This is a genomic window from Flavobacterium gawalongense, from assembly GCF_007097265.1.
Lineage (GTDB): Bacteria > Bacteroidota > Bacteroidia > Flavobacteriales > Flavobacteriaceae > Flavobacterium > Flavobacterium gawalongense.
The window spans coordinates 1,187-58,857 of sequence record NZ_VJZP01000016.1 but is presented as its reverse complement, the minus strand read 5'-3'; the positions used below and the strand labels follow the sequence as shown (position 1 = coordinate 58,857).

Sequence of the window (57,671 nt, the reverse complement as noted above, 5' to 3'; positions counted from 1 at the left end):
TTTACGTGGGTTTCGTTAGATACATACCTCCACCAAAAGAAACTAACTACTTAAAAATAATACCTTTAATAAGTGGTTATAGAAATGATGAAACGAAAAAAGTAAAATTCAATACAGAATATTATAAAGCAATTTTGCTTTATGAAAGTGATGAAGAAAAGTATAATAGTTTTGAAATGGACATAACTATAAAACAAGATGAAATACTTATGGCACACGTTTTCGATAATGACGTCTATAAAGAATTTGAAGAGTTGTAAATAGAATAACCAGCTCTACGAAGAGTTAGTCGGTTTACGCTGGGCAAATGTCTTCGACTTTGACCCCGTAACAATGAGCCACTAACACAAAAAACTACCCCGGCTGTGCGAAGTCTCCCGACTTCGTACCCACTTCAATATGCCTTTACAATTTAAACTAATTGCTACAAAGTCATAAAGCGTAGATACATCAATGGAATTAAAAACCTTTTTGAAATTTATCTTGAAATTGCAGATGAAGTACTTATTTTTGATAATTCATTTGGAGCACCAGAATTAATTGCAGAAAAATCTTTAGAAACTGAAATTAAAATTTTAAGCGAAACTAAATTTGATAACTTAAAAAAATATTGGAATGAAAGAGTATAAAAGATCTCAAAACCAACAAAAAATCATTGACGGAATGAGCAAGGTTTACGAGAAATTAATCGAATTCAAGAAGAAAACTAATAGCGAATTGGTTATTCTCAAAGACAACAAAATAGTTAGGATAAAACCTTAAATCCCGCGCTACGAAGAGTTAGTCGGTTTACGCTGCGCAAATGTCACCCGCTCTCCGATATGTTAATCGGAAACGCTGGGCAAATTTCTCTGATTTTTCTCCCACAACAATGAGCCACTAACACAAAAAACTATCCCACAAAAAAAGCCCCAAACGGGGCTTTTTACATATAACAAATTCAAGTTTTATTTCCCGACCGTGCGGATATGTCTCCAGTTCGATAGCGCGGATTTGCAATCCGTGCCCACAAACATAAGCCACGAAAACAATAAGAAATATGCAGTTTTTATACTTTTAAAATAAAAAATGCCAAGCCAATCTTTAAGGGCACAGATTGCAAATCCGCGCTATCAGACAAAATGTTTTAGTTGCTTTTAAAACTATTGCTGTATTGCAACCTGAATAGTTACCATTTTTTTAAGGCGTGTGGCTTCTCCCGACGCTTCGGGACTATTATCCGCACCAAAAAGAGGCTGCTTTTTTGAGACAGCCTCTTTTTTATTTGAGATAGTTGCCCAACCATTTTTTAGTTTAAATCTGTTAACTGAATTAATGCAAATTAATTAATTTGCGCCCGCGTAACAGACGGTCAAATAATCAATATAATTCGATTGATTGGTTTTACACACGCGAATCGGATAGGGATATATCATACACGTATAAGAGATGGTATTAGTTTGGGCGTAATATAGTAAGAAAGAGTCTGTCTATTTATTACATTGCTCACACACCCATTGGTCACCCGGTACATGTCCTTTAGCCCATGTTTCACATTCGCTTTTGGTCATGAAGCATGGATTGCTTAAATCAAGATTCCATACCGCCCATGGTGAAGTTGAGGGGCAATGGTTACACACTATGATATTACTCTCAAAGGTGCTACAGTTGACTAATAAAATGATTGCGCTGAGCCATATTATTCTACTTAAAAATAGTGTTTTCATTTCATCTATTTTTTATAAAAAAAATTAACTCTCAAAGTTAATAAAAAAAAGCAGACATAAGTCGTTTTAAATCAATTTATAACGCTCACAAGAGTGTGGCAGATGTTAAATAATTGCATTATGAACGTAACAGATAGGGATATATTTGAAATAGATTAATTGATTAAAGTTTTCTTTAGGGATATGCTGATACGGACCCCCCCCGACCGCGCGGATATGTCTCCAGTTCGATAGCGCGGATTTGCAATCCGTGCCCACAAACATAAGCCACGAAAACAATAAGAAATATGCAGTTTTTATACTTTTAAAATAAAAAATGCCAACCCCCGCTCTCCGATATGTTCATCAGAAACTCCACTCCGGACATCAATGCTTCGCCTTTGGAGTTTTTACCGTGGGCATTGTATTTATTTTTAAACGGTAAAGCCGAGGAAATGTTAGTCGAACTAAACAACAAATCCGATAGCAATTGCCATTTATACCGACCACTTACTGTTCTTGACAGAAACATTGGAAGTTGCAGCAACTATCGCTATCGTGGATTAATTTGCAGGCTTTTTGGGTATGCTGCAAGTAGAGACAAATATGGCAAACTGCGATTAACCACTTGCAAAATAATCAAAGAAGGACAACAAGAAAACTACAAAACGGCCGAAGAAGCCATTAGCAAAGGACTCTACGTACCTGTTTTTACTGATTACTACATGCAACTCTCACAAATTGACAACAGACTAGCCTCAACTCAACTTCCCATAAACGAAGCCTTAAAAACAGCTATCGAAGAAGTTTTGCATTATTATGCGTACAGACCTTTTCCGGGAGGTCTCGAAAATATCGCCTAAAACACATAATACATTCCATAAAAAAAGCCCCAAACGGGGCTTTTTCAATATATAAACTCAAGCTTATTTGCTCAAATACATTTTTCTTCCAGAGTATAATTCGTAGAATTGATCGTCTTTCAAGTCATCAATAAACAAGATGCTTTTCCTTTACTTATTTCTAATACAAACAATTGATATTAAGCATACTAAATTAAAAATTCCAATTATAATTTCGTAAATTTGATAATCGTTTGATAGCTCATTTAGCACAATCCTAAAAATTTTGCTATGAAAAAACAATCTTTATATCTATTAATTTGCCTTTTTACTTTACTGGTTTCTTGCTCATCATCAGAAAATCAGGAAGAAACCAATTCTTATATAATAAAAGTAAAAGAACATAAAACCAATTTGCCTTTACAAGGAGTAGAAATCAGTTTATACTATTGTAAATATGACAATGAGTTTGGATGCCAAAAAAGGTTATTATCAACACATATAACTGATGCAAAGGGTGAATATAAAATGACTGAAGAAGAATATTTAAAAGCTGACGAAGGATTTATTTTAAGAAAACCGCAATACTGGAATGTGAACAGAAAGATGGAAGAAATAGCGATGGAACCGGAAGCTTGGGCAAAAATTGCTCTTAAAACAAACACAACCTATCCCACTACGAGCATTTTTGTATTAAAAACCACTAGTGAATTAGGTATTGAAAGTATCCAAATTTTAAAACCTTACAAAGATACAATTGTAGATTTCAGACTATTTGGCAATGAAATGAATAAAATTAACTGGATAGTATACAAAACAGGACAAATCTGCAATGGCTGGAGTGGTACATGCTCTCTTCCTACTGACACAATAACGTCTGGGAGTATATCTTTAAATCCTCAAAAATTTGAAACTCTTACTTCTTCTATAAATTATTAATTACACACTTGTATCTTCAGTTTGGTGCGAGGATTTTTTTTGCAAATCCACAGCAGTATTTCATAAAAAAAGCCCCAATCGGGGCTTTTTCAATATCTAAACTCAAGCTTATTTGCTCAAATACATTTTTCTTCTAGAGTATAATTCGTAGAATTGATCGTCTTTCAAGTCATCAATAAACAAGATGCTTTCTCCAGTTGATTTCATCTCTGGTCCTAATGCTTTGTTTACATTATGAAACTTGCTGAAAGAGAAAACCGGTTGCTTGATGGCAAATCCTTTTAATTGCGGGTTGAAAGTAAAGTCGGTTACTTTATTATGACCCAACATTACTTTAGTAGCATAGTTCACATAAGGTTCTCCGTAAGCTTTCGCAATAAATGGAACCGTACGAGACGCTCTAGGATTTGCTTCAATGATGTAAACGATATCATCTTTGATAGCAAACTGTATGTTGATTAAACCAACCGTTCTCAAAGCCAACGCAATATTTTTGGTATGGTCTTTTATTTGTTGCATTACAAATTCGCCTAAGTTAAATGGTGGCAAAGTGGCGTTACTATCTCCAGAGTGTACTCCGCAAGGTTCGATATGCTCCATAATTCCTATGATGTACACATTCTCCCCATCGCAAATCGCATCGGCTTCGGCTTCAATTGCACCATCCAAATAATGGTCTAAAAGCAATTTATTTCCTGGAATCGTTTTCAACAAATTGATTACGTGCTCTTCTAATTCTTGTTTGTTGATTACAATTTTCATTCCCTGACCACCCAACACATAAGAAGGACGAATCAATAATGGAAAATCTAAAGTATCAGCCAAAGCAGAAGCTTCGTCCGCTGTTTCTGCAATTCCAAACTGAGGGAAAGGAATTTTTAATTCCGTTAAAAGTTCAGAGAAACGCCCTCTGTCTTCGGCTAAATCCAAAGCATCAAAACTAGTTCCCAAGATTTTTATTCCGTATTTAGACAGTTTTTCGGCCAATTTCAAGGCAGTCTGTCCACCTAATTGTACGATAACACCTTCTGGTTTTTCATGTTGAATAATATCGTAGATATGTTCCCAGAAAACTGGTTCGAAATACAATTTATCGGCTGTATCAAAATCAGTCGAAACCGTTTCTGGATTACAGTTGATCATAATCGTTTCATAACCACATTCTTTGGCGGCAAGCACCCCGTGAACGCAAGAATAATCAAATTCGATTCCTTGTCCAATTCTATTTGGGCCTGACCCAAGAACAATTATTTTCTTTTTATCCGTAACAATACTTTCGTTGTCAACGTAACGTTCTCCGTTTGCTTTTTCTATTTCAGCTTCAAAAGTCGAGTAATAGTAAGGCGTTTTTGCCTTGAATTCCGCAGCACAAGTGTCAACCAGTTTGAATACACGGTTGATGTTCATTGTAGTACGCAAAGCATGTACTTGACTTTCTAAACAACCCATCATGTGTGCGATTTGTCTGTCGGCAAAACCTTTTTGTTTCGCTTCCAATAACAATTCTCTTGGCAAAGATTCTACTTTATAGTTAGAAATTTCTTTTTCTAACGTATAAAGTTCTTCGTATTGTTTCAAGAACCACATATCGATTTTAGTGATTTCATGAATGCGGCTCAATGGAATTCCCATCGCGATAGCATCATAAATCACAAAAACACGATCCCAACTCGCAAAAGTCAGTTTCTCGATAATTTGTTCGTAGTTTTTATATCCTTTTCCGTCAGCACCTAAACCATTTCTTTTGATTTCCAATGATTGAGTCGCTTTGTGCAATGCTTCTTGGAACGAACGTCCAATTCCCATTACTTCTCCAACGGATTTCATTTGAAGCCCTAACGTTCTGTCAGCTCCTTCGAATTTATCAAAGTTCCAACGAGGTATTTTCACGATCACATAATCCAAAGTTGGTTCGAATAAAGCCGAAGTTGATTTGGTAATTTGATTTTGCAATTCGTCTAAATTGTATCCCAAAGCCAGTTTGGAAGCAATTTTTGCAATAGGATACCCCGTTGCTTTTGATGCCAAAGCAGATGAACGAGATACACGAGGATTGATTTCAATCGCAACGATATCTTCTTTATCGTCAGGCGAAACGGCAAACTGCACGTTACAGCCTCCGGCAAAGTTTCCGATGCTTCGCATCATCAAGATTGCCATATCACGCATTTTTTGGAAAGTCGTGTCAGATAATGTCATTGCTGGTGCAACAGTAATGGAATCTCCGGTATGAATTCCCATTGGATCCATATTTTCGATAGAACAGATAATCACAACATTGTCGTTTTTATCTCTCAAAAGTTCCAATTCGTATTCTTTCCAACCCATTAAAGCTTTATCAATTAAAACTTCGTGAATTGGTGATGCTTCTAATCCTCTGGTTAAAAGCTCATCAAAATCTTCTTTTTTATAGACAATAGCAGCTCCGGTTCCTCCAAGTGTAAACGAAGGACGGATTACTAACGGAAAACCAAATTCCTGGGCAATCTCTTTTCCCCTAAGATATGAAGTACATATTTCTGCAGGTGCAGAAGGCACCCCAATTTTTTTAAGAAGTTGTTTGAACTGTTCTCTGTCTTCGGTAATATTAATGGCATTGACATCAACCCCGATTAATTTTACTCCAAAATCTGCCCAAATTCCTTTTTCATCTGCTTCCAGACACAAGTTCAAAGCGGTTTGTCCACCCATAGTAGGCAAAACGGCATCGATTTGAGGATGTGCTTTAAGGATTTCAATAATTGATTTGGTCGTTAATGGTTTCAAGTAAACGTGATCGGCCATAGTTGGGTCGGTCATAATAGTGGCCGGATTCGAGTTGATTAGAATCACTTCAATTCCTTCTTCACGAATAGAACGTGCAGATTGTGATCCTGCATAATCAAATTCGCATGCTTGACCAATAACAATTGGGCCTGAACCTATTATTAAAACTGATTTTATGGATGTATCTTTTGGCATTGTATTATAATTGTAGTTAGTTTTTTTTGTTTAAAGTTTAAGGTTTAAGGTCAGTTGCGCAACATTAAACCTTTAAACATTAAACTTTTAATCTTATTTTAACGATAAGGTATAAAAAAAGGCGATACTAAAAAAAGTAACGCCTTATATATGTTTATAAAAACATTATTTTTTATGTCTTGGTTCACAAGAAACAGTCAATTTATGTCTTCCTTTAGCTCTTCTACGCGCTAGAACTTTTCTTCCATTAGCAGAAGCCATTCTGTCCATAAATCCGTGCTTATTTCTTCTTTTTCTTTTCGATGGTTGAAACGTTCTTTTGCTCATTGCTTTGTATCTTTAAAAATCTTATTTATATGTCTTCCTAATTTCGAATAACTGTTATTCTAAAACCGAGTGCAAATATACAAAGACTTTTTTTTCTCACAAGCAGTTTTGTAAAAATATTTTCAATTCCTTTTACTATATTTGTGATCTTAAAATAAACACACTATGTTTCACAGAAATATTAAACTTATTATCGCCGGACTTATTATAGCTACTGGCATTTGGCAATTTACAGAAGGAAATATCGGTAACGGAATATTCCTTATTTTATTGAGTGCAATTCCTATTTTTCTTTACTTCAAAAACGAATTCATCTTACTTGCCTTCTTAAAACTAAGAAAACAGGATTTTGAAGGGGCTAAAAAATGGTTGGCTTACATCAAAAACCCAGAAACTGCTTTAGTAAGAAAACAACAGGGATATTTCAATTACTTACACGGAATCATGCTTTCGCAAACGAATATCAATCAAGCAGAGAAATATTTCAAGAAAGCCATTGAGTTAGGATTATCAATGGATATGGACTTGGCTGTAGCCAAATTAAATTTAGCCGGAGTTGCCATGACCCGTCGCCGAAAATTAGAAGCTACTTCCCTATTGAATGAAGCTAAAAAATTAGACAAACAGAATATGCTGAAAGATCAGATTACGATGATGAAAGATCAAATGAAGAAAATATAATGTATTACAACTATTGAAAAAGGGTCAAATGATACACATTTGACCCTTTTTTTGGCTTATATCGTATTTTTTTTAGAAGGACAAAGCTGCTTCACATTTTTTTTATCAACCATATAAGAAATAAAAGTTCATTTAAGCATTTGCTTATCTTAGTTTTTACGTGGGTTATATTTTCTTAAATGCCTTATCTGGTCCAAAAAAATCAGTTAATATCCCTTCAAAGGAATTTCGATTTGGTATTTTTTACCGGTATCATTTATTAATTTTGTTTCCCTTAGCCAAGGATTGTGTATTTTCAAAATCTTATAGTTAATCCCCTGACTTTTTGCAAAACCGGCCAAATCAGTAATCGAACTGTCAATTTCAATTTTCTTGGTCGGCAAGATTCCGTATAAATCTTCAGGAGCAATGGTAAACCCATATTTTACAGGATTCTTCATGATCTCCTTCAACGCTAAAATCCTGAAAACATAGCGAGACGTTTCTTCCGTCAGCAACAAATCGTAATAATTAGACACTTTTTGAATATCAATTTGCTTATTCACACCCGTCATCCCACCGTTATAAGAGGCTGCCGCCAAGGTCCAGCTTCCAAATTTCCCTTTGGCACTCAAAAAATAACTGCAAGCCGCTTCCGTTGATTTTTCTAAATCATAACGCTGATCCACATTTTCATTGACTTCCATTCCACGCTCTTTTGCAGTATCGGGCATGAATTGCCAAATTCCTCTGGCTCCTGCCGGCGAAACCACATTCACCAATCCACTTTCTATAACCGCCAGATATTTAAAATCATCCGGAATACCGTTCTTTTTTAAAATAGGTTCAATTACAGGAAAAGCACGATTCGCTCTTTTAATGGCCAAAATAGTGGACGCATGCAGATTTACATTTACTAATAATTCCCTGTCCAAACGTTCTTTAACATCCGATATTTTCAATGGCGTTTCTTCGCCTGCAAAATCCAGTTTTACAGGAAAAATCGACACTGATTCTCTTTTTAAGTCTTTTTCTTCGTCGGGATTTACAGCTGCAAAAATAAATATTCCACTCGCAAAAACTACGGTAAAGAGTAGCGTAAACTTATTTATCAATTTCATATTTTTCTTTTTTTAAGTCTTTCGTTCCCTTACAAAAACACGTTTACTTCCTTTTTTGTCTCCAATATAATGGAAGGTAAATTTTCATTCAACCACTTGTATTTATTCAAAATCATAATGTGCGTCCCTCCTTTTACAACGACACAATTTTTAATGTTTTTTATAGGAAAAACATCATCCATATCTCCATGAATATGAATAACGTCTTCATCAACAACCGTTCTTTCCCAAAGAACAACTTGCTCTACTGCCCAATTCAAATAGCGAATATCCCGAACGGAAAGAAACTTTTCATACAATTTTAGTCTTTGATTTACTTTTTCTCCAAAAGAAAATTTAGCCAGACTTTCCATATTTAAAATCAGATTCACCGGAATTAGTTTGTATGCTTTAGTGGTTTTAGCGATTTTTAATCTGCGGGGAAATTCCAAATTACTTTTCACACTTGAAATGATAATTACTTTCCGGGCATCTATATATTTTGCCATTTCCTGAACCAAAATACCACCAAAGGAAACCCCGATCAAAACGGGATTCTTATGTTTAATTTTCTCCGCAATTCGCTTTGCATAATCCATTAAAGATTCATTATCCAGCGGAATCTCCCACTCTAATAAATGGGTTTCAAAAGTAGCTGACGGCAGTGCAATCCGTTCAAAAATTGCAGTACTTGCCGCTAATCCTGGCATTAGATAAACAGGGATTTTACTCATAATTGTTTTAATGATTTTACAACAACATTCCGCTTTTTATAGCGAATTTTGTATAAAAATAATTTTTTTATCGGAAACTCCCAGAATTACCACTCTATATTATCAATAATTTATGACTACACAACAATTTGAATCGAACACAAGAGGCAAAGCAGATTTTGGTTGGCTTAACGCCAATTTCTCCTTTTCGTTTGGAAATTAGTACAATCCGGAACGTCTGCAATTTGGAATGTTACGTGTTTTAAATGACGATACCATTGCAGGAGGGACAGGCTTTCGCACTCACCCGCACGCCAACATGGAAATCATCACCATTCCACTTGAAGGCGGATTAAAGCATAAGGATAGTATGGGAAATGAAGGCGTAATTCGTTTTGGAGCAGTGCAAGTAATGAGTGCCGGAACCGGAGTGGAACATTCTGAAATGAATGCCAGTCAGAAAGACGAGGCAAAAACATTACAGTTATGGGTATTCCCTGACAAAGAAGAGGTTACACCAAGATACGCACAGAAATCATTTGATATTGAGAATCAAATCAATACCTTTGTAAATATTGTTTCGCCAAAAGACAGTAATGACGGAAATGCGCTTTGGGTTTACCAGAAAACCTTTTTTTATTTAGGTATTTTTGATAGCAACACCACTACGACATACGAAGTTAACATTCCTCAAAACGGAGTTTATTTATTTTTGATTGAAGGCGAAATAGAAATTAACAATCAAATTTTGAAGGCAAGAGATGCCATGGGAATAACGGATTTCGATCAATTTGAAATCAAGACTATGACCAAATCAAAAATACTTTTGGTAGAAGTACCAATGAATAACAGTTAAATTATTATGGAGACAGCAATCACTATGGAAATCAAAGACAATACTTTTGCTAGACAATTTGAAACTGAAGTGAAAGAAGGATTAATTTCTGTTGAATATTCGTTTCAGGAGAAAAAAATATTTTTAACAAAGATAAATGTTCCTGAATCATTCAGTGACGAGGAATTCATTTCTAATTTCCTCAAAAATATCATGGAAATTGCGATTGAACGAAAATTTAAAGTTGTCCCTATCCTTCCTAAAATAGTCGTATTTTTCAAAAAAAATCCTATTTACAAAGAGTTACTTCCTCCCGGAATCAGACTATAAAAAAACGAGGCAGTGTCAATAACACTGCCTCGTTTTTTCGTTTTAAAATCAAAACTATATTTCATAGCTCAAATTAATTTCTGTCTCTAGTACGACTTGGATTATTCGTTCTGGGTGCAGACTGACGATTCATTGGTGCATTAGGCTGAACTGAACGAGTTGTCGAAGGAGTTCTTTGACGTGTTCCTTCTATAGGTTGGCGTCTTGTTGGTTCATTAGGCCGTACTGAACGAGTTTCCGGTAATGCTTGGCGAGTTCTTGTGCGGGTCTCTGGAAATTCTTGACGAGTAGCCGGAGGATTTCCCGAACGTGTTCGGGGAATTGCCTGACGTGTTCTTGGAAGAACCGTTCCTTCTGGTCTTCTAAAATTCCTTCCTTGATAGGTTCCTCTATACGTATCATTTACCCTGTTTCTTCTTACTATTGGAGAACTGGTCCTTCTGGAATAATAATAAGAATAAGCAAGCGGATATCTTACATATCCCACTCTACGATAGTAATAATTTCTATAATAATGGCGATGATATCCCCAATAATTATAATAATAAATGGGCGACCACGGACGCCAATAAGACGGATAATAATCCCAACGCCATGGAGATATGTAAATTACAAATGACGGTGAAAATAAATTGATTATTATTGTCCAATCATTAACATACAAAACACCATTCCAATAATTACCTGCATACATCCTCTCATAGCCCAAATAGCCAGGATTTGGAGTTAAAGTATCTCCTGCGGAAGGTTCCACAATATAATCATTACCATACAATTCTTCGTCTCCTATAATTTGAATAACAACCTTTCCAAATCGGTTTTTATTGACTTCTATAACGGCAACATCCTGATCTTCTAATCTATTTATCGCCACACGAAGCACAATGGAATAAGAATCACCATCTCTATAACTAATTACTCGAATGTAATCTATAAAATTATCATTATTCAAATCCAGATTATTGATATTTCTATCTTTGCTATTAATCGCTCTTTCAAATTCCTCTAATGTTTTTGATTTTTGAAAAACGTCCAATACAGCATACAGATTTAGGTTGTCACCCGGCAAACCTAAAGCTACAGGTTCGTTTTCTATTTGAGAAAACACAGGAAAACTCAACAAACAAGTCGTTAAGAACACAAAGGATAAAATTAATTTTTTCATGATTTTAAATTTTATACATTGATACCAAATTTTTATACAAGGTACGAAAAAATTAAATTAAAAATCTGATTACAAACACTTTAACTGTTATATTTAAAACAAGATTTAAAATAAAACAAGATTATTCCCTAAAATGAATAACCCTTTTCTAAATTTAAATTGAAGAAAACCATACCATGCAGAATAAAAAAAGGCATACGTCATACGTATACCTAATTTTTATTCTTTAAATGCTATTGTTATCTGAAGACTATTTCTCTATCTCTCTCATACTGTCCATTTTTTTGTGTGCCAAGAAACCAGCAATATCTTCAAAATGTTCCACTACTCTTTTGTTTCCAAATTCAAAAACTTTAGTCGCCAATCCGTCCAAGAAATCCCTATCGTGAGAAACTAAAATCAAAGTTCCGTCAAATTCACGCAAGGCATCTTTGATAATGTCTTTGGTTTTCATGTCCAAGTGATTCGAAGGCTCATCAAGAATCAACAAATTCACCGGCTCCAATAATAATTTAATCATTGCCAAACGGGTTTTCTCTCCACCTGAAAGTACTTTTACTTTCTTGGTTACATCATCACCATGAAACATAAAAGCCCCTAAAATATTTTTTATTTGAGTTCTAACATCACCAACAGCAATGCCATCAATAGTTTCAAAAATAGTGGCATTCTCATCTAATAAAGCCGCTTGATTTTGGGCAAAATAACCAATTTGTGCATTGTGACCAATTTCGAGATTTCCACCATCAATCCCAATTTCTTTCATAATGGCTTTGATCATCGTTGATTTACCTTCCCCATTTTTACCAACGAAAGCTACTTTTTGACCTCTTTCAATTACAATATTAGCATCTTTAAAAACAATGTGATCCCCATAGGATTTTGATAAATCCTTTACAATCACAGGGTATTGTCCCGAACGAGCTGCTGGTGGAAATTTTAATTTCAATGCTGAAGTATCAATTTCATCAATTTGAACAGGCACAATTTTTTCAAGCATTTTTACACGCGATTGCACAGATAGCGTTTTAGAAAAAGTCCCTTTAAATCGTTCAATAAATACCATATTATCAGCAATCATGCGTTGTTGCTCGTCGTATGCTTTTTGCTGGTGCATGCGACGGTCTTTTCTCAACTCTAAATAATGAGAATACTTGGCTTTATAATCGTAGATTCTTCCCATAGTTACCTCGATCGTACGATTAGTAATCGCATCTACAAAGGCTTTATCGTGAGAAATCACCACAACTGCTTTGGCTGAATTAATCAAGAAATCCTCTAACCATTGAATACTTTCAATATCCATGTGGTTGGTAGGCTCATCCAGTAAAATTAAATCTGGTTTTTGCAAAAGGATTTTGGCTAGTTCTATTCGCATTCTCCATCCTCCTGAAAACTCCGAAGTTTGACGACTGAAATCTTCGCGAACAAAACCTAAACCGATTAGAATTTTCTCTACTTCGGCTTCATAATTTACTTCTTCAATAGCATAAAATTTCTCACTCAGGTCAGAAACTCTTTCTATTAAGTTCATATACGCATCGCTTTCATAATCCGTGCGAATCGTCAATTGCTCATTGATTTCATCAATCTCCGCTTTCATTTTAAAAATCTCACCAAAAGCTTTAGAAGTTTCTTCCATCACCGTTGCACCATCCGTAGTCAATAAATGCTGAGGCAAATATGCCACAATTGCATCTTTTGGCGCCGAAATAGTACCGGTTGAAGGCTTGCTTTGGCCTGCAATAATTTTAAGAAGCGTCGATTTTCCTGCTCCATTTTTACCCATCAAGGCAATTTTATCATTTTCATTTATGGCAAAAGAAACATCACTAAAAAGTGTCGTGCCACCAAATTGCACTGAAATATCGTTAACTGTAATCATTATTTGTAGATAATTAGATTTTTCGATTGTTAGATTTTTAGACAACCGCTTTTTTTAAAAGTGCAAAGATAGGTTAATTAGAGAATTAGGCAATTTGGAAAATGAAATAATGAGACATGATCAATTTCATTAAATCTAAAAATTGACAAACAACCGTTTTTTTGCTATTTTATTCTGCCTGTGGAATTTGGAAAATTTAACAAATTTAGGTGCTTATCAGGCTATTTAAAACTGCAAAACGTCTTTAAAATCGTTAAATATTTTGTATATTTAATGTCCCCTAATCTTTTGTCCTTTTAATCCTTAAAAAGTTATATTATGAAACTAAATCGCCTTTTAACGATTGCGGTGGCAATAGTATTGACACTGACACTATCCTGTGAAGATGACTTCAACGACACGCAAGAACCTGTACAAAAGGCAGCTCAACTTAAATTTGTACCTGGTGAAATACTCATTAAATTTAAAGACGGGGACAAATCCAGCAGCAGAACAAAATCGAGTGCTTTGTCTCTGATTATGGGTAATGTCGTTGAAATAATCACCACAAACGCCATGAAAACCACTAGCAAAAGCACCAACAGAGGTGATCTTATGCTAGTCACTTCAAAATTAGGCACTATGGAAGCCATTGCACTCCTAAAGGATTTACCTGAAATTGAGTATGCGGAACCCAACTGGATCTATCAACATTTTGATTTTCCCACTTCCAATGATCCGTATTATGTTAATGGATTGCTATGGGGGATGTATGGAGATGCCACAGCTCCAGCTAATCTATTCGGATCACAAGCGGGTGAAGCATGGGCAGCCGGACACACAGGATCGACTGACGTCTATGTTGGTGTAATTGATGAAGGCGCCCAATACTCTCATGAAGACCTTAAAGCTAATTTCTGGACCAATCCTTTTGACCCAATTGATGGAACTGATAACGATGGCAACGGGTATAAAGATGATGTTCATGGTTGGGATTTTGATAAAAACGATAATAGCACTTATGATGGAACACAAGATGACCACGGTACTCACGTTTCAGGAACCATTGGCGCTGTTGGCGGTAATGGAACAGGAGTTGCGGGTGTAAACTGGCAAGTGACAATCATCTCTGCAAAATTTCTGGGCAGAAGAGGTGGGACAACTGCAAATGCAATCAAGGCGGTTGATTATATAACGGATTTAAAAACCCGTAATGGATTAAATATTGTAGCAACCAATAACTCATGGGGTGGCGGTGGATTTTCTCAAGCATTACAGGATGCTATTGAAAGAGCAAACAGAGCGAATATTTTATTTTGCGCAGCAGCAGGCAATGGCGGGAGTGATGGCGTAGGTGACGACAATGATAAGACTGCCAATTATCCATCAAATTACCCAAATACAAATGTTATTGCTGTTGCTTCGATAACTTCAACTGGCGCAAGATCTTTATGGTCAAATTATGGAGCAACTACGGTAGATATCGGCGCTCCTGGTTCAGGTATTTATTCCACTTTACCTAATGGCTATGGCTCTTATAGTGGCACCTCTATGGCAACACCACATGTAACCGGAGCTTGTGCTTTGTATGCTTCAACTCATCCGGGAGCTTCAGCTGCTACCATAAAAGATGCCATATTACGTAGTACCGTCTCCACGGCTTCATTGAGCAATAAATGTGTTACCGGTGGTCGCTTGAATGTCAGTGGATTTTAATTAACAAACTAATTGACCTGAAAAAAATGGTTCTCTTATTTATGCATGCCAATAAAAAACAGACTAAAAAAGCCTCTATATCGAGGCTTTTTGTATTAGGTATATTATCTTATAAATTGTCTGCAAACAAATTGACTTCAACAAAAAAAAGATTTCTCCTATGTCGAAATGACAAAAGAATTATTCTTTCCTCCACTTTTTAGTTTCCTCAAAAACATGTTCTAAAATAGCTGCTTCTCTTTCGTCAAAGTCAACATTTCTGCGAGCCATAACTAATCGAGCCGTTTCAAACGCTTTTTTGGTTATATAAGTCGTAAAACCAGAAGCGCCACCCCAAGAAAAACTAGGCACAAAATTGCGAGGAAACCCACTTCCAAAAATATTAGCGCTTACTCCCACTACCGTTCCTGTATTGAACATCGTGTTAATTCCACATTTGCTATGGTCTCCCATCATCAAGCCGCAAAACTGAAGTCCGGTTTTTGCAAAACCTTCGGTTTCATAACTCCACAATTTTACTTCTTCATAATTATTTTTCAAATTGGAATTATTACTGTCGGCACCAATATTACACCATTCGCCAAGAACAGAATTTCCTAAAAATCCGTCATGACCTTTATTCGAATAACCAAACAATACCGAATTATTAACTTCGCCTCCAATTCTGGAATACGGACCAACAGTTGTTGCTCCATACACTTTGGCCGCCATTTTTACCACCGCATTTTCGCACAAGGCAAAAGGACCTCTGATTACAGAACCTTCCATAATCTCAGCATCTTTCCCTATATATATAGGACCCGTGGAAGCGTTTAAAGTAACAAACTCTAACTTAGCTCCCTCTTCAATGAATATATTTTCAGGTGCGATGACATTGACACTTTTTGGAATGGGTTGTGATTTTCTATCTTCGGTTATGAATTCAAAATCCTCTCGTATTGCTGCATCATTTTTGGAAAAAATATCCCAAGTATGTTCTACCGTTAAACAATCGTCTTGATATTCTATAATTTCATAGGTATCAAAATCGACTTCGTCCTGATTTTCATTGGTATGAAAAGCAATTACTTCATCTCCTTTGAAAATAGCCTGATTCGACTCCAGATTACTGACCATTTCGACCAAAACATCGTTAGGCAGAAAGGAAGCATTTATCATTACATTTTCTTCTAATTCTACCATTGGAAATTTCTCCGACAAATACTCTTCTGTCAATGTGGTAGTAGTGGAACCCAAACGCATTTCCCATTTTTGGCGAATGGTCATTATCCCAATAAGAATATCAGCAACTGGTCGCGTAAAAGTAAAAGGTAATAATGCATTTCGCGAAGGGCCATCAAAAAGTATGTAATTCATAAAAATTGTTTATTTGTTGATTCGGTTATTTGTTGATTCGAAAATTAATTTTACCAACCTACTCTTTTAATAATATTGACCCCAAAGTTACAAAGTTTTCAAATAGATAAAAATAAAATATGACTGTCCGCTTAGCGGACTAAAGTTATTTTTTAGCCACGAATTTCCACAAATTTCACAAATTAGTGTTTGATTTTTCTTTTAAGGATAAAAATTCGTGACAAATTCGTGAAATTTGTGGCTAAATTTTTCTTTAGTATTAGTTACGGATAGGCATAAAAAAAGCCTCCCGAAAGGAAGGCCTCAATGTATTTAGAAACAAGTTAAAATTATTTAGCGTGTTTAGCGTATTTAGTTTTGAATTTATCAATACGTCCTGCAGTATCGATAAGTTTAGATTTACCTGTGTAAAAAGGGTGAGAAGTTCTAGAGATCTCCATTTTAACAACTGGATATTCAACACCATCAACTGTTAATGTTTCTCTTGTATCTGCAGTAGATTTAGTGATAAAAACCTCATCGTTTGACATGTCTTTAAATGCAACTAATCTGTAATTTTCTGGGTGAATTCCTTTTTTCATCTTGTTAATCTTTTTTATTTGTTAATTATAACTTGTTTTGAAGCTTTTCTTCTAACAGAAAAGGTATAAACTCATTATAACTTTTTGTTTTACATTATTATTTTGAGTTTGCAAATTTACAATTTTTTTCCAATAATCAAATCTTTGTTTCACTTTTTTTATATAATCGTAAAAAGCGATTTTTATCTTCGAATATATTGGGAATTGCTATCTTTGCGGATTAATAAACAAACAGCTACTAATGGTTAATGAAATTATAAAAAGAAACGGAATTACATTCGGGATAATCACGGGAGTAGTATTATCATTAATCACTGCTTTAATGTATGCGTTAGACATAAAATTATTCATCGCTTGGTGGACTACCCTTTTAAGCTTTTCTGTTTTTATCATTGTGCCAATTGTATCGCTTTCTAAAACAAAAAAAGAGTTAAATGGCGTTTTTCCTTTTAAAGAAGCTTTCACTACCTATTTTATTACCGCAGTAATCGGAGTGATTATTTCTGTCGCTTTTAAAATTATTTTATTCAACTTGATCGATCCATCAGTAAAAGCTATGCTACTCGATTTAACAATAAAATATTTGATTAGCACTTCTGAAAAATTTGGAGTGACAGCATCCTCTTTAAATGAAACTGTTTTAAAACTAAAAGAAACTGATCCTTATTCCATTGTTGAACAACTAAAAGGGTCTGTTTTCAACATCTTTTTTTGCGCCATATTAGGATTGATCATGGCTGCATTTTTTAAAAGCAAATCTCCATCACAAGAATAACAGTAATGAATTTATCTATACTCATACCGCTTCTCAACGAAGAGGAATCACTTAAGGAACTTTACACTTGGATTATTAAAGTGATGCAATCCAATAATTACTCGTATGAAATCATTTTTCTGGATGACGGAAGCACGGATGATTCCTGGAATATTATCGAACAATTTGCTCATGAAAATCCTCATGTAAAAGGAGTTCGTTTCATGAAAAACTTTGGAAAATCACAGGCATTACACGCTGGTTTTGCCAAAGCCCTAGGCGATGTGATAATCACCATGGATGCCGACTTACAAGATAGTCCCGAAGAAATTCCGGGATTGTATGATATGATTATCAATGGCAAATATGATTTAGTTTCCGGTTGGAAAAAGAAACGCTACGATTCTGTGGTTGCTAAAAATTTACCTTCTAAATTATTCAATTGGGCTGCCAGAAAAACATCGGGAGTTGAGTTGAATGATTTTAATTGTGGATTGAAAGCCTATAAAAATGTTGTGGTTAAAAACATTGAAGTTTCGGGTGAAATGCACCGTTACATTCCGGTTTTGGCAAAAAATGCCGGTTTTGGAAAAATTGGCGAAAAAGTAGTACAACATCAAGCGAGAAAATATGGCGAAACCAAATTTGGAATGGAACGTTTCATCAATGGTTTTCTCGATTTGATTACCATTTGGTTTCTTTCCCGATTCGGAAAAAGACCAATGCATTTATTCGGTGCGATGGGATCGTTAATGTTTATTATTGGTTTTATGCTTGCTGGATATATTGGTATTTCAAAACTATACCACATGTATAATGACATGCGCTATAGTCTGGTAACTAACAATCCTTGGTTTTATATCGCGCTTACCACAATGGTATTGGGAACGCAATTATTTTTGGCTGGGTTTCTTGGCGAAATCATTTTGCGCACAAAAAACAATGAAGAGCGCTATAAAGTTTCGAGTGAGGTTAATTTTTTATAATTTTAAATCCTCACCCCAACCCTCTCCAAAGGAAAGGGAGACGAAACCGAAAAACTTTTATGAATGCTGATTAATACAATATAAACGTAACTAGCCCTGATTACTTCACTTGACTTTTATTACAATAGGAGTTCAGTGAATTTCATTTGAAGCGGCATCCTTTTTCTTTTTTTCTTTAAAAAAGAAAAAGATATAGCGAATAGCAGGACACGAGCGTAGCGAACTGACGAAGTAAATAGCTCCAAAAAAAATAAAAAATAAAACGTAGAAATAACTATATTTAAATTTTAAACTATGAATTTAGAAACTAAAAAATTTACAAAAATGGATATCAAACAAAACATTTTGGATGCGGTAAATGAATGGCTTACCCCAACATTTGACACAGCAACACAGCAAGCTATAACGGAATTGATGACTTCATCACCTAAAGATCTGGAAGAAAGTTTTTATAAAAATCTTGAATTTGGAACGGGCGGAATGCGCGGTGTGATGGGCGTAGGAAACAATCGTATCAATAAATACACCCTTGGGAAAAGTACTCAAGGACTTTCGGATTATTTGCATACCGCATTTCCAAATCAACCCTTGAAAGCGGTTATCGCTTATGATTGCCGTCATAATAGTGATACACTGGCCAAAGTGGTTGCGGATGTTTTCTCTGCAAATGGTATTCAAGTGTATTTATTTTCGAGTTTGAGACCAACACCAGAATTGTCATTTGCACTTAAATATTTAGGTTGCCAATGTGGAATTGTTCTTACAGCTTCTCACAATCCGCCAGAATATAATGGCTATAAAGTGTACTGGGAAGATGGCGGACAAATTGTTCCACCGGAAGATGAGGGAATCATCAATGTGATTGAAAATTTGAATTACAATCAAATCAAGTTTACTGCAAATGAGGATTTGATACAGTATATTGATACCGAAGTCGATCAGGCTTTTATTAAATCATCAGTTGAAAATGCCAGTTTCAATACTCCGGCTGCAGCCAAAGAAAATTTAAATATTGTTTTTACTTCGTTACACGGAACTTCTATAACACTAGTTCCAGATACGTTATCACAAGCCGGGTATACTAATGTAAATATTGTTCCGGAACAAGCTGTTCCAAACGGTGATTTCCCAACCGTAAAATCTCCAAATCCTGAAGAACCGGAAGCATTGGCAATGGCATTAGCATTGGCTGATAAAACAAATTCGGATATCGTTATTGGTACTGATCCGGATTGTGACCGTTTAGGAATTGCTGTTCGTAACAATGAAGGGCAAATGACTTTGTTGAACGGAAATCAGACGATGATTTTGATGACTGCCTTTTTATTGGAAGAATGGAAAAAAGCAGGAAAAATTAATGGTAAACAATTCGTTGGTTCGACTATCGTCTCTACACCCATGATTATGGAATTAGCCACAGCTTATGGCGTTGAATGTAAAGTAGGTTTGACCGGTTTTAAATGGATTGCCAAAATGATTAAAGATTTCCCAGAGCTAAAATTCATTGGTGGTGGTGAAGAAAGTTTTGGATACATGGTAGGCGATGCTGTTCGTGATAAAGATGCCGTAGCAGCTACTTTATTAATTTGCGAAGTGGCGGCTCAAGCCAAAGCCAAAGGCAGTACGGTATACAAAGAGCTTCTTAAACTATATGTAGAACACGGTTTTTATAAAGAACATTTGATTTCTATCACTAAAAAAGGAATGGAAGGTTTAGCCGAAATCAATCAGATGATGGTGACTTTGCGTGAGAATCCTTTGAAAGAAATTAACGGCCAAAGAGTAATTATGATGGAAGATTATAAATCATCCGTTGCTAAAAACTTACTTACTGGCGAAGAAGAGATTATGAATATGCCAAAAGCGGATGTATTGATTTATTACACCGAAGACGGTTCTAAAATATGTGCACGACCAAGCGGTACGGAGCCTAAAATAAAATTCTACATCAGCGTAAATACAGCACTTGATACTGTTGAAAATTTCTCTAAAGTGGAAGCCATTTTAAATGAAAAAATAAAGAATATTATTATTGCAATGCAATTGAACTAATGGACAAAAGCTTATTAAAACTAATTCCTTATACAAAACCTTATAAGTCACATATTATCTGGAACGTAGTGTACAACATTTTGTACGCCTTGTTCAGCACCATTTCAATGCTGACACTTCTTCCTGTGCTTGAAGTACTTTTTGGAAAAACCAAAATAATAGAAAAAGAACCTGTATATACGGGAATAGGAGATATAAAGCAGTTTGGTTCCGATTTTATGTACTATAAAATTTCAGAATTAACAAAAGAAAATAGTATTCAAGTTGCGCTGTTATTTGTTGTTTTAATGGTTATTACAACATTCTTATTCAAAAATTTATTTAATTATCTCGCTTCGCATCACATCATGCACTTAAAAAATGGGGTATTAAGAGATTTGAGAAAATCAATGTATAATAAAATAATAGAATTGCCCATTTCCTATTATTCAGAAAAAAGAAAAGGAGATATTATGGCTCGAATGCTTGGCGATGTCAATGAAGTCCAAAACTCCTTTTTTTCTATATTAGAACTTGTCGTAAAAGAACCCTTAACTATTATTTTCGCATTAGTTACAATGTTTTTTATAAGCACAAAACTGACTTTATTTGTTTTGATTTTCATACCGATATCAGGATTAATCATTTCAAAAATCGCTAAAAATTTGAGAGCAAAATCATTGCAGGCACAAAAAGAAAGCGGATTCCTTATTTCTATTGTAGATGAAAGTTTGGGAGGTTTAAAAGTTATAAAAAGTTACAATGCAGAAACAAATTTCAAAAGCAGATTTAACGATTCTGTAACCCGATTATTGAATTTATCAAACAGTATAGGAAATAAAAACAATTTAGCCACACCATTAAGCGAATTTCTGGGAATCACAACAATTGCTGTCTTACTTTTTTATGGCGGGAATTTAGTGTTAGTGGAAAAAACGCTGGATGGCTCTGCTTTTATCGTTTATCTCACCTTGGCTTTCAATATTCTTACTCCAGCCAAAGCTATTTCTAAAGCTTCGTATTCCGTAAAAAATGGGTTAGCCGCTGCAGAGCGGGTTTTTGAAGTTTTAGAAGTCGAAAACGAAATCACTTCAAAAGAAAATGCGGTTGACAAAAACACTTTTGATTCTAATATAACAATCAAAAACATCAACTTTAAATACGAAGATGAACCTGTGCTAAAAGACTTTTCACTTGAAGTAAAAAAAGGGCAAACAGTAGCTCTTGTTGGACAATCCGGGAGTGGAAAAAGTACAATTGCCAATTTGCTTACCCGTTTTTATGATGTTAATGAGGGAACAATTTGTATCGATGGAATTGACATCAAAGACATGAATATCCATTCTCTTCGTGATTTAATGGGATTGGTAACTCAAGACAGTATTTTATTTAATGACACTATCAAAGCAAATATTTCTTTAGGCAAATTAGATGCTACTGATGAAGAAATAATTGAAGCCCTGAAAATTGCCAATGCGTATGAATTTGTAAAAGATTTACCTCTGGGAATTCACACTAATATTGGCGACAGCGGAAACAAACTTTCCGGTGGTCAAAAACAACGATTGTCTATTGCACGTGCCGTTTTGAAAAACCCTCCGATTATGATTTTGGATGAAGCCACCTCAGCATTGGATACTGAAAGTGAAAAATTTGTGCAAGTGGCCTTAGAAAACATGATGCAAAACAGGACTTCTATTGTAATTGCGCACCGTTTATCCACTATTCAAAAAGCCGATTTAATTGTGGTAATGAAAAAAGGAAAAATTGTAGAACAGGGCAAACATGAGGGACTAATTGCTATGGATGGCACCTATAATAAATTGGTTACGATGCAATCATTTGAATAATGACTTAAGGTTGCTGAGTTTTGATTTAAGGTCATTAGGAAAATGTTAAATTATTTTAATTTTTAAATCTAAAAAATGTACCTCAACAATTCAAATATAAAACTTCCCGAAGATTCAAACACCATTGTTTGGAAATACCTCGATTTATCAAAGTTTCTGGATTTGTTACTGTCGCAAAAACTATTTATGTCGCGATCTGATAAGTTTGAAGATCAATATGAAGGCACTTTTAGCGAACCCACATTTGAAGAAATAAAAAAATTATCAATCGACAATCCTGAATTTCTTAATTACTACAAAACACATCGGGAAAAAGTAGCCATTAGCAGTTGGCATATTAACGAATACGAATCCTTTGCGATGTGGCAAATTTTCACTCAAAACAGTGAAGGTTTAGCTATTCAATCCACGATTGGCAGATTACAAAATGCGCTTCAGCCTGAAACGAATTTCAATCAATACATTGGGGAAGTAAATTATATTGACTACAAAAAAGAGTATATCCCGTTTGACGATATGTTTTTTCCTTTTTTATTCAAAAGGAAAAGTTTTCAATACGAACGTGAGGTACGAATCATCTCTGATGTTGCCGATAATAGCATCAAAATCAACGATGGGCTTAAAATTAATGTAGATATCAACGAATTAATCGAAAAAATTTACATTCATCCAAAATCAGAAAACTGGTATAAAAACCTTGTCATACAATTAGTGAAACAACTTGGTTTTGATTTTTGTATTGAAAAATCCGATTTAGAAAGTGATATTTTAATTTAATACTTTGGCAACGCTCAGTGCGACAAAACTGCAATTTTGGATTTGGTCCTGCATAACTAAATACCGATTTAAAATCTTAAACCGGCTCGTAACTAATTAATTTCCATTCCTTGTTTGACAAATCGATATAGCTATAATGCACCACATCCATTTTGTCAAATTTTCCATTTTTATTGGTATCTTCAACGGTTCTAAAATACAAACGATTTTTAGATTCTATCAATTTCCAATCAATTAACTCCTGATAACTGGCAGATATTTTAGTAAGTTTATCTCCACTTATTTCGCTAAGATATAAAGCTTTAATATCACTTGTATCTAGCTTCCCATCTTTATTGGTATCCATATCGACCATCGTGTACACCATGACTTGATTTTGGGTTTTATCGGCGACTGATTTTAAATAAGTCGCAGTTTGGATCAAAACAGGTTTGTCTGTCAATACTCTTATGGAATCAGAATTCATTCTTTGAAACTTTAGATTCTGCAAAAACCCTGTGATTTCATATTCACTATAATTAGATATCGTAAAACTTAAATCATTCACACTAGAAGATCCATATCTCGTTTTTATCCCTTTTTCACGTATGCTTAAATCTCCTACGGGATGAATCAAATAATTGGTTCCCTCCATATGAATAGGTAAATCGGCAATTTTGACTTGTGCCGAATCAGATTTCGTAATTGCTCTCCCTTTATTCGAAGCATCGTAGATTACTTTAGGCTTTTCTGATTCGTCTTTACAGCTAGCTAAAAGCAAAAGGGAAATCCCTAATAATGCAATATGTAATTTTTTCATGATGTCTTATTAAAAAATAAATTCAAATGTAATCATTTTTAAAAATGCTTATGCCATTCTGTAAATGATTTATGATATAGAAAGGGTTTAAAACTTTAATAAAAAAGCTCATATTCCTTTTCTCTTATAACTTCGCACTCAATTTTACATTAAAAACCCTGGTAGTCATATAATTAGGGATTGCGTATTGATTTTTTGAATAAACATCTCTAACCCAAGTATTGGTAATCGCGTTTTGATTATCAAAAAGATTAAAAATTTCTAACCCTAAAGCTAACTCCTTAAAACTTTTGAACCAACCCTTATTTCCATTCCCTGAATTATTCTCCATAAATACTTTAGAAAAACCAACATCCGCTCGGCGATAATCTCTCAATCTATTTTGATACAAATAAGGGTCTGCATATGAAGGCGAGCCTCCAGGTAAACCCGTATTGTAAACCAAATTCAGGTATATCTTCACACTTGGAATATTAGGCATATAATCTTGAAACAAAAGCCCAAATTTTAATCTTTGATCCGTTGATCTGGCTACGTATCCTTTGTTCTCGCTATTTTCTTCCGTTTTAAGATAACCAAAACTAAACCAAGATTCAGTTCCAGGGACAAATTCACCATTTAATCGAACATCCAGTCCTTGTGCATATCCTTTAGCATTGTTATTAGCCGTATAACGTATACGAACATTGTCAATAGTATACGTATTTACATCTGTCAAAGATTTATAATACAATTCTGAAACCAGCTTAAAAGGACGATTCCACATTTTGAAACTATAATCGTTGCTCAAAACGAAATGAATCGATTGCTGCGCCTTAATATTAGGCTGCACTACTCCATCAGCATCTCTCAACTCTCTATAAAATGGTGGCTGATGATACACCCCTCCCGAAATCCTGAAAACCATATCCTTATCCCAATCCGGTTTTATGGCAAATTGCACTCTTGGACTAAAAGTAACTTGGGATTTACCCATTACATTGTCCCCGAAAACTTCCCAGTTATGCATTCGCACTCCGGCATTACACCAAACTTCACTCGAGCCTATATTCTTTTTTCTACTCCATTGAGCATAACCTGAAAATCTATTAATCGTATTGAAATTAGTAGCTCTCACATTCTGATAAGGTACTAAAGGTCCTGTGTAAGGAGTATATGGCTGATCATTTTTAGGAAAGATAATTATTGGTGGATTTATGGAAAAACCAGCTGAATCAATTACTTCCCATTCCACTATTCTGTCGCGAATAGATTCCCGTGTATATTTGATTCCCCACTCGAATTGGTTTTCTTTCCAATCGTGGAATCCTTTCACTTCCGAATTTATAATTAACGCATCTAAATCATTGCGTGCGTGGTTTAGCTGTGACCCAATTCCTCTTGTAAAAGAAACATCACCATACGTTTCAGATCCAATATTTGTATCCACTTCACCCAGACGATATTGTGCAAAAATATCAAAATATTCTTGTTCTAAAGTATGAAAAACGGATCCAATAAATTTCAACGTAAAGTTATCAGAAGCATTAAATGTTGTTTTTATAGCTCCAAAATAAGTATCGTATTTGTCTTTTTCCTGACCTTCATAATAAATAGAAAGTGCCATAGGATTATCAATGGTTCCAAAATTAGTTTGGCGGGTCAATGGTTGATATTGGTATTTATTTTGAGAAATATTTCCCAGAAAACTCCATTGCCATTTAGCCGATGCCTGATAATTTACATTGGTTTGAATATCAGCGAATGTTGGCGTAAAATTAGTTTGTGTTTCTTGGCTTTTCACCAAAAGACTATTGTTGCGGTAACGTATTCCCGTTACTGTCGACCATTTTTTATTCTTGGAAACGGCATCAACGGACAGGCTTCCGCCAAGAAAACTAGCTTCAAGATTTGCGCCAAATTTGACCGGTTTTCTATAGGTAATGTCTAACACCGAAGATAGTTTGTCTCCAAATTTCGCCTGAAAACCTCCGGCAGAAAAATCAATATTTTGAACCAAGTCGGTATTGATAAAACTCAATCCTTCTTGCTGCCCCGAACGAATCAGAAAGGGACGATACACTTCAATCTCATTGACATAAACCAAATTCTCATCATAATTTCCTCCACGAACGGCGTATTGCGTACTCAATTCATTATTAGAATTCACTCCAGGCAATGTTTTCAAAATATTTTCGATACCCGCATTGGCTCCGGGAATTTTTCGGATAACTTCAGGCTCAATTGTGGTAATTCCCTGAACTCTTTTTCTGTTTTTTGCAATAACGATAACTTCGCCCATCTGCTCCTGGTAATCACTCATCACCAAGTTGAACTCCTGTTCTTCATTTTCTTTTAAAACAATCGAAACCGTAACCTTTTTCAAGGAAATATGGGTAAAAACAATCGTCACTTTTTGATTAGCGGGAACTCTTAAATCAAAAAAACCATTCGGATTGGATTGGGCAGTATTACCAGGACATGAAACATTAACGTTAGCTACAGCTTGGTTATTTTTATCAAGAATAATTCCTTTTATTCTAGCAGATTGTGCCAATGCAGCAAACCCAAAAAAGAAAAAAAAGAAAACAAATATTATTTTATTAGCACTCAAATGGTTTGGTTTTTATTTTTTTTGACTTCTAAAAAAATGAGTTTCAAAGGTAGTTGAATTTCCTACATTATCTGTTACAACTACTTTTAAATCATTGGCACCTTCAGCCACTATACCATCACTAAAATTGTGCGTTATTTTTTTAGTTTTATTATCATATTCGAATAATACCCAGTTTCCATTCAAATAGCCGTTATAGGATTTTATTCCTGATAATTCGTCATTTATAGTCAGTTGAATCGTCTTTTGATCACTCAACCATTTTCCTTCGATTGGTTTAGCTATCGCAATTTTGGACATGATAGTATCCATAACCAAAGCATACTTTCCTAAAGTTTTTACTTTAGCATTAAAAACACTATCTTTTCTATACGTTGGATTATAAGTCACTTTTTTACCTTCGACTAAACCTATAAATATTTTCTCTCTCTGAGTTTCGCTGTATTTATTGTCTTCTATAGAAATCGTAAAATTAGTATGAGCCGGAACAGTGTCCTCATGAAGGAATAAAGTATCATTTTTCACATCAAAATTCAAATCAAAATCATCATAAAACGTCCCCGCAGGAAAGAAAACCGACATGTTATCTTTGGCAAAATTACTGTCCTTGTCTGCTCTGACGAAATAATTGGACACAACCGGTTCCTGCTCAATAATGGTGGATAATAAATCATATTGAACAGGAATGGAAACCGTACTTTTATTTCCAAAAAAATCTGAAACTTCAACACGATAAACAGACGACAGGTTTGGAACTACAGAAATGATTCCATTGTTTTCATCAGTCTGAATAATGCTTAATCCATATTTATTTTTCATGAATAATTTCTGGACTCTTTGCTGCGTTTTCTTATACTTCGAATAATCGATCAGTGCATTTACATAACGCATATCGTCAAAAGAATAGGTGTCAAATTGATAACCAAAATTTGGTTTTCCGTTGTAAAAAGACTGCACCTTAAATACTCCATTACTATTGAAAGAAACATCATCATAATCAAAAGCCGTAATACCAAAACCTATTTTTCCATTGGCAACCACATTTTCAGACAGATAGGTTCCGTTTTTTTGTAATGATAAATTAAGCAACAAAGGACGCTTCGAATGATTCACCGAAGTTTTTGTATCTAAAGGATATACATAAACAGCAGAAATAAGAGGTTTTTTTGTGTCCTTAATATTCTTATCAAATCCAAAAAACATAGGATTAATAATTTTCTCCGTTTTAGTATCTCGAAATTCAAAATGCAAATGCGGTCCCTCAGAACCACCTGTATTTCCTGAAAAAGCAATTACTTGCCCTTTTTTAACAATCAATTCATCTGGCTTTAAGAACAACTCGATTTCAAAAGATTTTAAGGCATATTGGGCTTTTTTGATGTAATTTTCAATAGGATCATTTGCTTTTTGTAAATGCCCATATACTGATGTATACCCGTTAGGATGAGTAATATAAATTGCCTTTCCGTTACCAAAAGTGGAAATTTTCATTCTTGATATATACCCATCGGCAACAGCGTAAACCTTTAATCCTTCTTTCTGTAACGTTTTTAAATCAAAGCCCGCATGAAAATGATTGGGTCTCAATTCACCAAAATTTCCTGAAAGTTGCATTGGAACATCAAGTGGCGGACTGAAATAATCTTTGGGATAGTCCACTTGGGCAAAAAGGGCGGGGCAAAAAAATATAAGAAATATAAAAATTTTCATGGAGGTTCATTTTTGCTAAGATAAAAAAAAGTAGTTAATAAAAAATCATAAAAGAAATCAAATCACAACGCACTGAATTACATATAATTGATTTTTTTAACGTAAAAAAATCAATAAAATATTGTAATAATAAAAAGGAATACTAACTTTGTAAGATTAAGTAATGAATTAGAATTAATAATGAGTGTAATTGCAGAAATAATTGATACTCTTGAAAATAAGGTTGAAAAACTTTTCAGTAAACTGAAAGGTTTGGAGAAAATCAATCAAGATTTAAAAATTGAATTAACGAAATCTGCAGCAACCATACAAACTCAATATCAAGAGATTGAAGCGCTGAAAACGCAATGTGAAACACTCAAAATTGCTAATACATTATTAGGCAGTGACGATAATAAAAGAGATACAAAGCTTAAAATAAATTCATTAATTCGCGAAATTGATTACTGTATAGCACAACTATCAGATTAATAATAAATATGGACGATAAGCTTAAAATTAAAATATCAATCGCAGACAGAGTTTACCCGTTAACGGTAGAATTGTCTCAGGAAGAAGGACTTAGAAGCGCCTCAAAGAAAATTGATGTAATGATAAAGCAATTTGAAGAAAATTATGCTGTTCGTGACAAGCAAGATGTATTAGCCATGTGTGCGCTACAGTTTGCCTCGCAAGTAGAACAAAAACAAATTGATAATGCAATTGATGGTGAAGCAACCATTGAAAGATTAAAAAAAATCAGTGCGGTTTTAGATCAATATCTCGACAATTAAACGTTCTTTACAAAGACTAAGATACTGCCTACATTAGTTCATATTTGGTAAACTCAACACTAACAATTTAGAATGAGCAAATCATCACTACTAAAGCATGCCACGCTCCGGCGAGGAAACTTGAACAGTGAGTTAGCTCAAAACTTGTCTTTCCGAGTTTATTCAATTACCCTAATGTAGGCTTTTTTATATATAAATTTTAACAAACATGGACAACATATTAACGATCATTATTACCGGTTTTATAGGTATTGCAGGGGGTTTTGGAGTAGCCAAACTAATAGAAAAAAGCAATATTTCTAACTTGATTAAAAACGCAAAAAAAGAAGCAGCATCGATCCTAAAAGATGCCAATCTTGAAGCCGAAAACATAAAAAAAGATAAAATTCTTCAAGCAAAAGAGAAATTTATCGAATTGAAATCAGAGCATGAGCAAGTAATTCTTTCTCGTGACAAAAAAGTAGCAGAAATAGAAAAAAGAGTTCGTGACAAAGAATCTCAAATCTCTAATGAATTGTCTAAAGCAAAAAAAGTTAATGATGATTTTGAATCAAAAACTTTAGAGTATACCACTAAAGTAGAAGTTTTAGATAAAAGACAGGCTGAAGTAGACAAATTACACAAAAGCCAATTACAACAACTGGAAGTAATCTCTGGATTATCTGCTGAAGAAGCTAAAAATCAGTTGGTAGAAGGATTAAAAGCAGAAGCTAAAAGCAAAGCGATGTCTCATATTCAAGACACCATTGAAGAGGCTAAATTGACCGCACAACAAGAGGCCAAGAAAATTATCATTAATACAATTCAAAGAGTTGGAACAGAAGAAGCGGTAGAAAATTGCGTATCTGTTTTTAATATTGAATCAGATGACGTAAAAGGTAGAATTATTGGTCGTGAAGGTAGAAATATCCGTGCCCTTGAAGCTGCAACTGGAGTTGAAATCATTGTAGACGATACACCAGAAGCTATTATTCTTTCTTGTTTTGACCCTGTACGTAGAGAAATAGCTCGTTTGGCATTACACAAATTGGTAACTGACGGAAGGATTCACCCGGCACGTATTGAAGAAGTTGTTGCGAAAACAGCCAAACAAATTGACGATGAAATTATAGAAGTTGGTAAACGTACGGTTATCGATTTAGGAATTCACGGCTTACATCCTGAATTGATTAAAGTTGTGGGACGTATGAAATACCGCTCTTCTTATGGGCAAAATTTACTACAACACTCCCGTGAAGTTTCTAAACTTTGTGGAATCATGGCAGCTGAACTTGGCTTAAATGTAAAACTAGCTAAAAGAGCTGGTTTATTACACGATATTGGTAAAGTTCCAGATGCCGAAAGTGATTTACCACACGCATTATTAGGAATGCAATGGGCTGAAAAATACGGTGAAAAAGAAGAGGTTTGTAACGCAATTGGAGCGCATCACGATGAGATTGAAATGAAATCGTTATTATCCCCGATTATTCAAGTTTGTGATGCAATATCAGGTGCAAGACCAGGTGCAAGAAGACAAGTATTGGATTCATATATTCAGCGTCTAAAAGACTTAGAAGAAGTAGCTTACGGATTTAGTGGCGTGAAAAATGCTTATGCTATCCAAGCGGGTAGAGAACTTCGTGTTATTGTAGAAAGTGAAAAAGTTTCTGATGAAAATGCAGCAAATTTATCTTTTGAAATATCACAAAAAATTCAAACAGAAATGACTTATCCCGGTCAAGTAAAAGTAACTGTAATCAGGGAGACCAGAGCGGTGAATATTGCGAAGTAAATCCCCTCCTAACCTCCCCAAAGGGGAGGAATAAAAAAACACATAAAACTGTAAGACTTATTGATTCAAAATCGATAAGTCTTTTTTTTTTACAATTTTAATCCTGCCATATGAATACTGTTATTTGAAATCTGATTTTTTTCTGGGATGAAAAGTATTAATTACCTGCGTTAAAAACTTCCTGTCAAGATGAACATAAATCTCTGTTGTAGTTATCGATTCATGACCCAACATTAATTGAATGGAGCGCAAATCAGCTCCGTTTTCGAGAAGATGCGTAGCGAAAGAATGCCGTAGCGTATGCGGACCAATATTTTTATTTAAATTTATTTTGGTAGCCAAATCTTTAATAATCGTAAAAATCATAGCTCGTGTCAATTGATTTCCTCTTCTATTTAAGAACAACGTATCTTCAAATCCCTTTTTAATATTCAAATGGATTCGCATCGTATCTTTATAAATTTGAATGTATTTTTGAGTTAAATTTCCAATAGGCACAAAACGTTGTTTATTACCTTTTCCTGTGATTTTAATAAAACCTTCCTCAAAAAATAAATCTGAAATTTTCAAAGCTGTTAATTCAGAAACCCGGAGCCCACAACCATAGAGCGTTTCGAGCATGGCACGATTACGTTCCCCTTCATTAGTGGTTAAATCAATGGTAGAAATAAGAGTATCGATCTCATCAACAGATAAAGTATCAGGCAGTTTCCGACCTGTTTTAGGCGTTTCAATCAATTCTAAAGGGTTATTATCTCGAAAGTCTTCAAATATTAAATAGCTAAAAAAACTTTTAAGTCCCGAAATGATTCTGGCTTGTGAACGTGGATTAACTTGTTTTGAAACATCATAAATAAACTGCTGAATTGTTTCCTCATCAATATGTATTGGAGAAATGGCTATTCCATTCTTTTCAAGGAAAAGACACAAACGTTCTATATCGAAAGAATAATTTTCAATAGTATTCTTTGACAAACCACGCTCGATTCTTAAATAGGACTGATAACTTTTTATATATGTATTCCAATTCATATCCCAAAGTAAAGCATTTTTTAGACATAAAAAAACCACGCTTTGAACGTGGTTAACTTTATAAGTAAATGAAAAATATTATTTTCTCCATTTACCTCCACCAATATAAAATCCTAAATGAATTCCTAAATAAGTATTTGAAACTGTCCCTAAATTGTTACCATTCATATCCTGCAAATTAGATTTTGGCACCAAATTATATTCTAATCCCATTCTGAATTTACCCCATTCAAATCCTCCACGTAATAATGCTCCCATTTTACCAGTTGCATCTATTGCCATTTGATTCGAATCATTGGCGTCATTAAACTCTACATTTGCAATAGAATAATATCCTGCTCCACCACCAATATAAGGAACAAAAGATTTTCCAGCTTTATTAAAATAATAATCATAAGTTCCTACGTACGAACCATTAGCCGAAACTTTAGCACTGGTAGTATTCCCATCTCCATTATCTTGAATATCACGAATCATTGCAGCAACACCAATTCGCAAACCGATGTTCATATTCTCTTTTATATTGTATTTTGGTTCAATAGAAAACAATATACCTCCCCCACCATTTGAAGGGACTGTATATCCTAAATCTAACCCAACTCTAAACCCACCCTGCTTTTGTGAATAAACATTGGTAAAAGCCAATGCGATAAATACTGCTAAAATTACTTTTTTCATTTTTTATTGTTAATTGTTAATTGTTAATTGAAATAAAAATACAAAAAATAAAACTCGTAAAATTCTTACTAATATAAATTGCAAACATACTTATCAACATTATAATTCCACAACACTTTTTTAAGGTCAAAGCATTTTCACATAAAAAAACCTCCCGAATTGGGAGGCATAGAATATTGTATTTATAAAAATTTTAAAATTTGTAACCTACAGAAATTAGGAAAACAGAATTTTTTGATTCAGATTCCCCTGGAAATAAATCTTCTTGCACACGTGTTAAACCTAAATTATAACGTGCGCCCAACATAAATTTTTCAGCAAAATTATAATTGGCACCAAAACCCAAACTTACATCTATTGATTTAGTGTCATCCTTAACGTCCACAGAATCTCCACCAGATTTTGCTTTGGCAGATACTAGAAAACCAATTTGAGGGCCTAATTCAAGACTAAAAGCATCAGCTACATAATATTTAGCCATAACTGGAATATTGATATAGTCTAATTTCAAATCGCCTTTATCGCCTTCAAATTCTAATTTAACTCCTTGTGTAGAGTATAGCAATTCAGGTTGAATAGCGAATTCATCACTTATCATAAATTCTCCGAAAAAACCTATGTGAAATCCTACTAAAGAGTTTGAATTTACACCATCTTGATCAGCATTAGTAATTGAGGAAATGTTCAAACCTCCTTTAGCTCCAAATGACATATCCTCTTTTTCCTGAGCATTCACAAATCCAAATGCGAACACTAATACTACTGTTAAAATAATTTTTTTCATGATTTATTATTTAAAATTTGTATGCTTAAAGTTAAAAAAATCAAACAAGGGATTTCCTTTTAAACCATAAAACTCGTTGATTTCCAAATTAATCCGTTTAAATACAACAAAAAATAAGATTTAACTCATTGATTTTTAATTAATTACAATTTAACTAATTATTTTACACACAAAAAAATGCCTAATTAAAAGCTTAAAAACATTATTATCTTGAATTTAAATTAAGTGAATATTATAAGTAAAAAACATAAAATTGTAATATATATTTACTTTAAGAGTTTTATATTGTACATTCAAATTAAGAACAATAATTAAATACAACATTATGAAAAAGACAATTTTAGTCACCGTTTTACTTCTTGCTATTTCAGGTAATATGCAAGCTCAACTAGTTAAATTTGGAATAAAAGCTGGTTTAAATTATGCCAATCAAACAGGTACAGATATTACAATAAACAGCACTAATTACAAAACAGACGCTATTACCAGTTATCATGCCGGTTTAGTTGCCGAAATTAAACTAATAAAAGGTTTTTCCATTCAACCCGAATTGTTGTATTCTACTCAAGGAGCAACGTACAAAAATGCTGTTGAAGAATTCAGAAATGAATTGGGTTATTTGTCCATTCCTGTATTGGCAAAAATTCATTTGAATAAAACGGTGAGTCTTGATCTTGGCCCACAAGCATCATTTTTATTGAGTGAAAGAAAAGAATTTGATGTTGAAGATTCAGAAACTTTTGATTTTGCCGCTGTTGGAGGTTTAGGATTTGATATTACAAAAAACTTTTTCCTGCAAGCTCGTTATGTATTAGGACTAACAGAAGCATCAAAAGAGGCACAAACCAAGAACTCAGTAGTTCAAATTTCAGCAGGTTTTAAATTCTAGAAAACAATAAAAAAAATAAATTTATTAAAACCGTTCTTTAAATTGGAACGGTTTTTTTATTTTTACCAAAACATCAACTATGAAAATAAGTATCATCAACGGGCCAAATCTTAATCTTTTGGGTAAACGAGAACCAGAGGTCTATGGTAGTCAAACTTTTGAAGACTATTTTACAACTCTAAAATCAAAATATCCACAAGTTGAACTAACCTATTACCAAAGCAACATTGAAGGGGAATTAATAGATAAAATTCAGGAGTTTGGTTTTTCTTATGATGGTATAATTCTAAATGCAGGTGCTTACACACATACTTCTATAGGTATTGGTGATGCAATAAAAGCCATTACAACCCCAGTAATTGAAGTCCATATTTCAAATACTTTTTCTCGTGAAAGTTTCCGTCACCAATCCTATATTTCAGGTAATGCAAAAGGGGTTATTCTAGGATTTGGTCTAAAAAGCTATGAACTAGCCATACAGTCTTTTTTATAACTTCAATATTGGAGCAAAATAATCTTATGAATGTTTAACAAAGAATTAGTATCCTCTTTTTAAACTTCTTATATTTTTGTGAAAGAAAAAACTTTCATGAAAAAATACTGCTTACTTTTAATTTCCCTGATCTCAATTACCAACAATGCACAAATAAAGGGAACTGTCTCTGACGAAAAGGGGAATCCACTACCTTTTGTAACCATTTTTCAAGAAGAAACATATAATGGAACAACCTCAAATGAGTTAGGAAAGTATGAACTAAACTTGAAGAAAACAGAAAATCAAACCGTAATATTCCAATATTTAGGTTTTAAAGCACAAAAAGCAGCGATTCAAACTGAACAATTTCCTTATTCTTTGGATGTAAAAATGGTAGAAGAAAGTTATTCTTTAAATGAAGTTGTAATCAATACCAAAATAAATCCTGCCATTGCTATCATAAAAAATGCAATCGCCAGCAAAAAAGAAAATACCGAAAAAACAGCTCGTTTTAAAGCTGATTTTTATTCTAGAGGAATTTTCAAACTCAAAAATGCCCCTAAAAAAATATTCGGTCAAAAAATTGGTGATATGGATGGATCCTTAGATTCAACAGGAACGGGCATTATTTCATTGTCTGAAACCTTTTCTAAAATAACTTTTGAAAAGCCAAATAATTTAAAAGAAATAGTAACTGCATCAAAAGTAAGCGGAAGAGATAATGATTACAGTTATAATACGGCCAGATCTTCTTTTTATGATTTCTATGATAATACAGTTGATTTTAAAGTTAATATGATTTCTCCAATAGCGAATAATGCTTTCAATTATTATAAATACAAGTTAGAAAGTACATTTTACGATGAGAATAATCAAATGATCAATAAAATCAAGGTTACTCCAAAACGCGATAGCGAACCCGTTTTTGAAGGCTACATTTATATTGCTGAGGATTCTTGGGCAATATATGCTGTACATTTAGATATAAAAGGATACCGAATGAAAGAGGAATTTGTAGATGTCATGACATTAAAACAAAACTTTAGTTATAACAGAAACAGCAAGATTTGGGCAAAAAATACGCAAAGTCTGGAAATTACAGCTGGAGCTTTTGGTATAAAATTTACGGGGAAATACAACTATGTTTATAGTAATTATGAATTTGTAAACTCTTTTGCTAAAAAAACTTTTACAAATGAAATTACCAATGTCGAAATAAATTCAAACAAAAAAGACAGTCTTTTTTGGAACAACAACAGACCTATTCCATTAACATTCGAAGAAAGCAACGATTACATTCGAAAAGATAGTATTTACAAAGTTCGTAATTCTAAAAAATATTTAGATTCTATCGATGCTAAAGGGAATAAATTCAAAATACAAAAAATATTAACGGGTTACACTTATAAAAATAGTACAGAGAAACACTCTTTTAGTTATGAAGGATTATTAAATCTGGGGTCCTTAAGTTTTAATACCGTTCAAGGATATAATTTTGATACTGGTTTTAGATACACCAACTGGAAAAATCAGGAAAAAGGTAAAAACACCTCCATAAGCACAAAATTAAATTACGGTTTTTCGGATGATCGCTTGCGCGTTACAGGCTCATTTATTCATCGATTCAACAATCAGGATTATGGAACCTTATACTTGACAGGAGGAAATACTGTTAAACAATTTAATGCAGAACAACCCATCAGCAAAGCAATAAATACTATTAGTTCTTTAGCATTTAAAAATAATTATATGAAACTGTATAATTTAGAATTTGCAACAATAGGTTATAGTCAAGATATTGCCAATGGGGTAAACCTAAACGGAAAAATAGAATCCCAACAGCGAAAACCGTTATTCAACACTACAGATTTTTCATATTTTAATAAACAAAATTTATATACTTCTAATAACCCATTAGCACCAGATGATTTTATCACTCCCGTTTTTGAAAAACATCATTTGATGAAAATAAATCTAAATGCAAAAATCAATTTTGGTAATAAATACTCCTCTCGCCCAGATGGAAAGTTTAATATAAGAAATGAAATATACCCTACGCTGTATTTAGGCTATGAAAAAGGATTCGCAGCTAATGAAAAGAAATATGAATTTGATCATGTAAATGCACGCTTAAATTATGAGGCAGCATTAGGAAATAAAGGAAATATAGGATTGAATTTGAAAGCCGGAAAATTTTTCAATGCAGAGAATATCTCCTTTGTCGATTACAAACATTTTAATGGAAATCAAACACACATTGGTCAAACTGAGCGCTATTTAAATGTGTTCAATATATTGCCTTATTATTCTAACAGTACGAATGATCGCTATTTTGAAGCACATGCAGAGTACAATGACGAAGGGTATATTATGAATAAAATCCCGCTACTGAATAAATTAAAATCAACATTAATTTTAGGTGCTCATTCTCTATCTACCCCAAATCTTAAACCTTATACTGAATTTACAGTTGGTCTAGATAATCTTGGTTTTGGCAAATTTAAAATGTTTCGTGTAGATTATGTTCGTTCCTACCAAAATGGTTTTCAAGGTGATGGTGTAATTTTTGGCCTTAAATTTTTAAATATTTTAGAGTAAAATCTTCCAACCAAATAAAAAAGGCACAAGAGTTAATTTTCTTGTGTCTTTTTTAGTTTTTATAAATATCAAAAGATTCAATTTGGGATTAGTATAAAATAAATCTATTCATTGGGCTCTACATGAATCAAAACATGCCCTAATTCAGGTATTTCTTGTCTTAAAGTATCTTTTAGTTTATGGGCCAATTCATGTCCCTCTTTTACCGTAATATTGGCATCAACACGGGCGTGAAGATCTACATGATATTTCATACCCGATTTACGTATAAAACACTTCTCCGTATCAATAATTCCATCTACTTGAAATGAAACCTTTCTAATTTCATCAATTAAATCATCGTTCAGATGCTCATCCATAATCTCTCCCAGAGCAGGTCTGAAAATCAGATAACTGTTATAAAGGATAAATCCTGATGCAAAAAGCGCCGCCCAATCATCGGCCGATTCGTATCCTTTACCTAAAATCAATGCAATAGAAATTCCTATAAATGCGGCAACCGATGTTATTGCATCGCTTCTATGGTGCCAAGCGTCTGCCCGCAATGAAGAACTATTCGTTTCTCTGCTGCGTTTCATCACTAACCGAAAGGAATACTCTTTCCAAACAATTATAGCTCCAAGAACAAAAAGTGTCCAGGACTTTGGTAATTCATGAGGTGTACTAATATTAATAATACTTTCATAGGCAATGATTGTAGCCGAAGTAATCAAAAAACCTACTACCAAAAAAGTTATTAATGGTTCAGCACGACCATGTCCGTAGGGATGATTTTGATCTGCCGGTTTATTCGAATACTTAATTCCGAACAATACTAAAAGTGAGGAAAAGATATCAGTCGTAGATTCGATCGCATCTGCAATTAAAGCATATGAATTTCCAAAAAAACCTGCTAACCCTTTTATAATCGCTAAACAGATGTTCCCTACGATGCTAAAATAAGTTGCTTTAATTGCAGTTTGTTCGTTTGACATTGTATTTTGTAATGATTTAATAAAATTAAAAATCGTTTAAATAATCCCTCGAATTTTGAATTGATTCATTCAAGAGGATTGTTTAAACGATTATTTTTCTATCAATTTTAGATTATTAAGCTCGAATAATATTAGCACCAATGGCTCTTAATCGTTCATCAATTCGCTCATAACCTCTATCGATTTGTTCAATATTCTGAATAGTACTTGTTCCTTTAGCAGAAAGAGCTGCAATCAATAATGAAATTCCGGCACGAATATCCGGTGAAGACATGGTTGTTGCTTTCAATTGTGATTTGAAATCATGTCCCATAACTACCGCTCTATGCGGGTCACACAACATAATTTTTGCTCCCATATCAATTAACTTGTCTACGAAAAACAATCTGCTTTCAAACATTTTTTGATGAATCAATACATCACCTCTTGCTTGGGTAGCTACTACTAAAACAATACTCAATAAATCAGGGGTAAATCCTGGCCAAGGCGCATCAGCAATAGTAAGAATAGAACCATCAATATCTGTTTTTACTTCATATCCATCCTCGTGAGCAGGAATATAAATGTCGTCTCCTCTTCGTTCCAAAGTGATTCCCAATTTTCTAAAAGTATTCGGAATAACACCAAGATTATCCCAACTTACATCCTTAATTGTAATTTCGCTTCTGGTCATGGCTGCTAATCCAATCCATGAACCTATTTCTATCATATCCGGAAGAATTCTATGCTCACAACCTCCCAGACTTTCAACACCTTCAATAGTCAATAAGTTAGATCCAACGCCTGTTATTTTAGCTCCCATGGAGTTTAACATCTTACACAATTGTTGTAAATAAGGTTCACAAGCAGCGTTATAAACTGTTGTTTTTCCTTTAGCTAAAACTGCAGCCATAACTATATTAGCTGTTCCGGTAACTGAGGCTTCGTCCAGCAACATGTCAGCACCTTTCAATCCTTTAGGTGCTTCAACACCATAAAAATGATCTTCTCTATTGTAACGGAATTTCGCTCCAAGATTGATAAATCCTTCAAAATGTGTATCTAGTCTTCTACGACCTATTTTGTCTCCTCCTGGTTTTGGAATATACCCTCTGCCAAAACGAGCCAATAATGGTCCTACAATCATAATAGAACCTCTAAGAGAACCGCCTTCTTGTTTAAATGCTTCTGTTTCTAAATACTGTATATTAACATCATCAGCTTGAAAAGTATAAGAGTCCGATCCATTTTTTTGGATTTTAACTCCTAAATTTCCTAAAAGTGTAATTAGCTTATTGATATCAATAATATCAGGAATATTATTAATTGTCACTTTTTCAGAAGTTAAAAGAACAGCACATAAAATCTGTAATGCTTCATTTTTAGCTCCTTGTGGCGTGATTTCTCCTTTTAGACGAATGCCACCTTCTATTTTGAAAATTCCCATATTCTTTTTTTAAGGTTCTTAGGTTTTAGGACACAAAGGTTCCGAAGTTTTTGCTAATTTGTAAATGCAGCAACTCAGAATCTAAATAACTTAGTCCCCATTTTATTTTGGATTGTTGTTTTTTACGAAAGGTTTTGGTTTTCCCGTTTTCAAATTCTTGTTGCTTAGAATTTTTGGTTGCCCAACCGGAGTAATTTTATTGGATACTCGCTTATTAGTTCGTAATAAGTCAGTAGTGTTCAAAAGTTCTTCTGTACTTTGAAGCAAATTCAATTTACCTCCAGATAATTCATATAAATGTTCGAAAATAACATCATCCTTAACCGTATCTTTATTCCAACTCAGATATGATTTTTTCATGTGATTGGCAATTACTTTTACCAATGCATTTTTCATTTCGCCTTCCTCCCATTTATTAGCGACATCAATCATATACTTTATGTTGTTGCCATAATATCGGTATTTTGGAAAATTTTGTGGGTATTTTAAAACATCCGGTTTTAATTGCAAAACTTCGCGAGATGGGATTGGGTAAGGTGAATCAGCAACTAATTTAAAATCGGACATAATAAAAATCTGATCCCACAATTTATGCTGAAAATCAGGAACATCACGTAAATGAGGATTCAAACTTCCCATTACTTGAATAATATATTTTGCCGCTTTATTACGCTCTACATCATCTTCAATTTTAGTCGCCTGATCAATTAATTTCTGCAAATGACGGCCGTATTCCGGAATAATTAAATGCGATCTCTCTGCATTATATTCCAAATGATGGACTGTATCGTTCGCGTTTTCTTTTATATATTTTGAATTCATATTCGAATGTATATTTTTTTGATCTAAATATGCCTCTTTTTCGAAGATTTAAAATCATTCGATTTGTATGCGTCAAAAACTTATTATATTACAGGGAAATAATACCTTTAATTGTAGAAACTTCTAGGTATTTATCTACTATTTCTTGTGAATCTTTCATGGTTACGTCAACAGATATACTTGTAAATTTGCCTGTTCTGGATTTTGTCGTTTTTATAACCGCACCCATACAATCAAAAGCCAACTCAACACGTTCAACATTATCACATTCAGTAGGTACAATAAATTTAAACAAATATTCTGCTGGCCAGGTATTACTCATGTCCAACTCCACTTTTAATCTATCATAAAATTCTTCGGTCTTCTTGTCCATTTTCTATTTAAAAATAAAGGCAAATATACGGTTTCAAATGTAAATTATGAATTTTGAAATATGATTTTTTGTCAAATACCATTATTTACGGCAATCATTTTTTAAAATTCCATTTAGTTTGAGTAATTTTGCGCCTTATTTGTAAAAAGTGCAGAAAGAAATCATAGTTATCATTGGCGGTCCCGGAACTGGAAAAAGTACAATCATTGACGGATTGATAGCTAATGGATACTGTTGCTACCCCGAAATTTCCAGACAAGTAACGTTAGAAGCCCAAAAACAGGGTGTCGAACAATTGTTTCTCGAAAACCCCTTATCGTTTAGTGAACTACTTCTGGAAGGCAGGAAAAAGCAATTTCAAAGCGCACTTGAAGAACCACATGAAATTGTTTTCATTGATCGTGGCATTCCTGATGTTTTAGCGTATATGCACTACATCGGAGATAGTTATCCTTCATTTTTTGATTTGGCTTGCCAAAAATATAAATACACTAAAATCTTCATTCTTCCACCTTGGGAAGAAATCTATATTAGTGATACAGAGCGATATGAAAATTTTGAACAAGCAAAAAATATCGACAACCATCTTGTAACTACCTATGAAAAATATGGTTACGAACTCATAGAAGTACCTAAAGATAGTGTTGATAACAGAATTCTTTTTATCTTAGATAAAATTTCTAAATAATTTAAGAATTACAAATTGGGATTTACGGTTTTTTCACCAAGTATAAATTAAAATCTAATCCCGAAGCTTTGGGACTCAAATCTATGCCAGAAGCATTACAAATTCTTCAAAAGTATTGGAAACACAACAAATTTAGATCGCTACAAAACGAAATTATAAATTCTGTTTTAGATGGCGAAGACACTTTTGCGCTAATGCCTACCGGTGGTGGAAAATCAATATGTTTTCAGGTTCCCGCAATGATGCAGGAAGGAATTTGCCTTGTAATCTCCCCTTTAGTGGCGTTGATGAAAGACCAAGTCGCTAATTTGCAAAAGCGAGGTATTAAGGCGATTGCATTGACTGGCGGAATAAAATCGGATGAAATGATTGACCTGTTGGACAATTGTCAATTTGGAAATTATAAATTCCTGTATTTATCCCCGGAACGATTGCAATCGGATTGGATTCTCGAAAGAATAAAGAACCTTCCTATAAATTTAATTACCATTGACGAAGCACATTGCGTTTCACAATGGGGACATGATTTCAGACCTGCTTATTTGAAGATTTCAGGATTAAAAAAGCATTTTCCAAAAATCCCTTTCTTGGCTTTGACCGCAACTGCAACACCAAAAGTTAAAGAAAGCATCATTAATGATTTAGGATTACATAATCCTAAAGTTTTCGAAAAATCATTTGCAAGGGAAAATATTGCCTACATGGTTTTTGAGGTAGAAGACAAACTTTTTAGAATCGAACAAATACTGAAGAAAAATCCTCAGCCCTCCATAATATATGTTAGAAACAGAAAATCATGTTTGGATATTTCCTCACAACTACAGTCCTTGGGATTCAAAGCAACGTATTATCACGGCGGACTTACGTCCAAAGAAAAAGACAAAAACATGCAGTCTTGGATGAATGAAGAAGCGCAAGTTATTGTTGCCACAAATGCGTTTGGGATGGGAATTGATAAAGCCAATGTAAAAACAGTCATTCATATACAACTTCCGGAAAATTTAGAAAATTATTACCAGGAAGCGGGACGAGCGGGAAGAAATGGCGAGAAAGCATATGCTGCCTTATTAACCAGCCCATCCGATATCCTTCAGACAGAAAATCAGTTTATAAATATTCTTCCTGATAAAAAGTTTTTGAATCAAATGTATATCAAACTCTGTAATTATTTTCAGATTGCTTACGGAGAAGGAATCAACGAACAATTTACGTTCAATTTACATCATTTTTGTTTAAAATATGAGTTCCCAACATTGAAAACTTACAATGCCATGCAGTTTCTGGATAGACAAGGCATTATTAATCTGTCCCAAGAATTTTCAGAAAAAATCACACTACAATTTCTTATTCCTTCCAAAGAAGTAATCCGTTATATGAGTTTGAATCCTAATGACGAAGAAATTATTTTAGCAATATTGCGAACGTATCCAGGAATTTATGAAATGCAAACTGCTTTCAACTTACAATTGATTGTAAAAAAATCGAATCATACAGCTTCTGAAATACAAGCCGTTTTAAATAAATTGAAGGAAAAAGACATTATTGAGTATCATTCAAAAAATAATGATGCCACATTAATTTTCAATGAAATTCGTGAAGATGAAAGAACAATCAACAGGATTGCTAAATATTTAGAAAATCAAAACGAATTAAAAAAAGAACAACTCAAATCTGTACTCTATTACATTAATGAGAAAAAAGTTTGCAAAAGCAAATTGATTTTGAATTATTTTGGCGAAAAGACAGATGTTGATTGTGGTATTTGCTCCTATTGCATTACTAAAAAAAATAAGAAAAGGGATGTGACTTCACTTTCAAAAGAGATTTTTGCTTTATTGCAAACAGAAGATTTAAATTCCCGAGACATACAAAATCGAACTAAAGACAGCCCGGACGATGTTATCTTTGTTCTACAACATTTATTAGAGAACAATATTATACTTGTGAAACCTAACAATAAATACACTTTAAAATCATAATGGAAAAATTACGAATTGTTTTTATGGGAACCCCGGAATTTGCTGTTGGAATTCTGGATACTATAATCAAAAACAACTATGAGGTTGTTGGTGTTATTACAGCCGCAGACAAACCTGCTGGTCGTGGACAAAAAATAAAATATTCGGCAGTCAAAGAATATGCTTTGACCCATAATCTTACTTTATTACAGCCTGCAAACCTTAAAGACGAAACTTTTTTATCGGAATTAAAATCGTTGAACGCTAATTTACAAATCGTTGTTGCGTTCAGAATGTTGCCAAAAGTAGTTTGGGAAATGCCTTCGTTAGGAACATTTAATCTTCACGCTTCACTCCTACCCAATTATCGCGGTGCCGCACCTATAAATTGGGCAATCATAAATGGAGAAACAAAAACAGGCGTGACTACTTTTTTTATCGATGATAAAATTGATACTGGCGCCATGATCTTAAGTTCGGAAATACCAATTGCAGCAAATGAAAATGCGGGACAATTACATGATCAATTAATTGATTTAGGAAGCAAGACCGTTATTGCCACTTTGGAGATGATTGAAAAAGGAAATGTAACTACAATTATCCAGAAAGATGATGCTGATATAAAAACTGCCTATAAACTAAATAAAGAGAATTGTAAAATAGATTGGACAAAATCGGCTTCAGAAATAAATAATTTGATTCGAGGTTTAAGTCCTTATCCCGCGGCTTGGTGTTTTTTTGGAGACAAAAATGAAGAGTGGAATGTAAAAATATATGAAGCAAAAATCATCTCCGAACATCACAATTACACCATTGGGAGTTTGATTTGTAACAAAAAAGAGATGAGAATTGCAGTAAAAAATGGATTCATTCAGGTATTAAGTTTACAATTTCCTGGAAAAAAGAGAATAAGCACAGTAGAATTGTTAAATGGGATGTCTTTTTCTGAAAACGCAAAAGTCTATTAACATCAGTAAAAACGGGCGTTTAGATGCTTTTAACAAGAAATAGCCTTTGTTTTATGAACAAAAAAAATAAGTTATTAACAAAACAAACTAAAATAACACAAAACGCTTGCAAGGAACGTATTTCCTACTAAATTTGTGTATTAACAATTTTTTTAACCAACAATTAATAACTATTTATTATGAACAAATCAGAATTAATCGATGCTATCGCTGCTGATGCAGGAATTACAAAAGCTGCAGCAAAATTAGCTTTAGAGTCATTTTTAGGAAATGTAGGCGGTACTTTGAAAAAAGGTGGAAGAGTATCTTTAGTAGGTTTCGGATCATGGTCAGTTTCGGCTAGAGCTGCCAGAGACGGAAGAAATCCTCAAACAGGAAAAACTATTCAAATCGCAGCTAAAAACGTTGTGAAATTTAAAGCTGGTGCAGAATTAGAAGGAGCGGTAAACTAATTTAAGTTTTCCATTATAATCAAAACCTTCCAGATGGAAGGTTTTTTTATGCATTTGAACGACTTTCTTTGGTTTTATCTAAATTTATTTCTTAAATTTAATAAAAAAAACTAGCGTTATGATTTCAGAAAAATTAAAAAAAGGACATCTACTTATAGCAGAGCCTTCTATATTTGGAGATTTATCATTTAGCAGATCAGTAATCTTATTAGCGGATCATAACAAGGATGGTTCTGTTGGTTTTATTATCAATAAACCTTTGAAATATACCATCCACGACCTGATACCAGATATTGACGCAAGATTCAAAATCTACAATGGAGGACCAGTAGAACAAGACAATCTTTATTTTATTCACGACATTCCTGAGTTGATTCCTAATAGCGTCGAGATTTCAAATGGCATCTATTGGGGAGGAGATTTTGAATCTACAAAAGAACTCATCAATTCCGGAAAAATAAGTAAAAACAATATTCGCTTCTTTTTGGGATATACCGGTTGGGAAGAAGACCAACTGGAAACAGAAATGGAATGTAATTCGTGGATTATCACTGAAAATAATTATGAAAATAAAATCATAGGAAAATCAGCAGCTCATTTCTGGAAAGAACAAATTATGGAACTGGGAGGAGAATATCTTATCTGGTCTAATGCTCCAGAAAATCCTTATTTAAATTAAGCAACACGTACCGCTTCGTTTAATTTTTCAACTAATTCATTTGCCAATTTAGTTGTAAATTCCTTTTTACGATATTTTGTGATAGGCTGTATGCCTTTTATAACATTCGTAATAAACAATTCATCTGCTTTTTGAAGATCAAATGGAGAAATTACTTGTTCCACTACCTCTAAATTTGCTATTTTTTTTGCCAGACCTAAAATTTGTTTCCTCATGACACCATTCAAACACCCTTCAGAAACAGGCGGTGTAATGAGTTTATTACCCAGTAGCATAAAAATGTTTCCTTGCAAAGCTTCAACAACATTTTTACTGTCATTCAACAAAATGCAATTGTCTAATCCATTTTCATTTGCATAAATACTAGCAGTTATGTTTAAGATTTTATTCGTTGTTTTTATGGAAGACAGCAATTGTTTAGTCACATAAAAGTCTTTATACAAATCAACTTCATATTCTTTTTGGTCAATGGAATAGAACTTTTCTTCAAGTGCTATTGCATGAATTAAAAAAGAAATTGTATTATTTTGTGGTAAATAATAACCACCGTCATTTCTATAAATGGTAATTCTGGCTCGCGCCGAATCATCTAAAGAATTATTTTTAACGAGAGAAAGTATTTGTTCTTCAAAATATTCCATGGTAAAATTCATTGGAATCTCCATTCGAACCACTCGCATAGAAGACATTAATCTAAAATAATGGTCTTCTAAAAAAAGAATTTTATTATTTATTATTTTAACCGTTTCGAAAACAGCATCACCATATAAAAAAGCACGGTTCTGTGTCAATATATTTGCGTCTTGAGACACTATAGTTCCATTAAAATTAATCATAAAAAAAGCCCTAAATTTTATTTAGGGCAAATATAAGTCATAAAATATGATTTTGCTATACAGAACCAATTAGATGTTTCAAATCTGAAATTTGATTTTCCCACAGTTGTGTTGCTTCATCAACTTCATTTTTATCGGCAAAGTCAATAACCATTAAAGATACATCCTTTGTAAGTTCATCGACTAAAATATGCAATTCAAAAAAGTATTCTGTGTCTTTACTATTTTCATCAACCCATTTGAATTTGACCTTTTCACCTGACTTCTTAGAGGCAAGCCTAGCTTTTTCTTCGGAGTCATTCCAAATGAAAGTAAAAAACTCTCCACGAGAATTTACATTATCAGCAAACCATTCTGACAGACCAGAAGGAGTCGATATATATTGATATAATAATTGAGGCGAAGAATTTATAGGGAATTCGATTTCGTAACGTACTTTTTGATCCATGAGCTACATTTAATTTTTGTGAAATATATAGAATATAACTCCGAAAAAAAAGCATTTTTAAAAATATTTTTTTTTCTTAAAAATATACTTGCAAGCTCTAATATTATTTTTATATTTGCACCCGCATTCAGGGATGGTTTTCCACCCTAATCATGGCGAGATAGCTCAGTCGGTTAGAGCGCAGGATTCATAACCCTGAGGTCCCGAGTTCAAATCTCGGTCTCGCTACCAAAGCAAAAACCCTAACATCAATATGTTAGGGTTTTTTAGGTTTAAAATTTGACCTATTCCTCAGACCTTAACTCATAGTAATGAGGTTTATGTTTAAAAAAATTTGCTTTTCAACGCATCTCTTCTATTTTTATCAAATGCAAAGTAAAAGCAAATTTGCAATCCGTAGCTACAATTATAAACTCAATTCTCCGAAGTATCCTCGCTTCAGAGTTATTTATATATTAGAAATAAGTATAACTGAAACAGCTCTGAGTTTTTACCGAAGGGTTAATAACTATTTATTGTTAAATACTAACAACTAATTTTATTCTTCAGTAATTTTGATATCAGTTATAGTACTCCCAAACATAATCAACACCGTTTTCTCAGATTTGAAAACTGAAATATGCAAAAGACAAATAAAAGTATCAAAACCCTAAAAAATAAATAAATGTCCCGCTTAGACAAAACCAGCAATCTTCCACTCTTCCAAAAAGCAGAATTGATTTATCAATTAGTAGAAAGCTTAGTAGCTTCGCTTCCTGAGGAGGATGCGTACATACAAGACACCAAACACTTAATGCGAGAAGATGCCATGATCATTACTGCGAAAATTGCTGGTGCAGAAGGTGGAGATTTGTACAGCATTCGCATGCAAAATGCAGCAATAATTAGAGAACATGCCATGCATTTATATGTCCACGTAGGCAGTTTACGGTTGCATAAAAACTTTAAAGAATTAGAATATGTTCAACTCATTCGCAAAGAGCTAAACGATTTTAGGCTATTGTTTATAGAATGGGTAGAAAGTTTTGACACCAACAACCATATCTGGGACGATTGGGGATTATTCAATCCTCCAGGAGCCATTCCACCAAGCCAGCAAGATACAGCTACTGATAATGATTTTGATCTCAATACTTTTTTTGAAGATGATGAAGAGTAATATTTTGTCCATAATAAACAACCCAAATAGATCATCTACATAAACTAAATTCATGGATTCTGATACATTCATTTTCTGCCTCGAAGCCGTTCCCGATGTAGAAACTCACACCACTACTGAAGTGGTCAAAAACTTAGAGCGACTAGCTTTTGAACAAAGCATTACAAGCATTTATAAAGCGTGCGACACTATTGAAGGATTAGAAGAAAGTTTAAATACACTACTCTATGAGGACCATAATTTTAAGAATTATGAAATCATCTACTTAGTAATGCCAGGTGAAGGAAACAACATTTGCCTCAATGACTATTACTATAGTTTAGAAGAAATAGCTGAGTTATTTGAAGGAAAAATGAAAGGGAAAATTTTGCATTTCGCCAATGCAAAGGCATTAGACTTAAGCGAGGAAGAAGCACAATACTTTTTAGATATTACAGGAGCACGTGCTGTTTCTGGTTATGGGGCAGTATTCCATAACTTAACCAGCATTGCCCTCGACAAAGCTTTCTTTGGCTTATTTGAAGAACAAGATAATGTCGTCGAAATTGTAGAAGAATTATATAAAAAACACTATGCCCTTTGTAAACTACTCGATTTTAGATTGTATTATTAAAAATGGAATCGTCCCTCTTAGCAAAAGTCCAAATTAGTTTGAATACTTAAGAATAAGGAATCAAGCAAATAAATAATAGAATTTACGAACTCGTTTTAAATTCTTTTCTTCATAAATAATAATCATCATTTATTAAAGATAATTACTTAATCCAACTGTAAGACAAACAGATTTATTATACAATTTTAGAGTTTCATTATTTACTCATCAAAACTATTTAGTCTTAATGACAATAACTCCTGCAGAAGCCTGTGATCCATAAATAGAAGCTTCCGCACCCTTTAACACACTTATATTTTTAACATTATTAGGCGATATATAATCAATACTTGATACAATCATTCCATCGACAACAAATAATGGTTCCGAAATATTACGAATAGAACTCACTCCTCTAATGGTTATCCTATTGTCTCTTGAAACTGTAACCCCAGACAAACGACCTCTAATCATATCGTATATTGTGTTATAAACAGTAGCATTTTTATCATTTGGAACACTTGTGCCTTCTGAATTATTAACCTTATATTTTTTATCTACTTCAGAATATCCAATTGTAATCTTATCTCCTTTTTTTGTTTGTCCCCTTATAGATTTATCCGAGTCTAAAAACATAAAATTCATGATATTTTCATTATTGAATTTAGAAGACAACAAACCATATTCATGTGAGTAAACATTAACCATAGTCACCTTTTCAGGAAGCAATACTTCAAAATCCCCATTTTTATTTGTTTCAACATTTGTATAAATAGAATCTAAAAATACTTTAGCATTTACAACTGGTTTATTCTTACTATTGGTAACCTTTCCCATTAGCTTATTTTGTCCATAGCTAAAACCAACAAATAATAAATAAAAAAAATAAATAATAGTGACTTAGAAATTTTCATAATGTTTTGATTTATAAATTTTTAATAAATATATGAAAAAGTATGACTCAATCATTAATTTGAAATCATAATTGCTAATGCAAATTTAAATTGATGACAAAGTAATTATTTAAAACAGTTGTACTTACAAATAATTCAAAAACTAAAAACTCACAATCATTACAAAAAACGAATTCACATTGTACTGATTTAACCTTTCTAAATTTCCAGTGAAGTATTAACTCGACTAAAAAATTATTTGTCACTAAAACAAAAGAGGAAAAATAGTCATCCTTCACTTGCTAATTAGCTCAAAATCAGAAACTCTATATTTCAACAGTAACAATAAATTCTTTTAAAAAAGAATAAAAAACATCATTATCCATTTTTTAAAAAACGAACAAAAAACATAATATTAACGTATTACTTAACCTATAAATATTACATATAAGTGCATTTCATCGGATTTTTACGCATTTAAACTATAAAAAAAAACAAAATAATTAAATTTAAGATCGCAATGCAAATATTTTTTAATTAGAATCGATTGAGACCAAAATATTCGCATCATAATTAATCAAACAGACGACAATTATGAAGAAAATTACTTTACGATATAAAAAAATAATTCTCACCTTTTTTTTACTTTTTATTACATTTTTTGGATATTCACAGACAACTCAACCCTATACAACATCCGGATCATTTACTGTTCCTGCCGGAGTGACAAGCTTAACCGTTGAAGCTTGGGGCGGCGGCGGGAAAGGTGGTTCTAAAAATGGTGGCGCCGGTGTTGAATATGGTGGCGGTGGCGGTGGTGGCTATGCAAAAAAAGTGCTAACAGTAACACCTGGACTATCTTATTCCGTAACAGTGGGATCTGGTAGCACATCAACTGCGGCAGGAGGAGATTCTTGGTTTTCAAACAATACCGTCATCCTTGCAAAAGGAGGCAACAGTGTACCTGACAATACCACTACGGGAGCCAGCGGTGCTTTATCATCCGCTTGTATTGGAGATACTGTACTTTCTGGAGGAAATGGTGCTAATGCTATTACTAACACAGGTGGTGGTGGTGGCGGTTCTTCAGCAGGAACAGTTTTAAATGGCGTTACCGCGACCAATCAAAACGGGGCAACAGCACCAACTGGCGGTGGTAATGGCGGTAATGGTGGTAGTGCCAGCGGTTCTGGCTCAAATGGAGCTTCAGGCGTAGTGCCTGGCGGCGGCGGCGGCGGTGGCGGAAAAGGAAATGATGGTGGTTCAGGCGGAGCTGGTAAAATCATCATTACGTGGACCTGTTCTACCTATAGCTTAAGCACAACAGCTGTTGCCTCACCGATATGCGTAACAAATAATGCAAGCGTATCCGTTACTTCTACAGCTGCAGGACTACCAACAGGAACCTATACCGTCACATACAACTTAACTGGGGCAAATACCGCAACGGGAAGTACAGCAGCTATGACAGTTACAACGGCTGGTTCAGGAACTTTTACCACAAGCACATTACCAAATTCAGGTACAACTACCATAACTATTACAAATCTGGCAAGTGGCGGAACTGCGCCAAATAATTGTAGTTCAGCTATTAGCGCTAATAATTCGACAAGCGTAACTGTGAATGCCACTCCAACGATTACGAGTACGGCTCCTGATTCCAGAACTGGTTCGGGAACAGTTGTGTTGGGAGCTGCAGCTTCTGCAGGAACAATTTCTTGGTTTGCAGCATCAACCGGAGGAAGCGCCTTAGCTACAGGGACAAGTTTTACGACTCCCACTATTTCAACAACTACAACTTATTATGTTGAAACCACCAATGCTTCCTGTACTTCTTCTCCAAGAACTGCGGTAACAGCAACTGTAAATTCACCGGAAATAAACATTCTGGGAAACGCTATTTCAATTACTGATGGTGACGCAACCCCAAGCACAACAGATTGGACCGAATTTGGATCAATGGAAACCAGTACGGGAATCATCACAAAAACATACACCATTCAAAATACGGGTACTTCTGCCTTATCCATAGGAGCCATAACTATTTCTGGAACTAACGCTGCCGATTTCACCGTTACCACTAGTCCTAGTGCTTCAATTGCTGCGGGAGGCAGCTCTACATTTGCTGTCAGCTTTAATCCTAGCACCTTAGGTTTAAAAACGGCCGCAATTTCAGTTATAAACGGTGACGCTAATGAAAATCCTTATGATTTTTCCATTCAAGGTACGGGAATTCAAACCTTTTATGATAGTGACGGGGATGGCGTTTATGACAATTTTGACATAGATGATGATAATGATGGTATTCTGGATGCCACTGAGGAGGTGAATTGTAACAGCGTAAATGGACATAAAGTAGATTATAAATTTTTAAATGAAACCTTTGGCACAGGAGGAAGAACTTCAAGCTTTACAGCTGCCTATAATGCAACAACAACCTATTGTTATGAAGACGGAATTGCAGGTACTAATACGACAGCATGTCCTAGTCAATCAACCTGGATACTGGACGACGGTGAATACACAGTAGTTTCTAAAATAACAGGAACAGTAGCCAGCGATCCTGAAAACATACATGGCGATTTAGCCTGGTACAACGGAGAAGATCATACCACAGGAGATACCAATGGAAGAATGGCCGTTTTTAATGCCAGTTTTACTCCCGGTACATTCTATGAAACAACTATTACCGGGGTCTTGTCAAATTTACCGATAACCTATAGTTTTTGGGTATTAAACATAATGGCCGCCTCTACTTTCCCGGGCTCAATTTTACCCAATGTAACAGTTGAATTTTATGATTTATCAAACAATCTCCTTACCTCTTTCAATACAGGAGACATCGGAAGATGCTCCGGAAGCACTACAGACAACACCTGCAGTCAAGGAGTTTGGAAACAATTCACTACTAGTGTCAACTTAGGAAATGTGAATGCCTTTACCATCCGTTTCAAAAATAATGCTCCCGGTGGTGGCGGTAATGACCTTGCATTGGATGACATCCTAATTTCACAAACTTTATGTGATTTAGACAATGATGGAGTTGCTGATATGTTTGATTTGGATGCTGATAATGACGGAATTGAAGATGTTATTGAAGCTGGCTTAGGAAACTTGAGTAATGCCAAAGGAAAAATAGATGTGGCTTGGGTTGATACCAACGGAAATGGACTTCTTGACAGTGCCGAATCCACAGCTGCATTACCGGCATTAGACTCAGATGGTGATGGAATCCCAAATTATATAGATTTAGACAGTGACAACGACAGTCTTTTTGACGTGGATGAATCTGGTGCAGGAAATACAAATGCTGTTTCTGGATATGAAAATGGCGATGGGGACATCAACGGGGACGGAACAGGAGACGGTCCGGAATCAGAAACATTTAGAAATAAAGATATTAATGGAGATGGGATAACTGAAGGTTTTGGCGATGGAATATTAGACCTTTACGACTATGGTACGGGAGCTACGAACCAATACGGAAATTTAGGGCAAGGTATTGCAACTGCAAATCCTGCTACTACCTATCTAAAAGACACCGATGGAGACGGAATCCCCGATTATCTTGATGTAAAATCTAATGGAAGTACGTTTGATATTGCCAATACTTTATTAATATATGACTATAAAACGTTAGACACCAATAATAATGGAATTATCGATGGCACAACAGACATTGATAAAGATGGTATTCTGGATGCTTTTGATACCAATACAGCCTATTTTGGTTCTCCTAGAGATTTACACACTAAACTATTTCTAGACTTTGATGGTCGAAATGATTATGGTCAAAGTACAGCAATTCTTGGAGGTCTTACCAGTGCATCGCTGATGGCATGGATTGATTTAAACCCTACTTTTTCTACTGATGGAGTTATTGTAGGACAAAATAATTTTCAAATCCGAATTACTTCAGCAAAAAAATTAGAAGCTGTCGTAAATGGCACTACGGTAACCTATAATACCGCTTTAAATACATCACAGTGGTATAATGTTGGCGCAATTTATGACGGAGCCAATATAAAGTTATATTTAAATGGTGCTTTGGTGGCAACTCAAGCAAAAACCGGAAGCATATCCGCTGATGCAACGTTACTTACTTTAGGAAGGGATTCTAGTACAGCTACAAAATATTTTAAAGGAAAAATTGATGAAGTACGAGTGTTTAATATAGCTTTAACAGACTCCCAATTACAAAGAATGGTGTATCAGGAAATACAAGATACCGGCTCACAAGTTAGAGGTACAATCGTCCCTAAAAATGTTGCCACATCTCCTGCTTCTTTACCTTTTGCTAATCTGCTTCGCTATTACAGAATGGATAATTACAAGAATGACATCATTGATGACTTGACAACTGCAGCTATTGATGTTACAGGAACAAAAATCTTCAACCATAAAAACATCTATGTACAACAGGCTCCCATGCCTTTTTTAACGGAGCGAACTGGAGATTTTGCTACTGCCGTAAACAGTCCCACAAAAGAAATTAGAGGGAATGACATTATGGATCAGGATTGGTCTATTGTAAAAGTGCAACATGATATTACCGAAACGGCTAATACTATTGATTTAGGAATGCTGGTAGATTCTGGAAAAAACATTGTGATGAATAATGATACCAAAATACAAAATGATTGGTACTTAAAATTAGATGGGAAAATAGATTTAGCTGGTATGTCACAGTTAGTTCAAACTACGGAGAGTGATTTAGATGTTACGAGTTCTGGGTCTATAGAAAGAGACCAACAAGGGCAATCCAACAAATACAATTATAACTATTGGAGTTCTCCTGTGAGTCCTATTAATAATACATCGAATAATGTGAACTATACTGTTGCAGGTGTTATGAAAGACGGGACTACATCAACTCCACAAAATATAAGTTGGATTGGTGGATATGACGGGTCACCTACCTCTCCTATTAGTTTAGCTCGGTACTGGCTTTATAAATTTGATAATTACCAGGAAATTTATGCTAATTGGGCTCAAATAACAGAAACTATCCCACTACGAGTAGGTCAAGGATTTACACTCAAAGGAAGCGGAGCAGGTTCGCTTACTCAAAACTACACCTTTACCGGAAAACCAAATAACGGCACTATCTCATCAAACACAGTTACTGAAGACCAATTATTACTAACTGGTAACCCATATCCGTCTGCATTGGATGCCAATGCTTTCATAAACGACAATTCAAGCTTTATGGATGGAACATTATATTTTTGGGAACATTACACAACTAACAACACACATGTTTTACGTGATTATCAAGGGGGGTATGCTGAAAGAAATTTAACTGGAGGAGTAGCCCCATCGGCATTAGATGTAGATTTTATTAGTCAATCTGGAACTCCATCAAGAGGTATACCAAATCAATATATCCCTGTGGGACAAGGTTTTTTTGTATTTGGAAAACAGTTTGCCGGTAATGGTAATCCTGTTATTTTTAAAAATAGCCAAAGAGGTTTTCACAAAGAAAACGACGCTTTGAATTCTAATGTAATATATAAAATTAAAACCATTTCTAAAAAAGAAGAATCTTGGAATAACAATAACAATGATCCTATAGAAAAAGATACTTTTAAGAGAATTCGTTTGGGTTTCAACTCTCATAACGATTATCACAGACAAGTGCTATTAGGATTCATGAATGAAAAAGCGACATCCGATATGGATTATGGTTATGATGGATTAAATTTCGATGACTTTCCGAATGACATGTATTTATTGAATGGAGAAAATCAGTTAGTAATTGAAGGCGAAGGCTTTTTTAATGCAAATGCCTCCTACCCTATTGGCGTAAAAACTGATGCCGAGGGAAAAGTAAAGTTCATGATTGATGAATTAGAAAACTTCGATTCAGAACAAGCAATTTACATATATGATAATCTGACCGGGATATATCATGATATTCGCAATGAAGCATTTGAAGTGATTTTGCCAGAGGGTGAAAACAACATTCGTTTTTCATTACAATTTACTGATAAAACGCTGAATGTTGATGATAAAATCATCAATGATAATGCCATTAAAATTACTCATTTACAGAATGGAAACATGCTAGTAATCAACAATAATATATTGGATGCAACCGTTCAAAAAGTTACTTTATTCAATATAATTGGTCAATCGATAAGCTCTTGGAAAATTGAAAATCAAGATCAACAAAATATTCAGTTACCTATTAAAAAAATAAATTCCGGTGTATATATTGTAAAGATTCAAACAACAAAAGGAGATTTTAGTAAAAAAATAATCATTCCTTAACAAGGAATAAGAAAAAAGAAAAAAAACTGTCTTTTCAGACAGTTTTTTTATGTTTAAATTGACCCTAAAAGAAGAAAAAACAGAAATATTTAAGGTTAATTTTCTTAAAACGGGTAGTTTGTCGGATGATAAAATCCTTTCATCGAAAAAAAAATTTTTTTCCAAACAATCTCATCATAAATACTTAATTTTAAGATATGTAAGCCTAAATATATTAAAACTAAAAACAAATAAATAATACTCCTAGCACAATTCCTCTTGTTACTTTTTGTGTGAAAAAACTATAAAAAATTGCACCAAAAATAGTAATAAGCAGATAAATTTTTCATTGAAAATAGTACCACTACAATAAACATTATTTTACTTCTAAGAACATCATAGATTTTTCTATGCCTTTTTTATAAAAATATTAATTGTTTGATTCTAAAGTGTAGGCGTCATGAAAAAAAATTACTTATTTATAATTCTATTGTTTCTAACTTCACTATATAGTTTTGGACAAAACACTGGTGATTTTCGTTCAAAAACTACCGGTGCTTGGAGCGATGCTGCATCTTGGCAATATTACAATGGAACTTGGGTTGATGCTAGTGCATACCCAGGTCAAAATGCGGGAACCAATACTGTCACTATCCTAACGGGACATACAATTACAATTGCATCATCACTTACGATACCTAATGAAATTTTGGAGCTCCAAATTTTTGGTAATCTAATTTTTGGTGATGGCTTATCAACTCAAAAAAATATCACGTTAACTACTTCTTTGATTACAATTGAGTCTACCGGAATTTTAAATTTTAATGGACCAAAAATAAAATTTACATTAACAAAACCAAATGCTGTCGTTGTAATAGAGATGTCAGGACAAATAACTGGAAGCTGTACAAATAACGATGAAATATACATTGGAACCAGAAAATTTGCTATATGCGCTGGTACTGGTGCCTCTGGAACTTTTACTTTTGGTGAGTTAGTAGCTTCCGGCGGAAATATAAACTCAGAAATTACGGAACCAACTTCTACCCCTTTTACTGTTTGTAATGGACAAACAGTAAATATACAAGGCAAATATGCGTCAATTGATGGTGTTACAAATGTTAATTATGAGTGGGTAGTTAGAGATCCTACTAACACCCCAATTGCAATATCAAATAGTACCGGAAGTTTAGCTTCTGGTTTGGATTCGACTACTTTGACTTCTTTTACACCTACACAAGAAGGTGATTATTTGGTTTCATTAGAAGTTACAACTACAACTGGCACTATTATAACTAATATAGAAACTAATATAGTAACCGTACAATCTGTTCTAACTGCTGGAACCATCAGTAATGATCAAACCATATGTAATGGAAGTACTCCAGCAACTCTCACTTCTACAACAGTGGGTACAGGTTCAGGAGCTATTAGCTATGAATGGCAAACCAACGCGAGCGGAAGTTATGTGACAATAGGCGGAGCAACTGCAGAGACCTATTCTCCACTATCATTGGCAGCGACAACCAGTTACCAAAGAAGAACCATTTCCACTCAAGATGGCGTTCTATGTT

Annotated in this window: 49 protein-coding genes and 1 tRNA gene (2 of these 50 running past the window's edge); 29 read left to right on the top strand and 21 right to left on the bottom strand. The window is 34.1% G+C overall.

The features are described from left to right. The 4 genes from FNW38_RS10055 to FNW38_RS10045 all read left to right on the top strand — a co-directional run. Positions 1-260 carry the 3' end of a hypothetical protein gene (locus FNW38_RS10055; protein WP_143387938.1) on the top strand. 448 nt of this gene lie to the left of the window's left edge, so the window shows 260 of its 708 coding nt (coding positions 449-708); its start codon lies beyond the left edge, outside the window; it ends in the stop codon at positions 258-260. A gap of 355 nt (positions 261-615) precedes the next feature. Next, the gene (locus FNW38_RS17480; protein ID WP_185963124.1) at positions 616-762 is read left to right on the top strand and encodes a hypothetical protein; all 147 of its coding nucleotides are present in this window, start codon (positions 616-618) and stop codon (positions 760-762) included. A gap of 1,282 nt (positions 763-2,044) precedes the next feature. After that, positions 2,045-2,548, top strand: coding sequence for a YkgJ family cysteine cluster protein (locus FNW38_RS10050; protein WP_185963123.1), 504 nt, complete (start codon positions 2,045-2,047; stop codon positions 2,546-2,548). 270 nt (positions 2,549-2,818) lie between these two features. Beyond that, complete coding sequence (locus FNW38_RS10045) at positions 2,819-3,466, top strand: hypothetical protein (protein WP_143387939.1); 648 nt, start codon at positions 2,819-2,821, stop codon at positions 3,464-3,466. Between the two features lie 108 nt (positions 3,467-3,574). Here FNW38_RS10045 and carB read toward each other — a convergent pair whose 3' ends face one another. Together carB and rpmH are read right to left on the bottom strand one after the other, a co-directional pair. Then, positions 3,575-6,427 (bottom strand): carbamoyl-phosphate synthase large subunit, encoded by a 2,853-nt coding sequence (gene carB, locus FNW38_RS10040; RefSeq protein ID WP_143387940.1) that lies wholly within the window; start codon positions 6,425-6,427, stop codon positions 3,575-3,577. A 165-nt stretch (positions 6,428-6,592) separates the two neighbouring features. Then, positions 6,593-6,754, bottom strand: a complete 162-nt coding sequence (gene rpmH, locus FNW38_RS10035) for a 50S ribosomal protein L34 (protein ID WP_007136275.1) — start codon at positions 6,752-6,754, stop codon at positions 6,593-6,595. Between the two features lie 165 nt (positions 6,755-6,919). Here rpmH and FNW38_RS10030 point away from each other — a divergent pair, with 165 nt between their 5' ends. Further along, entirely contained in the window at positions 6,920-7,435 is a 516-nt protein-coding gene (locus tag FNW38_RS10030; protein WP_143387941.1) for a DUF2892 domain-containing protein, read from the top strand. A gap of 206 nt (positions 7,436-7,641) precedes the next feature. On the opposite strand, the gene FNW38_RS10025 is transcribed toward FNW38_RS10030, so the two are convergent. Together FNW38_RS10025 and FNW38_RS10020 are read right to left on the bottom strand one after the other, a co-directional pair. Next, positions 7,642-8,535: a lytic transglycosylase domain-containing protein gene (locus tag FNW38_RS10025; RefSeq protein WP_144066685.1), complete on the bottom strand. Its 894-nt coding sequence runs from the start codon at positions 8,533-8,535 to the stop codon at positions 7,642-7,644. A 29-nt stretch (positions 8,536-8,564) separates the two neighbouring features. Then, positions 8,565-9,248, bottom strand: a complete 684-nt coding sequence (locus FNW38_RS10020; RefSeq protein WP_143387943.1) for an alpha/beta hydrolase — start codon at positions 9,246-9,248, stop codon at positions 8,565-8,567. A gap of 217 nt (positions 9,249-9,465) precedes the next feature. Here FNW38_RS10020 and FNW38_RS10015 point away from each other — a divergent pair, with 217 nt between their 5' ends. Beyond that, on the top strand, positions 9,466-10,083 hold the full coding sequence (locus tag FNW38_RS10015; RefSeq protein WP_317129741.1) for a pirin family protein: 618 nt from the start codon (positions 9,466-9,468) through the stop codon (positions 10,081-10,083). Positions 10,084-10,107: 24 nt separating this feature from the next. Then, positions 10,108-10,392, top strand: a complete 285-nt coding sequence (locus FNW38_RS10010) for a GNAT family N-acetyltransferase (RefSeq protein ID WP_143387979.1) — start codon at positions 10,108-10,110, stop codon at positions 10,390-10,392. 73 nt (positions 10,393-10,465) lie between these two features. Here FNW38_RS10010 and FNW38_RS10005 read toward each other — a convergent pair whose 3' ends face one another. Further along, positions 10,466-11,557, bottom strand: a complete 1,092-nt coding sequence (locus FNW38_RS10005) for a hypothetical protein (RefSeq protein ID WP_143387944.1) — start codon at positions 11,555-11,557, stop codon at positions 10,466-10,468. A 250-nt stretch (positions 11,558-11,807) separates the two neighbouring features. Continuing rightward, a complete protein-coding gene (locus FNW38_RS10000) occupies positions 11,808-13,442 on the bottom strand; it encodes an ABC-F family ATP-binding cassette domain-containing protein (RefSeq protein ID WP_143387945.1) in 1,635 nt (544 codons plus the stop codon). Between the two features lie 318 nt (positions 13,443-13,760). Here FNW38_RS10000 and FNW38_RS09995 point away from each other — a divergent pair, with 318 nt between their 5' ends. Continuing rightward, positions 13,761-15,137: a S8 family peptidase gene (locus tag FNW38_RS09995; protein ID WP_143387946.1), complete on the top strand. Its 1,377-nt coding sequence runs from the start codon at positions 13,761-13,763 to the stop codon at positions 15,135-15,137. A 180-nt stretch (positions 15,138-15,317) separates the two neighbouring features. Here the strand turns inward: FNW38_RS09995 and FNW38_RS09990 are convergent, their stop codons facing one another. After that, complete coding sequence (locus FNW38_RS09990) at positions 15,318-16,493, bottom strand: GlmU family protein (RefSeq protein ID WP_143387947.1); 1,176 nt, start codon at positions 16,491-16,493, stop codon at positions 15,318-15,320. Positions 16,494-16,822: 329 nt separating this feature from the next. Continuing rightward, on the bottom strand, positions 16,823-17,074 hold the full coding sequence (locus FNW38_RS09985) for a type B 50S ribosomal protein L31 (protein ID WP_066077760.1): 252 nt from the start codon (positions 17,072-17,074) through the stop codon (positions 16,823-16,825). A 241-nt stretch (positions 17,075-17,315) separates the two neighbouring features. Here FNW38_RS09985 and FNW38_RS09980 point away from each other — a divergent pair, with 241 nt between their 5' ends. The 5 genes from FNW38_RS09980 (at position 17,316) to FNW38_RS09960 (ending at position 23,472) form a co-directional block, all read left to right on the top strand. Next, positions 17,316-17,849, top strand: a complete 534-nt coding sequence (locus FNW38_RS09980) for a DUF4199 domain-containing protein (protein ID WP_143387948.1) — start codon at positions 17,316-17,318, stop codon at positions 17,847-17,849. 5 nt (positions 17,850-17,854) lie between these two features. Further along, positions 17,855-18,814 (top strand): glycosyltransferase family 2 protein, encoded by a 960-nt coding sequence (locus FNW38_RS09975; protein ID WP_143387949.1) that lies wholly within the window; start codon positions 17,855-17,857, stop codon positions 18,812-18,814. Positions 18,815-19,138: 324 nt separating this feature from the next. Continuing rightward, the gene (locus tag FNW38_RS09970; protein WP_143387980.1) at positions 19,139-20,866 is read left to right on the top strand and encodes a phospho-sugar mutase; all 1,728 of its coding nucleotides are present in this window, start codon (positions 19,139-19,141) and stop codon (positions 20,864-20,866) included. Beyond that, positions 20,866-22,695, top strand: a complete 1,830-nt coding sequence (locus FNW38_RS09965; RefSeq protein WP_143387950.1) for an ABC transporter ATP-binding protein — start codon at positions 20,866-20,868, stop codon at positions 22,693-22,695. The genes FNW38_RS09970 and FNW38_RS09965 overlap by 1 nt, the downstream gene beginning before the upstream one ends. Before the next feature lie 75 nt (positions 22,696-22,770). Next, complete coding sequence (locus FNW38_RS09960) at positions 22,771-23,472, top strand: hypothetical protein (RefSeq protein WP_143387951.1); 702 nt, start codon at positions 22,771-22,773, stop codon at positions 23,470-23,472. A 76-nt stretch (positions 23,473-23,548) separates the two neighbouring features. On the opposite strand, the gene FNW38_RS09955 is transcribed toward FNW38_RS09960, so the two are convergent. The 3 genes from FNW38_RS09955 to FNW38_RS09945 all read right to left on the bottom strand — a co-directional run bounded on the left by FNW38_RS09955 (position 23,549) and on the right by FNW38_RS09945 (position 28,574). Next, positions 23,549-24,271: a CREC-EF hand family protein gene (locus FNW38_RS09955; RefSeq protein ID WP_143387952.1), complete on the bottom strand. Its 723-nt coding sequence runs from the start codon at positions 24,269-24,271 to the stop codon at positions 23,549-23,551. A gap of 124 nt (positions 24,272-24,395) precedes the next feature. Continuing rightward, positions 24,396-26,864 (bottom strand): TonB-dependent receptor, encoded by a 2,469-nt coding sequence (locus FNW38_RS09950; protein WP_143387953.1) that lies wholly within the window; start codon positions 26,862-26,864, stop codon positions 24,396-24,398. Positions 26,865-26,876: 12 nt separating this feature from the next. Beyond that, positions 26,877-28,574, bottom strand: coding sequence for a M23 family metallopeptidase (locus FNW38_RS09945; protein ID WP_144064844.1), 1,698 nt, complete (start codon positions 28,572-28,574; stop codon positions 26,877-26,879). Positions 28,575-28,754: 180 nt separating this feature from the next. Here FNW38_RS09945 and FNW38_RS09940 point away from each other — a divergent pair, with 180 nt between their 5' ends. The 3 genes from FNW38_RS09940 (at position 28,755) to rny (ending at position 31,121) form a co-directional block, all read left to right on the top strand. Further along, complete coding sequence (locus FNW38_RS09940; protein ID WP_143387955.1) at positions 28,755-29,045, top strand: hypothetical protein; 291 nt, start codon at positions 28,755-28,757, stop codon at positions 29,043-29,045. An 8-nt stretch (positions 29,046-29,053) separates the two neighbouring features. Then, complete coding sequence (locus tag FNW38_RS09935; protein ID WP_143387956.1) at positions 29,054-29,347, top strand: cell division protein ZapA; 294 nt, start codon at positions 29,054-29,056, stop codon at positions 29,345-29,347. A gap of 208 nt (positions 29,348-29,555) precedes the next feature. Then, complete coding sequence (rny, locus tag FNW38_RS09930) at positions 29,556-31,121, top strand: ribonuclease Y (protein WP_143387957.1); 1,566 nt, start codon at positions 29,556-29,558, stop codon at positions 31,119-31,121. 120 nt (positions 31,122-31,241) lie between these two features. Here rny and xerD read toward each other — a convergent pair whose 3' ends face one another. The 3 genes from xerD to FNW38_RS09915 all read right to left on the bottom strand — a co-directional run bounded on the left by xerD (position 31,242) and on the right by FNW38_RS09915 (position 33,615). Next, positions 31,242-32,153, bottom strand: coding sequence for a site-specific tyrosine recombinase XerD (xerD, locus tag FNW38_RS09925; protein WP_143387958.1), 912 nt, complete (start codon positions 32,151-32,153; stop codon positions 31,242-31,244). Between the two features lie 78 nt (positions 32,154-32,231). Further along, positions 32,232-32,831, bottom strand: coding sequence for an OmpA family protein (locus FNW38_RS09920; protein WP_143387959.1), 600 nt, complete (start codon positions 32,829-32,831; stop codon positions 32,232-32,234). 193 nt (positions 32,832-33,024) lie between these two features. Then, positions 33,025-33,615 (bottom strand): porin family protein, encoded by a 591-nt coding sequence (locus FNW38_RS09915; protein ID WP_143387960.1) that lies wholly within the window; start codon positions 33,613-33,615, stop codon positions 33,025-33,027. Between the two features lie 325 nt (positions 33,616-33,940). Between FNW38_RS09915 and FNW38_RS09910 the strand changes: the two genes are divergently transcribed. The 3 genes from FNW38_RS09910 (at position 33,941) to FNW38_RS09900 (ending at position 37,577) form a co-directional block, all read left to right on the top strand. Beyond that, positions 33,941-34,504, top strand: a complete 564-nt coding sequence (locus FNW38_RS09910; protein ID WP_143387961.1) for a porin family protein — start codon at positions 33,941-33,943, stop codon at positions 34,502-34,504. A 79-nt stretch (positions 34,505-34,583) separates the two neighbouring features. After that, a complete protein-coding gene (gene aroQ / locus FNW38_RS09905) occupies positions 34,584-34,997 on the top strand; it encodes a type II 3-dehydroquinate dehydratase (RefSeq protein ID WP_143387962.1) in 414 nt (137 codons plus the stop codon). A 96-nt stretch (positions 34,998-35,093) separates the two neighbouring features. Further along, positions 35,094-37,577 carry a DUF5686 and carboxypeptidase regulatory-like domain-containing protein gene (locus FNW38_RS09900; protein ID WP_143387963.1) on the top strand — a complete coding sequence of 828 codons (2,484 nt, stop codon included), beginning with the start codon at positions 35,094-35,096 and terminating at the stop codon, positions 37,575-37,577. A gap of 104 nt (positions 37,578-37,681) precedes the next feature. On the opposite strand, the gene FNW38_RS09895 is transcribed toward FNW38_RS09900, so the two are convergent. From FNW38_RS09895 to FNW38_RS09880, 4 genes are all read right to left on the bottom strand, one after another. After that, on the bottom strand, positions 37,682-38,551 hold the full coding sequence (locus tag FNW38_RS09895) for a cation diffusion facilitator family transporter (RefSeq protein WP_143387964.1): 870 nt from the start codon (positions 38,549-38,551) through the stop codon (positions 37,682-37,684). Between the two features lie 115 nt (positions 38,552-38,666). Beyond that, positions 38,667-39,977 carry a UDP-N-acetylglucosamine 1-carboxyvinyltransferase gene (gene murA, locus FNW38_RS09890; protein ID WP_143387965.1) on the bottom strand — a complete coding sequence of 437 codons (1,311 nt, stop codon included), beginning with the start codon at positions 39,975-39,977 and terminating at the stop codon, positions 38,667-38,669. Between the two features lie 102 nt (positions 39,978-40,079). Continuing rightward, positions 40,080-40,799 (bottom strand): DUF4290 domain-containing protein, encoded by a 720-nt coding sequence (locus FNW38_RS09885; protein ID WP_143387966.1) that lies wholly within the window; start codon positions 40,797-40,799, stop codon positions 40,080-40,082. Between the two features lie 88 nt (positions 40,800-40,887). Continuing rightward, entirely contained in the window at positions 40,888-41,172 is a 285-nt protein-coding gene (locus tag FNW38_RS09880; protein WP_143387967.1) for a DUF493 family protein, read from the bottom strand. A gap of 148 nt (positions 41,173-41,320) precedes the next feature. Between FNW38_RS09880 and FNW38_RS09875 the strand changes: the two genes are divergently transcribed. From FNW38_RS09875 to FNW38_RS09855, 5 genes are all read left to right on the top strand, one after another. After that, positions 41,321-41,860, top strand: coding sequence for an AAA family ATPase (locus FNW38_RS09875; protein ID WP_143387968.1), 540 nt, complete (start codon positions 41,321-41,323; stop codon positions 41,858-41,860). A gap of 83 nt (positions 41,861-41,943) precedes the next feature. Further along, a complete protein-coding gene (locus tag FNW38_RS09870) occupies positions 41,944-43,839 on the top strand; it encodes a RecQ family ATP-dependent DNA helicase (RefSeq protein WP_143387969.1) in 1,896 nt (631 codons plus the stop codon). Then, on the top strand, positions 43,839-44,786 hold the full coding sequence (gene fmt, locus FNW38_RS09865; RefSeq protein ID WP_143387970.1) for a methionyl-tRNA formyltransferase: 948 nt from the start codon (positions 43,839-43,841) through the stop codon (positions 44,784-44,786). Before FNW38_RS09870 ends, fmt begins: the two co-directional genes overlap by 1 nt. Before the next feature lie 179 nt (positions 44,787-44,965). Further along, on the top strand, positions 44,966-45,238 hold the full coding sequence (locus tag FNW38_RS09860) for an HU family DNA-binding protein (protein WP_073017033.1): 273 nt from the start codon (positions 44,966-44,968) through the stop codon (positions 45,236-45,238). Positions 45,239-45,356: 118 nt separating this feature from the next. After that, positions 45,357-45,917, top strand: a complete 561-nt coding sequence (locus FNW38_RS09855; protein WP_143387971.1) for a YqgE/AlgH family protein — start codon at positions 45,357-45,359, stop codon at positions 45,915-45,917. On the opposite strand, the gene FNW38_RS09850 is transcribed toward FNW38_RS09855, so the two are convergent. After that, positions 45,914-46,753, bottom strand: coding sequence for an aminotransferase class IV (locus FNW38_RS09850; RefSeq protein WP_143387972.1), 840 nt, complete (start codon positions 46,751-46,753; stop codon positions 45,914-45,916). The genes FNW38_RS09855 and FNW38_RS09850 overlap by 4 nt on opposite strands. Before the next feature lie 55 nt (positions 46,754-46,808). Then, positions 46,809-47,201, bottom strand: coding sequence for an START-like domain-containing protein (locus FNW38_RS09845; protein WP_143387973.1), 393 nt, complete (start codon positions 47,199-47,201; stop codon positions 46,809-46,811). A gap of 154 nt (positions 47,202-47,355) precedes the next feature. Between FNW38_RS09845 and FNW38_RS09840 the strand changes: the two genes are divergently transcribed. The 3 genes from FNW38_RS09840 (at position 47,356) to FNW38_RS09830 (ending at position 48,973) form a co-directional block, all read left to right on the top strand. Then, a tRNA-Met gene (locus tag FNW38_RS09840) sits at positions 47,356-47,432 on the top strand. A gap of 433 nt (positions 47,433-47,865) precedes the next feature. After that, positions 47,866-48,360: a hypothetical protein gene (locus FNW38_RS09835; protein ID WP_143387974.1), complete on the top strand. Its 495-nt coding sequence runs from the start codon at positions 47,866-47,868 to the stop codon at positions 48,358-48,360. A 52-nt stretch (positions 48,361-48,412) separates the two neighbouring features. Continuing rightward, positions 48,413-48,973 (top strand): DUF6642 family protein, encoded by a 561-nt coding sequence (locus FNW38_RS09830; protein WP_143387975.1) that lies wholly within the window; start codon positions 48,413-48,415, stop codon positions 48,971-48,973. A gap of 213 nt (positions 48,974-49,186) precedes the next feature. Here the strand turns inward: FNW38_RS09830 and FNW38_RS09825 are convergent, their stop codons facing one another. Next, complete coding sequence (locus FNW38_RS09825) at positions 49,187-49,789, bottom strand: TonB-dependent receptor plug domain-containing protein (RefSeq protein ID WP_143387976.1); 603 nt, start codon at positions 49,787-49,789, stop codon at positions 49,187-49,189. 650 nt (positions 49,790-50,439) lie between these two features. Between FNW38_RS09825 and FNW38_RS09820 the strand changes: the two genes are divergently transcribed. After that, entirely contained in the window at positions 50,440-56,118 is a 5,679-nt protein-coding gene (locus tag FNW38_RS09820) for a LamG-like jellyroll fold domain-containing protein (protein WP_143387977.1), read from the top strand. Positions 56,119-56,557: 439 nt separating this feature from the next. Next, positions 56,558-57,671, top strand: part of the annotated coding region (locus FNW38_RS17935) for a G8 domain-containing protein (RefSeq protein WP_144265601.1) (this coding region is incomplete at its 3' end). The annotated region continues 1,186 nt past the right edge of the window; 1,114 of its 2,300 annotated nt are in view.

Excerpts from the sequence above, each read along its gene's own strand:
- FNW38_RS17480 (WP_185963124.1), top strand. The coding sequence starts at position 616 with ATGAAAGAGTATAAAAGATCTCAAAACCAACAAAAAATCATTGACGGA.
- FNW38_RS10050 (WP_185963123.1), top strand. The coding sequence starts at position 2,045 with ATGTTCATCAGAAACTCCACTCCGGACATCAATGCTTCGCCTTTGGAG.
- FNW38_RS10045 (WP_143387939.1), top strand. The coding sequence starts at position 2,819 with ATGAAAAAACAATCTTTATATCTATTAATTTGCCTTTTTACTTTACTG.
- carB (WP_143387940.1), bottom strand. The coding sequence starts at position 6,427 with ATGCCAAAAGATACATCCATAAAATCAGTTTTAATAATAGGTTCAGGC.
- rpmH (WP_007136275.1), bottom strand. The coding sequence starts at position 6,754 with ATGAGCAAAAGAACGTTTCAACCATCGAAAAGAAAAAGAAGAAATAAG.
- FNW38_RS10030 (WP_143387941.1), top strand. The coding sequence starts at position 6,920 with ATGTTTCACAGAAATATTAAACTTATTATCGCCGGACTTATTATAGCT.
- FNW38_RS10025 (WP_144066685.1), bottom strand. The coding sequence starts at position 8,535 with ATGAAATTGATAAATAAGTTTACGCTACTCTTTACCGTAGTTTTTGCG.
- FNW38_RS10020 (WP_143387943.1), bottom strand. The coding sequence starts at position 9,248 with ATGAGTAAAATCCCTGTTTATCTAATGCCAGGATTAGCGGCAAGTACT.
- FNW38_RS10010 (WP_143387979.1), top strand. The coding sequence starts at position 10,108 with ATGGAAATCAAAGACAATACTTTTGCTAGACAATTTGAAACTGAAGTG.
- FNW38_RS10005 (WP_143387944.1), bottom strand. The coding sequence starts at position 11,557 with ATGAAAAAATTAATTTTATCCTTTGTGTTCTTAACGACTTGTTTGTTG.
- FNW38_RS10000 (WP_143387945.1), bottom strand. The coding sequence starts at position 13,442 with ATGATTACAGTTAACGATATTTCAGTGCAATTTGGTGGCACGACACTT.
- FNW38_RS09995 (WP_143387946.1), top strand. The coding sequence starts at position 13,761 with ATGAAACTAAATCGCCTTTTAACGATTGCGGTGGCAATAGTATTGACA.
- FNW38_RS09990 (WP_143387947.1), bottom strand. The coding sequence starts at position 16,493 with ATGAATTACATACTTTTTGATGGCCCTTCGCGAAATGCATTATTACCT.
- FNW38_RS09985 (WP_066077760.1), bottom strand. The coding sequence starts at position 17,074 with ATGAAAAAAGGAATTCACCCAGAAAATTACAGATTAGTTGCATTTAAA.
- FNW38_RS09980 (WP_143387948.1), top strand. The coding sequence starts at position 17,316 with ATGGTTAATGAAATTATAAAAAGAAACGGAATTACATTCGGGATAATC.
- FNW38_RS09975 (WP_143387949.1), top strand. The coding sequence starts at position 17,855 with ATGAATTTATCTATACTCATACCGCTTCTCAACGAAGAGGAATCACTT.
- FNW38_RS09970 (WP_143387980.1), top strand. The coding sequence starts at position 19,139 with ATGGATATCAAACAAAACATTTTGGATGCGGTAAATGAATGGCTTACC.
- FNW38_RS09965 (WP_143387950.1), top strand. The coding sequence starts at position 20,866 with ATGGACAAAAGCTTATTAAAACTAATTCCTTATACAAAACCTTATAAG.
- FNW38_RS09960 (WP_143387951.1), top strand. The coding sequence starts at position 22,771 with ATGTACCTCAACAATTCAAATATAAAACTTCCCGAAGATTCAAACACC.
- FNW38_RS09955 (WP_143387952.1), bottom strand. The coding sequence starts at position 24,271 with ATGAAAAAATTACATATTGCATTATTAGGGATTTCCCTTTTGCTTTTA.
- FNW38_RS09945 (WP_144064844.1), bottom strand. The coding sequence starts at position 28,574 with ATGAAAATTTTTATATTTCTTATATTTTTTTGCCCCGCCCTTTTTGCC.
- FNW38_RS09940 (WP_143387955.1), top strand. The coding sequence starts at position 28,755 with ATGAGTGTAATTGCAGAAATAATTGATACTCTTGAAAATAAGGTTGAA.
- FNW38_RS09935 (WP_143387956.1), top strand. The coding sequence starts at position 29,054 with ATGGACGATAAGCTTAAAATTAAAATATCAATCGCAGACAGAGTTTAC.
- rny (WP_143387957.1), top strand. The coding sequence starts at position 29,556 with ATGGACAACATATTAACGATCATTATTACCGGTTTTATAGGTATTGCA.
- xerD (WP_143387958.1), bottom strand. The coding sequence starts at position 32,153 with ATGAATTGGAATACATATATAAAAAGTTATCAGTCCTATTTAAGAATC.
- FNW38_RS09920 (WP_143387959.1), bottom strand. The coding sequence starts at position 32,831 with ATGAAAAAAGTAATTTTAGCAGTATTTATCGCATTGGCTTTTACCAAT.
- FNW38_RS09915 (WP_143387960.1), bottom strand. The coding sequence starts at position 33,615 with ATGAAAAAAATTATTTTAACAGTAGTATTAGTGTTCGCATTTGGATTT.
- FNW38_RS09910 (WP_143387961.1), top strand. The coding sequence starts at position 33,941 with ATGAAAAAGACAATTTTAGTCACCGTTTTACTTCTTGCTATTTCAGGT.
- aroQ (WP_143387962.1), top strand. The coding sequence starts at position 34,584 with ATGAAAATAAGTATCATCAACGGGCCAAATCTTAATCTTTTGGGTAAA.
- FNW38_RS09900 (WP_143387963.1), top strand. The coding sequence starts at position 35,094 with ATGAAAAAATACTGCTTACTTTTAATTTCCCTGATCTCAATTACCAAC.
- FNW38_RS09895 (WP_143387964.1), bottom strand. The coding sequence starts at position 38,551 with ATGTCAAACGAACAAACTGCAATTAAAGCAACTTATTTTAGCATCGTA.
- murA (WP_143387965.1), bottom strand. The coding sequence starts at position 39,977 with ATGGGAATTTTCAAAATAGAAGGTGGCATTCGTCTAAAAGGAGAAATC.
- FNW38_RS09885 (WP_143387966.1), bottom strand. The coding sequence starts at position 40,799 with ATGAATTCAAAATATATAAAAGAAAACGCGAACGATACAGTCCATCAT.
- FNW38_RS09880 (WP_143387967.1), bottom strand. The coding sequence starts at position 41,172 with ATGGACAAGAAGACCGAAGAATTTTATGATAGATTAAAAGTGGAGTTG.
- FNW38_RS09870 (WP_143387969.1), top strand. The coding sequence starts at position 41,944 with ATGCCAGAAGCATTACAAATTCTTCAAAAGTATTGGAAACACAACAAA.
- fmt (WP_143387970.1), top strand. The coding sequence starts at position 43,839 with ATGGAAAAATTACGAATTGTTTTTATGGGAACCCCGGAATTTGCTGTT.
- FNW38_RS09860 (WP_073017033.1), top strand. The coding sequence starts at position 44,966 with ATGAACAAATCAGAATTAATCGATGCTATCGCTGCTGATGCAGGAATT.
- FNW38_RS09855 (WP_143387971.1), top strand. The coding sequence starts at position 45,357 with ATGATTTCAGAAAAATTAAAAAAAGGACATCTACTTATAGCAGAGCCT.
- FNW38_RS09850 (WP_143387972.1), bottom strand. The coding sequence starts at position 46,753 with ATGATTAATTTTAATGGAACTATAGTGTCTCAAGACGCAAATATATTG.
- FNW38_RS09845 (WP_143387973.1), bottom strand. The coding sequence starts at position 47,201 with ATGGATCAAAAAGTACGTTACGAAATCGAATTCCCTATAAATTCTTCG.
- FNW38_RS09835 (WP_143387974.1), top strand. The coding sequence starts at position 47,866 with ATGTCCCGCTTAGACAAAACCAGCAATCTTCCACTCTTCCAAAAAGCA.
- FNW38_RS09830 (WP_143387975.1), top strand. The coding sequence starts at position 48,413 with ATGGATTCTGATACATTCATTTTCTGCCTCGAAGCCGTTCCCGATGTA.
- FNW38_RS09825 (WP_143387976.1), bottom strand. The coding sequence starts at position 49,789 with ATGGGAAAGGTTACCAATAGTAAGAATAAACCAGTTGTAAATGCTAAA.
- FNW38_RS09820 (WP_143387977.1), top strand. The coding sequence starts at position 50,440 with ATGAAGAAAATTACTTTACGATATAAAAAAATAATTCTCACCTTTTTT.